Raw genomic sequence first — 57,671 nt, 5'->3', positions numbered from 1 at the left:
GTATGTGTCCGTAGTTCCTCCACTGGCTATCCTAAATGCTATATTATCATCGGTTGCCTGAAATTTACCTTGTACATCACCAAACTGTCCACACCAATTATCTTTCAGACCTAGGTAATTTCCGGTTTCCATATTCTGAATAGTGTATATATCGTTACCCAAATGTGTAAATGTCCATACCTGATTGATATCCGATACATTTGGTGTTGTCATAAATGCATCATAATCTGGTTCATTTGGCGCCGTTATTGCCTCATTATGCACTGATGAAAAAATGACATAATCTCCATCAGCTATAATTTGAGCGTTAAGACTAATACCAATAAGAGAAAGCCCTAGGAATAGTAGCTTTCTTAATAAAGAATTTGAATATTGTGTTTTCATAGTGGTGAGTTTAGTTTAATTTCGTCTACAATTAATGTTTAAAACTTCTGGTCTTCTGTCTGTACTATAGTTTTAGAAAGATCATGTATTTGTATCTGGAACGCACCTTTCTCTACGACTCTTTCTAGAGTAGCATTTATAAAGGATAATTGTTTAGGTTTTAAAGTAAAGGTTACTGTTTTTTGTTCTCCGGGTTTTAATTTTACTTTTTGAAATCCTCTCAGTCTTTTATTGTCTGGAGTTATAGATGCGTATACATCCGAAACATATAATTGAACTACCTCGTCTCCCGTTATCTTTCCAATATTTTTAACGTTCACACTTATGATCATATCTTCATCGGGTTGATAGTCTATCTTGTTTGTTTTCAATTCTGAATATTGAAATGTAGTGTAACTTAACCCGAATCCAAACGGATACTGAACAGCAAATTCGGATTCGTAATCGTATACCCCTTCTAACTTTTTTTGATTTTCAGATGGTTTGTAATCATAGTTCAGTAAGGTATTTGGATATAGAGGGTACGTATAGGGCAACTTACCTGATGGATTTTTATCACCAAAAATGATATCAGCCAAAGCATCTGCACCATAGTTTCCGGGAAGATAGATCTGTAGAATACCTGCCATTAATGGTTCTATTTCTCTAATCAGTCTGGGACGACCTTCGTTAAGAACCAAGATCATTGGCTTACCTGTTTTAGCAAGTGCTTTGGCTAAATCAATTTGATTTTGAGACAAACGAAGATCGTGCAGATCTCCCGGCTTCTCTGTATATGAATTTTCTCCAAGACAAAGTATAATTACATCTACGTTTGCAGCGGCTGCTACCGTGGCGGAAATTTGTAAATTTTCTTCTTCCCAATATTTTCCTTTATGGTTATAAGAAACTCCTTCTTTGTAAACTACATTTTCTTTACTAATTTCATTTGTTATTGCTTCTAATATTGTATTGTAAGATCCAGCAAACTCTTCAACTTTTTCGCCTTGCCAAGAATATGACCAACCTCCGTTTAGCGTTCTCATCGAGCTGCTATTAGGTCCCGTAACCAATACTTTTAGCTCCTTATTAAGAGGTAGTGTTTCATTCTTATTTTTTAAAAGTGTAATCGATTCCTGTGCCAAATCATACGCAAGCTTTTGATGTTCCTGACTTCCGAATTTTGGAAATTCCTCTAAATCAATTAGAGGTTTTTTAAAGAGGCCTAAATCATTTTTAATGGATACTATTCTAAAAACTGCATCATCAATTCGATCTTGTGATACCGCTCCTTCTTTTACCAATTCAATCAGATAATCACAAAACTTGAAATTATACGGTATCATAGACATATCAATACCTGCATTAACCGCTAATTTTACAGCCTCTTTCATATCTTTTGCCACACGATCTCTTTTATGCAAATTTTCGATATCTGCCCAATCCGTGACAACCAATCCTTTGAAGCCCAATTCTGTTTTGAGTAAATCCGTAATTATTTTTTTGCTTGCGTGAACCGGAGTTCCATTAATGATACCAGAACTTATCATCACAGAATGAGATCCAGCATCGATGGCTGCTTTAAACGGAGGTATGTGTATTTCCCTCAAATCCAAATCAGATAGTACAGATGGGGTTCTGTCTTTTCCTGATTTTGCCACGGTATATCCTAAAAAATGTTTCAGACAAGAGGCTACCTTATATTTATCACTCACATCATTTGTATCACCCTCATATCCTTTAATCATTTGCACTCCCATTTCTGTAGTTAAAAAGACATCTTCTCCAAAACCTTCCCAAATTCTAGGGAATCGCGGATCTCTGCCCATATCTAGTGCAGGAGAAAAATTCCAAGGGATTCCGGAGGCTCTAGTTTCATACGCTGTGATGGATGCTGCTTGTTTTACTAAATCACGATTTCTTGAAGCTGCCATTCCGATTTGTTGTGGAAAAAAAGTAGCCCCAGCTGTGTACGTAGCTCCGTGAATGGCATCTATTCCATATAACACAGGAATTTTTAATCTAGTTTCAGTTGTTGCAATATTCTGAATAGTTGCAATCACTTCTCGCCATTTTTCTATACTTCTTGCTCTGTTATTGGCTGTATTTAGGATGGAGCCAATCTTATAATCAACAACTGCCTTTCTAACCAAATCAATATTTAGAGATAGAGGTTCATCACTTTCTGTTTCATTTTTTCCTTGGGTGATCACATCCAACGTTATCTGTGCCATCTGCCCTACTTTTTCTTCCAAAGTCATTTTACTGATTAAGTTTTCAACCTCTTTAGCCGATAGTAATCTATCGTTTTGACTATAAATGGATACATTTAAAAAAAGCAATAAAATAAGGAACAGATATATATATTTTGTGTGCATTCTTTTTTAATTATTGTGGAGAGAAACTATAAGTTCCTGTACTAAAATCACTAGATAAGTTCATTGTCACGCTATAGGTTCCATCTTCGATTATGTTATTGATATCCTCTCCTCCATTATTTATCAAGTCTCCATTTAAAGCATCTGGCACTGTACCGCCATACTGAAAATCCCACGGTGTAATGAATTTAGAATTATGTCCTGCTGTAAGATCAGCGGTAATCTCCCAACTATAATCACCTACATACGTCATGACTATTTCTTGTCTGGTATCCCATACATCCCAGTGAAATAATTTGAAATTATAATAATCCCAGCTTAACGTATCAGAACCAAAATCCAATTGAATTCTAAATGCCTGGTTTTTAGCAAAAGTTACTGCTGTATTGCCCACTTCGAAAGTTCCTGATCCTGAAACTTTATCAGACTCTTCAGAGGTTTCACCGATATTTCCTAAAAAGCTATAAGCGTTTCCGCTACCGTCTTGGTGCTCTACTATTGTATAGTTTATGGTGATATCTACATCCAAAAACTCATAAATAAATATATCTCCATTCTTAATAAACTCTGCTTCTAATACTCCATCAGCAAACAAAAAGAGTTGATCTGGGGAGCCTGTATCCGGATCGGGATCTTCTTCAATAGCATATCTATATCCATTTCCGTTGAGGGTGAGCGTAATGATAAATCGCCCGAGTTGATCCACAGGAACATCTTCCAGGTTATACCCTAAATCATCTCCTGTTCCTTCGAAAGCTAGTTCTGATGAAGTTCCAGAAATACGTTTAAATACTTGTCCCCAATCATCATTTGCTCTAAAAATAAATCGCTTATTAGGATCACCGGCATCTGCATCCATTAATTCAATATGAGCTTGCCAAACGCCATTTCCGGCGTATGACAAAGGAACATCACCGCCCCATCCATTAGGTATAACATTGCCAACGATACTCCATTTATCAATTTTAAATAATGAAAGGGTTTCTGTATCAAAATCCACTGTAATTCTGTACACTCCACTTTCTGGGGCTATAATTCCTGTATTTCCATTGATTATAGTCCCTCCATCTGATGTATATACGGATGCCTGAGACGAATTATCCGAGTAAAAATTATACGTGAGGCCTGATTCTAAAGCACTATAAATTTGAAACGTATTGGTATCGGTACCATCCGCTCTTTTTATTTTATTCATAAGCAAAGCATTACTAATGTCTGTTCCTGCTTCAGAGGCTGCGCCAGACAAATATAATTGCTGTGGTGGGCCTTGTGTATCAAATCGTCTCAGAGAAATGATGTGAGCACTCAAGGACGTATTACTAATAGAAGTTGCTTCTACACCCCATTTTACGTTGACAAGTTCGTTTGGTTCGATACCAATATTAGACAATGCCTGATCTAGCATAAAGTAGGGAACCTCAGCAAATGTTTGAGTTCCGTCATCGGGTGAAGCTACTTTTAATAATGGATCCGAAAAGTCTCCATTTTCGGTGTCCAAAAGCCAGGTGTATGTAATAAGATAGTCTCTTTCTGATGCTGGTTTTTCCCATTCAAAACGCAGTACATCTTCTCTATTATCTTTATCTAAATCGAAAGAAAAATTATCCTCGGGATACGTAATTGTTGCTTCACTCAGCTCCCAACTACTGATTTCTGATACATTACTTTCTTCTTCTTCACAACTTATAGTTATGAAAAGTAATGATAGTAATAAAAACCAAAAGTGTTTGATATTCATTTTTGTTTTCATAGTTTTTATTTTTTTAATCCCATTTAAAAGTCACCAAAGCACCTTTTGGAATTGAATAGTTAAAATTTTCTGAACCTACATTAATTCCTAATTCTTGCTGGTCATTAGAAGTGTTATAGACAATAAGGACTTTAGTCCCATCCGGATTTTTGAATGCTACATTCTCTAAAAGACCATTAAGGTTATTTGTATGGATCACTTGGGCTCCTGAGTCCACGTATTTAGAAAAATGACCTAACATATAATACTCTACATTCTTAATAATCGTTCCTCCACTGGTTATTTTAAGAACTCCTCTACAATCAGTACATCCACCATTTTTAGGTCCTGCATTTTCATCCAGTGCAAGATTCCAAAGTAGTACGGTTTTGGATCCTCTTCGTAAAGTTCCCATAAATACATTTTTCATAAAGAAATCAATTTCTCCACCAAAAGTTGTTCCGTCATTTTGAATACCAGACTGCTCGGTAAAATATATTTCTGCGTTGGGAAATTGATCTATAAGATTGGATATATCATCAGGTTGTCCTCCATATGCGTGATATGCTATTGCATTTGTATATTGCGATGCTTCAGTGTCTTCTAGAAGTGTTAAAGGGTATGATGGATCTTCTTCCTCCCTAAAATTATGGTCATATCCAATAATCTTTGTGGAAATCTCAGTATTGGCAAGTTTAGGTCCAAAATGGTCTCCAATAAATGTTGCTTGCTCTATAGCCGACATCTTCATACTAGGATATGCAAATGTCTCATTTAGTGGTTCATTTTGTACTGTGATGGTATGTATATTTAGCCCTTGATCCTTATAAGCATCAATATATTTTATTAAGTAATCAGCATATACATCGTAATATTCCTCTAATAAACTTCCTCCATTCAGGGCTCGATTGGATTTCATCCATGCAGGAGGACTCCAGGGAGATGCCATAAAATTGATATCAGGATTGGCACTCATAATATTCTTAGCAACAGGAATAACAGGGTTATCATTTTGTTGATCTTCTTCTACAGAAAATTGATCTAAATTTAAATCTTCGAGTTCTGAAATATCGTTATAGGTATAGTTTCCATTCTTATTAAAATCAGAGGCTCCGACAGTTAATCTAACATAACTCAGTTTAATTCCGTCTTCTCCAAAAAGCATGTCCAAAGCTTCCGGTTTATCATTAAGCAGAAAAGCAGAACTACCGGTTAAAGCAGCACCAAATCCATCAACAGTTTGTTGTGTTTGGTTCTCATCAATTGTAATGATCAAGTTTCTCAAACTTTGTCCACTTTCAAAAGGGACTTTATTCGCTAATTCTTTTAATAATGCATTTTGATCAGGAGTCGTTATTACAACCGAAATTTCACCATCCGTTGGATTGGGGTTTATTTCTGGTATAGTGATTCCATCATCACTGCTACAGGAATATATTACAAAGAGAAAACTCAGCAAAATAATCAAAATGTTTCTATCGTTTTTCTTATAACTCATAGTCATTAATTTAGTATCCGGGGTTTTGTTCTAATAATTCGTTTCTATCTATTTCTAACTGGGGTATCGGTAGCACTAATTCTGAGGAGCTAATGTCAATTCCCTTTGCATTAGAAATTGCATTTTTGGCAACATCAAAACCTTTTCTTTTTAAATCAAACCATCTATGCCCTTCAAACATGAGTTCTACTCTTCGTTCATTAAGTATTGCCGAGTCTACAGCAGGCTGTGAGACTTCTCCAGAATAATCACCTAAACCAGCTCTATTTCTGATTTGATTTAATATTGATATTGCCTCATCTGTATTACCTGTTAAATTCAATGCTTCTGCCCTAATCAACAATAGATCGGCATATCTGAGAATGACATTATGATCTGCAGAATTAAATGCGGATCCATTTCTCCATTTAAACAAATAGCGTGTCCCGTTCCTTTCTACTAAAGAAGAAGGTTCTCTTTGATCACCGATCTCAAATTGCTGCTGACTATTAGGTGTGGGCGTATTAAACTTAATAAAATCAAAGGAAGCTTCTGGCGTTGGAAGTACTAGCTCCGGAAAAACATTTCCTTCTGCCGCACCGTTATATTGTACCGCAAAAATTACCTCATTATTATTTTTATTCTCTTGATTAAAAAGTGCATCGTAATTTGATAATAGGGTGTATCCTCTGGTCAAGACAGAATCGGTAAGTAAAATAACTTCATTGTAGTTACCAACTGTTAGTTGTACTTTGGCTAATAAACTTTCTGCAGCACCTACTGTAGCCCGACCTGTATCCTGATCTTTTCCTTCTAATAGGTTTATGGCTGTCTCCAGGTCGCTTATAACCTGACCGTACACCTGGTTTTCTGTATCTCTGGGCACTTTAATGTCGGCAGCTTCAAGACTTACAGTTTCATTAACCACAATAGGAACACCTCCATATAATTGAACAAGATAAAAGTAATGTAGTCCTCTTAGAAAATGTGCTTCTCCAAGTAAAGCTTCTTTACGACCTGTTTCGAAAAGAGCATCTTCCATTTCGGTGATTCTATCAATAGCAATATTTGTTCTACCGATTGCAACGTACACTTGATTCCAAAATCTTGTAACGATTTGATTTGTAGGTCGTATATTAAAATTATCAATACCAAAATTATTAGGATTATCTCCTCCTGCGAAACAATTATCGGATCTTACATCACCAAAAACATAATAATCAAATCCAAAGTAAGCATCTGGTTGTAATGCATCATAACATCCAATAACTCCTGCTTCGGCATCCGCCTGAATGGACCAAAAATTACCCGACGATAGTTCACTCTCGGGAGCTAGTTCTAAAAAATCTTCACTACAAGAAAATACGGTAAAAATTAAGAGTAAGGAGATTATATAATATGTACTTTTCATAATTCTTAAAATTTTAGAAACTTAAATTCAGTCCTGCTATATATGTTTTTACTTGGGGATATGTTCCATAATCTATGTTGGCAGACACCACACTTCCTCCATCCCTACTCACTTCGGGGTCATAACCAGAATAATCTGTCCAGGTGTATAAATTTCTACCTTGCGCATAAATTCTTAGGTTAGACAATTTTAACTTTTCTATCCAACTCGTAGGAAACGTGTAAGAAAGTGTAAGCTCTCTAAGTTTGATATAAGATCCGTCTTCAATCCAGCGTGTAGAAGCTCTTCCATTACCATTTGGGTCTCCAAAAATAGCAATAGGTAGGGTACCATCTCTATTTTCAGGTGTCCAACGATCTAATGCAGTAATACTTTGATTTTTAAAAGTTGCTAAGCTTTCTAGTTCGAATCGAGTTGCATTATAAATATCTTGCCCTTCAACACCTTGAAAAAAAGCTATCAACTCAAAACCTTTATACCCAAGCGTGTTTGTAACTCCCCAAGAAAAGTCTGGTAACGAATTACCGATAATGGTTCGATCTTCATCATTAATGATTCCGTTATCATCAAGATCTGCAAATATGATATTACCTGTATCTGGATCAATTCCTTGAGAAACATACCCAAAAAAGTTTCCTACCGCCTCACCTTCTTCTATTTTACCAACATTACCTTGATCATTTACGAAACCGCCAAAAATCGTTTCTCCATTGAGGTTTGTTACTTCGTTAATATTTCTATAATAATTGGCATTAATATTCCAGGAGACATCAGGAGATTTTAGAGCATTTACATTAAGTCCTACTTCAATTCCTTTATTTGTCATCGTACCAATATTTTGTCTGGCCCCACCAAATCCAGTGGTAGCCGGTAACTGAGTAAAAATTAACATATCTGTTGTATTCTTATGATATATATCTGTATTTATCGTGATTCTGTTACTAAACAATCCAATATCAATCCCAATATTATGTTGTTTTGTCGACTCCCATTTTAGTGCTTCATTTTGTACCTGAGAAGGAAATGCACCAGGAATTATTTCTCCATTAATGACATAATTAGACCCTAAACCATATAAACCATACCAATCATAGTTGCCAATAAACTGATTACCAGTAACCCCATAACTATATCTTATTTTTAGATTAGTAAGCCAAGAAGAATCTTTTAAAAGATATTCATCTGACACCAACCACGCTACAGAAATTGAAGGAAAGATTGCATATCGATTTCCAGGACCGAATCGCGAGGATCCATCTGTTCTAATCGATGATGAGAGAAAATATTTTTTTAGATAATTGATATTTGTTCTTAAGAAATATGAATTGTTAGACCATTCTCCTATCTGCTCTCCGACATCAATAGGTTCTGCTGCTCCTTCTGCTGTAGTAACCGAACTGTTGGCAAAGCCTCTTCCTAATAAAAATGTAGATTCGAATCTAGATTTCTGCGCAGACGTTCCCAATAAAAAATCAAAATTGATTTCATCCTGAAGGGTAAACTTATAGTTAAGCGTATTTTCCCAAGTCCAAATGGTTTCCAAAAATGTACGTGTTTCTGCTTCTCCTTCGGTAGCCCTTCCATTACCTGTTGTAAAGGGGTCCACAAACCTATTAAATTTAGAATTGCTGTAATCCACACCAAATGAGCTTTTAAAGACCATACCAAATGGAAATATATATTCTCCATATAGATTCATCAAGGCTTTATAGGTTTGAAACTCCCTATTTTCTCCTCTAATAATAGCGATTGGATTATCTAACGCCTGAAATGGATTTAATGGATAAGTCCCGTCTTCATTTTGGATAGGTATGATAGGCGGAGTTTGTAATGCACCTAGCACCACACCCCCTCGATTGATTCTTTCATTATCGTTAATGACATCAAAATTAGTTCTGGTTAGTGCTATACTAGTACCTACCTTAAAACTCTCAAACATATTCCTATCCAGATTCGCTCGTATAGAATATCGTTTAAATCCCGTCGTCTCAATGGTTCCATTTTCATTTTGGTACCCTCCAGAAATATAATAGTTCCCATTGTCAGATCCTCCTTTAAAAGAAATCTGATAGTTCTGTAAGTTTGCAGGATCGTATAACTCTTTTTGCCAATCTGTATTAAACTGGTTATTAAAAGGATCCGTAATTGGAGATTGACCTGCATTGATTCTTGCCGTATTTACATAATCAATATATTGTTCGGAATTTAGAACGGATAATGTATTGATAATTCGATCTTCTCCATAATATGTGGAAAAATCAACTGACGAATCCCCTATCGCCCCTCTTTTGGTAGTTATTAACACAACTCCATTAGATGCTCTTGCTCCATATATGGATGTAGCAGAGGCATCTTTTAAGATCGATATGGATTCGATATCCCCTGGATTTAGTCCTTCTGTATTAATCACCTGAACACCATCAATAATGTAGAGCGGTTCATTACCAGCAGATATAGAATTAACTCCTCTAATTCTAACAGAAACTCCACTTCCCGGACTTCCTGAAGATTCAATTACCTGTACACCTGCAAGTTTACCATTTAACGATTGTTCTACATTAGAAAATGGTTTATTTTCTAATACATCCGATGCACTCAAAGAAGTCACAGAAGAGGTAAGCTCTCTTTTACTAGAGCTTCCGTATCCTATCACTACTATTTGCTCTAGCCCACTGATATCTTCTTCTAAAGCAATATTAATTGTTGTCTGACTAACGATCAACACCTCTTTGCTTATATAGCCTACATACGAGAACTGAAGAATATCTTTTGGTTTTACATCAATAGAATAGTTTCCATCAAAATTAGTTACCACACCATTGGCTGTGTTTTTCACTAAGACATTTGCGCCTGGTAGTGGCATTCCGTTCTGGTCAGTAACTGTTCCTCTGACCTTTTGTTGAATAGATTTTGACTCTAAATTTAGTTGCCTTTTTTTTATTTTTATGGAAATCGTATTTCCTGAAACCATATATCTCAGATTGGCTTTTTCTACCAAAATTTCTAAGGCATCTTTTACACTAATTTTGTTCTTTTTTATAGTGATCCTTTTTTTAAGTACTCTTACATCACTTGAATACACAAAAGTAAATTTGGTTTGTTTCTCTATTTCTTTAAAAAAATCAGTTACATTTTTATTCTCTAAGGATAGCTTTAGAAAAGTTTTTTCGAAATTTTGAAAAAAAACTTCATTTCCCATAACAGATGCTGTGACTAAACAAAGCATACCTGTTATCATCGCGAGCCTACCTCTCTTGTTTTTTATTATCATACTAATATGAATTAAATTTTGTCTGTGTTATACATTGATTTTCACAAATGATATATACGTCTTCATCAATTACTATTTGAAAAACTTCAATCAGTTCTATAAGATTATTGATATATCAGGTTACATCCAGAAAGTTCGCGACGCTTATCTGAACATTTTTTTATTTAGATTTCGAATTAATTAGAGTTACAATCTACTCCCTTTAGTTCTAGAACAGTACCGTTATACTTATACTCTAACCCATTTATAAATTGAATACTTCCCAGAAGCTCTGGAAGATCATCTCCTGTGTATCTTCCGGTTATTAAACAATTAGAATTCTCCTCCGAATTAGTTTTAACATCAAGGTTAAATCGTCTGCTCAGTTTTTCTGCTATGTCTGATAAATTAGAATCATTGAAAACTACGTCACCATAAATCCAGGCATCATAATTATCAGAGTTAACGATAGATTTTGTAAACTCATTTTTATCCGAGTTGAATACTACTTTTTCATTAGAAAGTATATCCACAGAAATATTACTATCGGAGTTTTTTGACACATTGACTTTGCCCTCTGATACAATAACTGAAGGAGTATTTGTTTTAAAATTACTTATCACAAATTTTGTCCCTAAGACTTTGGTTATAATATTACCAGATGAGACAATAAAGGGCTTTTCTTTATCTTTAGTTACTTCAAAAAAGCCTTCTCCTTGTAGCTTTACATTTCTTTTCTCTATGTTATTAAAGGTTTTAGGGTACTCAATAGAGCTCCCAGAATTAAGATACACTACAGATGAATCACTTAGAATCACTTTTAATTGTTCTCCATAATCGGCTTTTGCTATTAAATATTCTACAGAATTATCTGAAGACCTAAAAAATTGAGTAAGTACCACTGAAGAAATGAGCACTATAATAACCGCCGCTGCACTAGTTTGAATCCACCATCTTTTTCTAGGTGTTATGCTTTGCTCTATATTTCTATAGATCTTATTTTTTAAATGAAGATCTTTTTTTACTTCTGAAGCAGAAATACCATTTTCCTGAAGCTTTAAGAAAAAACGCTCTACTATTTGTTTTTCTTGACTATTACACTCTTTTTTATAATACTTATCAAGTAATTTGTTAATATTTTCAGGATAACTCATCTCACTATATTTATAAGCTAAGTACCTTAAACATCAAAAACACCTATTCAAACAATGTTTTTTAACACATTTTTAACTTTTATAGTAATAGTAAGAGAATCACATATAGATGTTCTGGTAGCGAGTTGCGAAGTAATTTGAGCGCCTTATTCATATGGTTTTCAACAGTGCTCACAGAGATCCCTAATTCTGAAGCTATTTCTTTATTCGATTTTTTATCAAATTTACTGAAACGAAATACCTGTTGACATTTTTCGGGTAATAAGCTTATTTGATGATACAATTCCTTTAAAGCTTCATTTTCAGATCGTACTTTCTCTTCTATAAAGAAATCCTGTTCTGTAATCAGTTTACCTAAATCAAACGAATAATTAAATCTCTTTTGTTTGGTGAGCGATCTAGCACATTGATATTTAACGGATTGGTACAAATAGGCTTTTGCATTCAACACTTCTGTTTTCTTATGGCGTTTCCAATAGTCAACAAAAACATTTTGAATACAATCCTCTGCTGCTTCCTTTTCCTTGAGAATATTGTAGGCAAAGGCATACAACTTGTGCCAATGCTCGTTAAAGAGCATTTCAAATTCTATTTCCCCCTGTGTATCTGAATTTTTCAAAATAAAAAGTAAAAATACTGAGGCTAATATATAAAAAACTATTCTTTGTTTGCTTATTCTTCAAATTATGGAGTTTAAGACTAAAGAAAAAATATTTTTTTAACGTTTATATTTTTAGAAATATAACTTGGTTACGGATTCCCTTTATTGATCTTACTAAGTCTTTTTTATTGTAAAAAACCTAACGATAAGCAAACTTGGTGCTGTTTTTAAAAATAGAAAATCCAAATGCTTTCGCAATTGGATTTTTTTGTCGGGTAGAGAGGATTCGAACCTCCGATCTCTGGTCCCCCAGACCAGCACTTTAACCGGACTAAGCTACTACCCGAAATTGGGTGACAAATATAAAAATACTTTTATTAAACTGAAGGATTATTACGCTATTCTAAAATCTTAATCATTTTGAATGATTTTAATAAATGAAACAATCCGGGAAGAATTATTGCGCCACCTAAGATCAAAGAAATTCCTAATACATTAATGACACTATCTGGTGCGATATTTTCTAACAAATTGACACTATGAGATTCTGCAATGATAATATTGGGAAAATGAGAAAGTAGCGCAGCAAGTAAAATAAGAAACACTTGAAGCCCTGCAAAAAACCTACTTAAAACCCTCCTCTCCTTTTTTATAGTAAACCACAAAGGAATTAACAATAAACCTGAAACGACCATAGCAGAAACAGCATAAAAATTTTGAATAAACCCATTTACAAACACGTAGTTATTGGCATATCCATAAATGAAAGTAACCAATCCTGTCAAAAAAACAACAATAGTGGCGATGGCTGCTTTTCTAATATAAATATTATCTTTTCCGTCTTCGGATTCTCCAATCAATAAAACAGCAGATAAAAATGCACATAATGCTGCAAAAAATACCCCTACCAAAATACTAAAAATATTACACCAAGGATGCACAAACACTTCATAAAAACTTAGGGTACTTATATCCTCCGTAAATTTAATTTTTCCACTTATCAATGCTCCAAAAACCATTCCCAGAAATACGGGAGTAATCAAACTGGATATTTTAAACATGGTATCGTATAATTTCTGAGAATTATCAATTACTGCATCATAATGTCTAAATACAAAAGCAACACCTCTAAGTGTAACCCCTAATAGAACGATTGTCAAAGGAATATGAAGATTCACTACCAGTATATTATAATATACAGGGAAAGCAATCCATAATATTACAATTAGGATGATGATCCAGATATGGTTTGCTTCCCAAACGGGTCCCATCACTCTATAAATTGTTTTTTTAGTAATTTTTTGATTCTCTTCTGAGGAAAACAATTCTACAATCCCAGCTCCATAATCTGCTCCACCCAGCACCACATATAAGTACAAGGAAAATATCAAAAAAAATAATACAACATATACCATAAACCAATTATTTTTCAGCGTTAAGGACTTTGATCTGACGTATCATCAACCAAGTAACAGCCACAGACAAAGTAACATACACTGCGATATAAGTATAAAAACTAAATACAATTCCGGGCATTGGTGTTACTGCATCTTTGGTACGCATGATTTTATGAATGATCCAGGGTTGTCGTCCAACTTCGGTTACAATCCAACCGGCTTCTAAGGCAATAAACCCTATAGGCGCCAAGCATACAAAAAGTATCCAATACTTATTGTTTTTAAACCATTTTTTCTTCTTTAAGGAAACGAAATACAATAATCCGGCTACCATCAAAATCCCTCCAATACCTACCATTGTCTGAAATGCATAATGAACAATCGGTACATTAGGGTGTTCATCTTCAGGGAAATCATTTAATCCTTTAACCTCAGCATCAAAATCTCCGAATGCTAAAAAAGATAACATACCAGGAATAGCTACTTTATACTTCACTTCTTGTGTCTCAGCATTTACAATACCGCCGATATATAATGGAGCTCCTTTTTCTGTATTGTAATGTGCTTCCATGGCTGCTAGTTTTACTGGTTGTCTTTCTGCGATATCCTTTGCCGAGATATCGCCACTAATGGGTTGTAATATTGCTGCAATTGCTCCAAAAGTGATTGCTATCTTAAACGCTTTGGTATGCAAAGCTACTTTTCTACCTTTAAAAACCTGATATGCGTGAATCCCAGCTACTGCAAATCCAGTAGCTGTAAAGGCTGCCAAAGTCATATGCAATGCCTGAGTAAACCAAGCGGGATTGAGCATCGCTCCGACCGGATCAATATTAAGAAACTGTCCGTCGATATAATCAAAACCACTGGGAGAATTCATCCAACCATTTGCAGCCACTACCAGAATACCAGAAGCTACTCCAGACACCCCAATAATAACTCCTGTAAACCAGTGAAATTTTTCTGGTAATTTATTCCAGCCATAGAGATAGAATCCCAACGCAATGGCTTCTACAAAAAATGCTGCTCCTTCTAATGAAAAAGGCATTCCGATTATGGGGCCTGCGTGTTTCATAAACTCAGGCCAAAGCAGTCCTAATTCAAATGACAAAGCAGTCCCGGAAACGGCGCCGGTAACAAAAAATATGGCGACTCCTTTTTGCCAAGCTTTTGTAAGGGTTAAATACAGTTGATCTTTAGTTTTAAGCCATCTATAATGTGATACTACCATAAAAAAAGGCATCACCATACCAATACAAGCAAAAACAATGTGAAATATTAAAGTAAATGCCATCTGGAGTCTTGCCGCATCAAGGTTTTCCATAGATTTTTTTTAGTGAAAGAATGGGATTCTAATTACTCTATAAAGATACGACGCAAAGATGGTTTTAGGAAAGAAAATTAGTACTCTTTACTTTGTTTTAAAGTAGGATAAGAATTATAGCTTGACTATGACAACTACATGGTAAGAAAAATAGATATTTCATTTACTATTACAGTACTATTAAGAAAAAGCTCTGCGCTTGATGAAGCAGAATCTTTCTTACATTTTATAATTATCTAAAAGTTGTTATTTCATACATTGAAAATTTATTGAGTATAATTACTAATGTAATTATTTACATTTCTGGTTATATATGAAGGATGCGAACATTCTTCGTTACTTTTTTGGAATAAAACAAGATGTTTTCCTTGAACTATATCGCTGTATTCTTTGTAAAAAAGATTAGCTAATCAAATAAAAAAAGACAAAATATCAAAAGATATTTATCAATAAAATTAGATTACTTATGAGATTTTCGCAGTTCATAAAACTAACCGGAATGTTTGAAAATTTTATATCCGGTTAGCTCTAAAAATTAACAAGTAGCTCCGCAAGATTGGAAACAGGTCGCACAATCCGTTGGATTAGTCGGACATTCTTTTGTGAATTTTTTGTCATCCCATGGAATCCCTCCTCCTACTATCCGTTTTTTTCCAATCGAAGAAATTACAGATTTTTTTAACGACAAGCTTTTAAGATTCTTTCTTTTCATGATTTTACTGAATTTAATTAATAATCTTTGAACTAAACCTAAGCTATTTTAAATCAAAAAATTATAAATTAGTTACCGATGTTACTCTTCTGTAGCTTAACTGAATGATTATGGTGATTAAAGTATTAAATAATAGTTATTAAATGATAGACTATTTTCTGTGTAAATAATAATTGCTATTAATTAATGTATATTTTGTATCGTAAGCGATCTAATTAAATGTTCGTGCTAGTTAAATACTTTTATAAATATTATTATTTAACATTGTAATCTTTACCTTCGTACATAAGACCAATTTAGTATATTACAGAAGCCCAAATGTATAGTGTACACCTGAAAAAAAAATTGATGCTAGTATTCTTCTGGAGTACTTATCTCTGTGTTGGACAGGAGTCAGCAATAATGCAGCTCGATCAAGCTATTGACTCTTTAGACACCAATCCAACGTATTCATATACTCTTTTGTCAAAAGTTTCTAAACACAAAAAATATCAAGACTCTATAAAAGCAAAGGCAAAACTTTATTTAGGAAGCTATTTCAATTCTATTGGTGTAGTAGATTCCTCGATGTACTACACCAGAGCTTCTCTGATTCATCTTAGAAACAAAAAATATCTTGCCAAAGCATACCGTCTATTAGGCTCTAGTTTTCGCAGAAGCGGTCAAATGGATAATGCTATTGAGATTTTATATAAAAGCCTTAAGATTTCTGAAGAAATTGACTATCACGATATGATTGTTAAGGTAAAGTCTGATTTAGGATTACTCTACGCTAACAAAAAAGAATACAATAAAGCTATACGTTTTTTACAAGAAAGTATTAATACTGCCGAAAGTGAACAAGCAGTTTATGGAAATTATGTGAATATCGGCGCTATATATTTTTTGCAGAAAGATTTTGAAAACGCTGAACAATATTTTCTCAAAGCTTTTGAAATGATGCCGGCAGAAAAAGATCCAAAAGTATCTGCCACTATTGCTCTAAATTTAGGGTCAGTTCTGTACGAAAATAAAAAATACCAACAGGCTATCAATTACTACGAAAAAAGTAAACAGATTGCCGATGCACACGGTTTTGTAGACAAAAGCTTGAATGCTACAATACATAAAGCACTTGTAGTAGGTATCTTGGGAAACTATCCTGAAGCTATTCAAACTCTTAAAAATTCTATAGTTAAAGCTGAGGGGATTTCTAGTCTGGAAATACAGAAAAATATCTATGATAATCTAGCGATCGTATACAAAGAAGCAAAGGATTACAAAGCATCTAACGAAGCCTTACTTCAATACCACGTATTCAGGGATTCATTAAATAATAGGAAACAAAGAACAGAGATCACCGAATTAGAAGTGAAATATGAAACGGCAACAAAAGAGAAGGAAATTCTGGTTCTAAAAGAAGATCAACTCGTTAAAAAGGCTGAAATTAGGCGGCAACGATTATTGAAACGGTTTTATATTATTGGATTTATTATTGTTCTTATTCCTATTCTTGGCTTACTACTGGTGTATTATCAAAAGTTACAGGTAAAAAACAAGTATAACGCTCAGAAAGAAGAAATTAATAAACAGAAAATTACAGCTTTCTTAAAAGAGCAAGAACTAAAACTTGCTAATACGTATGTGATCGCCCAAAATGAAGAACGTAGTAGAATTGCCAGAGAATTACACGATAGCATCGGTGGTAACCTTGCTGCCATAAAATTACAAATGAAAGATATTCAAAAAGATAAAGGCATACAGGATGCTATTATTGATCAGCTTGATAACACTTATGAGCAAGTACGAGAGATATCACATAATCTTATTCCGAAGAAAATTAATCAGACAGCATTTACAAACTATATCAGCGACTATATCAAGACGATAGAAAAAGTGACAGATCCCGAAATCACATTTATACCACATCCCGAAGAAAAAGTTAATGATATAGACGATAATCAAAAAGTTGAAATATTTAAAATCATTCAGGAATTAATAACCAATGCCTTAAAGCATGCTAAAGCTAAAGTGATTGAGATATGTCTAAATGCATATAGTGATTCTATAGAAATTATTTTTGAAGATGACGGTATTGGTTTTGATGTTAAAAAACAAAGCACCGGCATTGGTTTGCAAAATATAAAAAAACGCTTATCGTTATTAAAAGCAAAAATCGATATTGATTCTACGATTAATCGAGGAACAGCTATCCGGATTGAAATACCTGCAATAGTAAATGACAAAAAAAAATAAATATAAACTAGTAGTTGCTGATGATCATAAAATGTTCTTAGATGGTCTTCTGAGTATTCTATCACACGAATCAGATTATGAGATCGTGTATACTGTTAGTAACGGATTGGATTTAAAAAAATATTTGGACATCAATACATCAGATCAGATTGATCTAGCAATATTAGATATTAATATGCCAAAGATGGATGGGATTACTTTAAACGAGTACATAAAAGAGCATCACCCAGAAATCAAAACACTAATTGTTAGTATGTCATCAGACCCTCAAAGTATTTATCAATTAACACAGGCTAAAGTAAATGGATATTTACCAAAAAACGCTAAGAAAGAAGAACTTTTACAAGCTATAGAAACTATTTTAAAAGGTTCTAACTATTTTTCGAACAGTATTAAAGAAGCCTATACAAAGAGTGTGTTTGAACAACATAAAAGTAATGAAATCGTATTAAGTAAAAGAGAAAAAGAAATACTTCGATTAATAGCCAAAGAATATACTACACAAGAGATTGCCGATAAACTCTTCTTAAGTAAATATACAATAGAAGGATATCGAACCAGTCTGATTTCTAAACTCAAAGTAAAAAATGTGGTAGGTTTGGCTAAGCATGCCATAAGGCTGGGGTTAGTGGATTAGACGTTTTGCAATCTAGTACGATTTAAGAATTACATCACTCAATTTTTCTTTTAATGATTGTCTTTTGCTTATTGACAAGCAACATGTTCATCTACTGATATTTCTGTTCAATTCATGATTTCCACAGAAAATATCCCCTGAAAACTACCATCCTTTCGTGAATTAATTTATGTCCAAGTTCACTTTCTGAAATATAAACTAAACTACTTATTTGTTTTTAGTTAAGGAATATTTATCATTAGGAGGATTGAGCATATAGATCTCATCACCAGAAATAAAATATTGCTCTTTATCTTTTAACAAAGTATAATCCTTGTTACTTTTTTCTTTTCGAATAATTAGAGTGTCTTTTGTGATTTTTACGATATCACAATAAAACTTTTTAGTAGAAGATTCATCAATTGTAGTTTCAATAAACAATTTTTCACCTATAAAAAACCGATAAGATATATTATGAGATTCCCCCATTCTTTCTAAATCTAATAGCTTAAAACTATATAGGCCGAACCAATTTTTGTTTAAATTAACTTCTTTTTGAGATATTAAACTTATCGAATCGGAAGAAGAAATCGAGTTGGCTTCTTTATTTATTTTTTGAATATCTCTATCAATTTTATCTTGAGGAATACTAAGAGCTAAAGTATCAATAAACCTGATCTTAATCTTCTCATTTTTTGACCTACAGAATAATTCTTTAGAGTTATTATCAAAATAAAACTTTCCTTTTTCAAATGTATTAATCGAATATTCTCCCACATAATCAATGGTGCTATTATCATAGTGATATAAGGAATAGGCGGAATATTGCTCTGTAAAAGAAGGAAGTAAAATATAGCCTTTGGACAAATCTTTTTGAGTAACTAAAAGGTGAATATCTTTCTCGACATCCTCATATGTTGAATCGTAATAAAAATTAACGTTCACTAAATTCCAAGTAAATAAGGTTTCGGATTTATTTAACCCTTGTAAATACGCTCGATCATCAATATATTTTAATAATATCTGAAGCGTTTTATACCCTAACTTTAATTCTTTAATTTCTTTTTGATAGTTTCTATGTATTGTTAAATTAACTTCTTCATAGATAGAATCATCTGTTATGTTTACTTCTTTTTTGGCTATTTTATTTACGACTTCTACTTTATTATCCTTATGTTGCTTACAACCAGTTAAGATGAATAGATATACTAATAGATTTAAAATTATTATTTTCATAGTATTCATATTATTCAGTAAAACCTTCCATATTACCATAGACCAATTTTTCAGAGCCATTTACCTCTTTAACTTTACCATTGTTTTTTTCATCTGTCTGCTCTTGTTTATCCCCTTCACTTTGATCATCATAATGTTTATAAGGTACAAAAAAGCCTGGGTTAATACGATAACCAGTTCCAACACCAAAACTATACTGACATAGAATTTCGAAATGTAAATGGGGTGCTGTTGTTCCCGCTGTTATTCCTGATCTCCCTGTTTTACCTAAAATTTGACCAGAAGTGACTTCTTCACCAAAAGAAAGTGCATTTACACTATCTAAATGAGCATAGAGTAAATAAATATCTCCATTTTCATTCCAATTATTTCCTGATCTTTGTTCATCAGAAGAGTTTAATGTATACGATTTTTTTAACGTTAAAAATGCTTTCGAATCTTTCACTTTAATCGTAATTGTATTTCCGTATCCGCCGTGCCATCTTCGGTTATATACTGTTCCATCTACACAAGCATATATATTCTCACCTGTTTTAGCAAATAGATCTAAACCAGTATGTGCACTTCCGTTTCTAATACTATTTCCGAATAAACCCCATTTTTTGCCTAATTCACCACCACCTCCACTTTGCATATAATTGGTGGACATAGGATTATCTACTGGGTCATGCCAACCTGAATTGTTACAATCGCATTTATTTTTGTGTTGTATTCCTTCATCATAAAACTCTCGTATTTTTCTTCCGATTTCCCAAACATATGTTTTACCATTAGGATTCGTTGCATTATCTTCTTCTTCAAAAAAGAATGCTGGATTTTGAGAATACCCTCTTCTACTAGACCTAATTGAACTTGTTGCATCAAAAACCACATAATCAGGATTATTACCATTCCCTGTTGCATTAGGATATAAAACGGCAAGATAAATATCAGTTAATGTAATTAATTTTGATTTTTTTGTTTCAAAATATTTTTCCACATATTCTAATTGCTCTAGAACTGTCATTTCCCGAAGTGCAGCTGTCGTAGTACCTAAATCGGTCGCAGCGGGAGTCCCAAATTGTATTAATCCTGTATACCCTAAACTATTAGTTATAGATGGATCAAATGTTCTACCAGTTTCTAAAGCCATAATTGACATCAACCAATTTGCTCCTTCAATATGATCATTATCTGCAAGTTCTAAGTTTTTTGCCATTTGAACCACGCGTTTTCTCTCTTCACAATTGAACTTATTTCCCCAATGAATGATATCACATCCTCCTATTCTAAAATACGAACTATCATCATTTTCTTTGTCTTTGCTCTCATCCAAAAACGTTTCATTATGCTCTTCTTCTACTCCATTAGCGTGCGCCTTTAACCATAAAAGCTCAGTTTGTGAACCTTTTTTATATTTAGGAAACACGAAAGACGTGGTATTATTATATGTAGCGCCTTCTGCCAAAAGTTCTACAATGTCTTCCTTCTTTACTACATGATCTGTTAGTTCATTATTACTTCTATTTTGGATAGTTGTAGCAATAGCATCTGCATCCCCAGTTACGGTAAATTTACCTTGCACTTGGTATGTATGCATACCGTCTTCGGTTCCACCTTTTAGTTTTTCTGTCCAAGTTTGTAATTCTTCTGCAGATTTAGGACGTAATTTTATTTTCTTCTTAGCAATTCCTTCTTCTACAATAACTTTGATCTCCGTTATCTCATTTTCTTCTGCATCTTTTTCTTCTGATTCTCCTTCTGTTTCTGATGAATCTGCCGCTTCAGTTTCAGAGGTTCCCGAATCTATTTCTACTTCTTGGGTAGTATCAGTACTTTCTGTTTCGGAACTTATATCTGAACCTGTATCCTCACCCGTTCTTGCCTCGTTACGAGTATGGGTTTGGTTTTCTTTCGACTCTTCTTCTTGATCTTCCTCCGGAACTTCTAAAACAGGTAGTGGCGCATCTTTGGCTACCAATAATTCTTCTTTTTCCTGTATGGTAATCGTAACTGTTTCTTCATCCAAATTCGTAGTTTTTGCTACAATAAATACTTCACTGCTTAAGGGAGCGCTATCTATTTTTTCATATTCCGGAGTCATTTTGTAAGTAATAAAACTGATGGTATCTCCCTTACTATATGTATCCTTAGTAATACCATTCAGAATGGCTTCGTTCGTTGTAAACTCTTTCTTAGCATTCAATATACTTCTTGTATTTTCTAAGATATACTCCGCATCACCTTCTTTATTTCCTTGATTTTCCGGATAGTTCTTATCGTTCCCAAATCTATATTCATCGTAGGTTCCTGCTACTTCTTCTCCCTTTTCTACAAATATTTCTTTAGCAAAATAGGCACAATTAATCCCATCTTTCATAGCATTATTGGCGGCAGTACAATTATGCGATAATTCTTCTGCATTTTCCTCAGATACTGGTTCTTCTTCTGATGTTTCTCCAGAAGTAGTTTCTGGTTCTGGTTCTTCTACAGCTCCTTGACTATCAGGAACCAGATTTTCTGGTCGTGCTTCTGGACGTATTACAGGTTCTGTTTCTATTCCTCGTAAAACTTCTTCTATTTCTGCAGCCATATCCGTATCTGGAACAGGAATATCTGGTGTAGATGGAATAAGTGTATCTTTTATATTTGGGTAAGCAAACACCGCCACTACCGCAACTACTGCAACCACTGCTATTAATAGTAACATATTAAAATGTTTTAATAAATTATAAAATAAGATTTACAGACACATCTTCAAAATGTATGCTGGAATACCAATTAAAATCTCCTCTTAATTCATGATCTTTTCTATAGCTATTATAACTAGCTGGTGTAATCTTAAAACTCTCTTCTTTTATAACTGGTGTCTTGTTAAAAACCACTTTCTCCTTATCTATAACTTCACAATAGCCCAAGGAGGTTTCATTTTTATCTTCTCTAAATGTATATTGGTCTTTTAGATAAAAACCTAAACGTTCTATATGCACACCCAAATGAGTTTCCTCTTTACTTATTTTACCAAAAGCAATTACTCTTAATAAACAATTTGTAAACAATAAACCATCCATTTCAGCATCAATTCCATCAGTAAGATGTTCTTGTAATGTTGCATTATAAAAATGAAAGGTATCAAAAAATGGCACTAAAATATTATCATCTATATTTGTTAAAGTGGCTTTTATGCTTCCAAAAGTATATGTTTTGTCTTCTCTGTATATATCAATAAATTTCTGTACTTGATGAACCAAAGATTTTTTGATGTCATTTCTGTTAGATCTAGATATTTGAGCTATAACTTTTTCGCAATGTTTTTGATAGAGATCTTTAAACAATAAGGATGTTTCCAGCAATGTTGCAAAATCTATAAGATCAATTACTGGATCTATCATTTCGGTATTATTTTCTGATGGTAAACAAAACCAAGTACTATGAACTTTTTTTGCCTGTTTATATCCTGCTATTTCTAACAACTCAGGTACATACTTTATAAAATGTACCCTATATGGATTAGGAATTGAGTTTTCTTCGTTTCCAATACAAATAGAGAAATAAAAATCTATACAGGTCGGTAATGGACTTTCTGTGTCATTTATGTACTTCGCAACTCTGGTATAATACCAATAATCTATATCCAAAAAATAAGCGTTTTTATCTGGCTTCATATGCATCGGATCAGAAGTATAAATTAGTATCGTATCTTGATTTAAATATGGATTCTTTGCATATGCTTTTATGGTATATTGATCTTGCATAATTCCTATTTCTGGCAAGAAACTTAAGGTTACTCTATCGGTTTCAAATTGAAGTATCATAGGTGAATTAATTCGAGAATTCTGAGGACGTTAAAGTATTAGATACGGGCTCATCTGGAGTGATTCCATCTACATCAGTTGATTCTATAGCTTCTGGTTCTGATATTTGAATGTGATCTTTGATTTTAATAGTTGCTCCACCATAACTACATTTTATAGTAGAACACTCTAATAAAGCTTTATTCCCTTGAATCAGAATCTCTCCAGTATTTATCCATTTTATAGGAGCTATAATGGCCTTGCAGGGGATTTTTTGCTTTGGGCTTTTTATGCATTTACCACTGAATTTTAGATTAGCTTTTGTTTTATCCTTAATATTCGCCCAGGTTTTGTCTTGCAATTTTATCGAGTTAGAAGTCACCTTTAGTTTTCCAATAGGTTTGGTACATAAGGGACACTCGATTTTTGCACCATTGCAAACGTATTTCTTTCCACTCATACCTTTTGTTTTATTAAACTTCTTGCTTTAACTGGTAATTCTGAATCTTTCTATAATTTTCACCGTACTCTGTCACAATATTAAGAGCAACACTATCAAAAACACCTGTTTTTTTATCGTATTTATATGTTCCTTTATAATCTGTCAATTTAATTCCATCAGGACTAGAAATATTTTTTCTTTTAAATAAATTTTTAATTTTTGTAGCATATTCTTGTTCTTCATTTAAAGTTCCAGAAATACCGATTATAACTTTGTCTTCTTCTTCTTTTAGAAGCGATATGCTTTCTCTTACATTTAAAGGAAGTTTATATACCATATTTCCATGTACGCGTACTCTACTTTGACTTTCGTTTGGATCACTAGAATGGTAACCAAATAAATTATTGAACAATAATCCATATAATCTATATTGTAAACAATCTAAAAGAAGTTTATCGTGTTGGAGTATTTTTTTTTCAACTCCTATTAAGTAACGTTCTACTGCCTGCCCCCTATATCTTTCTTTTAATTTTGGTTTATAATTCTTCCAAGTATCTATAATTTCTCTATGGTTTAGAATTTCGATTAACTCTCCTTTCCAATTCATACGAAATTCTATACTTTTTAATATTCCATAAATTTCCTTGGTTAAATTTTCTTGTTTTTTAAGTAAAGAGCCTAATTGTATCTCTATATTTTTTGTAACAATTTTAACTGTAAAAAACATAGGGTTATATTCTAAAATCTGTACCTCCATATCTTTAGTAAGCTTTTGCTGTTCCAAGCGATTATGGCAGTTAATTTCCGAATGTATTTTTTGATGATAGTTTACTATTCCACTGATAGGAAGTATACTAAATGCTACTTGATCTTCTATAAATGTTCTCATTACCTAACCTTTGCTAATTTTCACATCAGAATTACCTTGTAACGTAGAAATACCTTTGGCATGCATTGTCAAATCTCCAGCCACAGATATCAAACTTGTACTACCCGCAGATTGCATATACGCCATATTAACGTTAACCGATTTTGTTTGTGATACAAATTCTATACTCTTGCTTGTATTAATTTTATGAGTTTTAGTAATATGCTCGGTTTTATCATTACCTACATTAATATCTAAATTTTCATCTACATTGATCTCCATATTTTTCGAATTCAATATCATAGTCTCTAATGCCGTAATGGTCATATTATTATTGGCCGTATCTATATGAATTAGATTTTCATTTTTATCTTTTATCGTTATAAACTCTCCTTTATCAGTATCATTTAATTCTATCGTATGACCGCTTCTTGTCCTGATAGCTTTCACATTGTTTTTATCGGTTTTCCAAGAGGCTGGGTTTGCAGCCCCATTATACAACGCACCCATCACAAAAGGTCTTTCGGCATTGCCTCCTTCAAAACCAATCAATACCTCCTCTCCTACTTCCGGAATAAAATGGAATCCTTTATCTCCCCCTGAATGTGGAGTCATAACTCTAAGCCAAGGCGTATATACTCCCAGTGGTTTTTGCCAATGCAATTGTACTTTTATTCTACCGATACCTTCTGGATCATCATTAGCAGTAACTGTGCCTACTTGGGTTTCACTTTTGGGAGTCTTAAAAATATTTGTATTAGGATAAACATCTTGATCTACAGCAACCCCTTCAAAAAGATTTATATACTTTCCATTTTCAGTTGCAGTATGCGTTATTTTGATAATTCTATAAACTCCTTGACCGTTATTTTTTTCTTTTATTTTCACTATTCTTCCTAAACTAACACCAGGATTATCACTTTTACCGGTTATGACTACCTGTTTAATTTCTTCTGCCCTTTTTTGTTCCTTCACTAAATTACCAAGTCGTTGTTTTGTCTGAGTGTCATTATAGGTGTTTAAAAATACCTGAGTTTTATGAGGAAACATTTCTTTACTCTTATTAGAAGCAAATCCATTATGCCCATTTATCGAACTGGTTATTTCTGAGGTTCCTACTTCATGTTTTTCGTTGTTCAAATAATCATTAGTAAAAAAAGAGTAGTTATTGGATCTGGGTTGTAAACGCCTAGAAAACTCTTGTAGATCGTATCCATAAGTTAATACAACATCTTCCGAATTTTGAGGTTCTCCAAATATTAAATTTTCTCCATCATAATAAAACCATTCGCCATATTGAGCAGATAATCTACTTGCAAATTCAAAACTACTTTCTCCTTGTTGCACACAATAATGCAAGCTATTGTTGAATCTTGTAGCAATTACAGTATTCAATTTTGATCGGTCGTATTTTTGAAAAACATTAGAAAGAATTGATTCTAAATTCTCATCACTAAACGATGCATAATGTGGACCATCGTCTGTTAATATTGAATTACTTTTAGCCGTAATCAAAATTGAATCTCCCATTGCCTGATGGAAACCATTGGTCACTTTAACTTCTGTAACCACTCCCTTAAATTTTAATTCTTTATATACATCCATTGCATCTAAGGCCGATACAGAAAGGAGCATAGTTTGCCCTAAGAAATCATTACTTTCATCTTCATTTTGATCAGAACTATTTTCCAAAACATCTCTTCTGCATAATATTTCAAGCGTATGATGATTGTCTATTTCTTGTTGTAGTGTTAGTTTCTTATATGCTTTTATAGAAACTCCCCCAATGAATAATTGAATATTAGACTGAAGTGCCATTGTCGAGTTTTAAGATTAATGTGTGTAACACTATTACCGAACATCATAAATCTATTGATGTCTTAATAGTAAATAACATATTCGATACCAATAAAATAGGCTTTATGAATATGGAATAGTTCTGTGTTTTGGTTATCTCAAATTTAAAAAACTATGACTGCAAAATCACCCAGATATTCAGTGGAAATACACCCCTGAAAACCACTGCGGTTATCAATGGTTCCTTGTTATAAAAACGAAGGCTTAGCCGTATGTTAGTCTAATTCGCATCAATGAGGTTAGAATAAAATTATTTCGATGTGACCTGGCCAGAAAGAAAAAACTGGATATAATAGTATATATCCAGTTATTAAAAGTAATTTGTAAACATTTTGTTTGAAGTTTGATTATGGAAGTCTATCTATGAATTGCATGGCTGCTAGCCGCAGGTAATTCTTGCAAAAACTTTCTTAAAATACTCCAGTTGATTTTAAATGAAATGAAGTTTGTCATGATTTCTTTATTTTAAATTAATAATCATTTTTATCGATATCATAACTTATGTATGTTATCAATGATTTATTAAATTCAAAACACGTGCCAAACTTTTTTTATCAAAACGAAATTTATTTAAACAACTATGAAACAAGCACTTATAACTAAAAGTATATTAAATTGAGGGTTCTTTTAAAAAAATCATGGAAAAAATCGTCCTACGCTTTTCTTATACTTTTTATATTCTGCATATTTTTTTAAAAGTAATTTCTCTTCATAAAAACTTTTAAAATTTAATACGATCAATAAACCCGTAGAAATTATAATTTTATATATAGAACAACTATATAACGTATATGAGAAACTGCTTATCAGTATTCCCGAATAAATAGGATGTCGCGAAAATCTAAAAAATCCGTTCTGTAGTAAGACTCCATTATCCAAAGGAGCGGGAAAAGGAGATAATTGATCACGTAACTGTAAAATGGAACCAAGAATTAGAATCCCTCCGGTTATTATTAAGACAACAAACAGATAACTGATAGATGGAAAACAAAACCTTCTAAAATACGATATTGGAATCACATACATAATGAACAGTATACACTGAATCAATACATAAAAAAATCCTTCTTTATCCTTTTGCGTAGTATAAAAATAGGAAACCTGTCAAGGATAATCACTCACTCGACAGGTTTTTAATTCCGAAAAATAATTATTTATTTAACCATTTTGAGCACCTTCACATTTTTATCAGAAATTATCTTTAGCAAATAAATCCCTTTTGGAAGATTTGCAGTATTCATAGTTACTGTATTTGTTCTGGTATCTTGTTTAAGTGTGGTACTGGTTTTCTTACCTGCCAATTCAAACAACGCTATCCTTAAAAACTTATCTTTCATATTGCCTTCAAAAGATAATGTCAATAATTCATTAAAAGGATTTGGCCAAGCTTTTACAAGTTGCAGCGCATCGTTTATTGGAGCTTTATCAGTAAAAGAAACTTTAATCTCTTCTGGAGAAGGACAATCGCTTGGACAATTATCAAACCATTGATTATCATACCAGCCTTCTGTCGTTCTAAAAAGATCATCTGTCTGTGCTCCCGCATTATCATTAAAAACCATACCTACCTCAACAGATTCATCTACCTTATAAGAATACCAAGGTGTACCGTTGATGGTGTTCATTTCCACACCAGGCCAAGACGGAGCTCCAGGTATTGTCGCATTCGTATTTTTATCATAAATGTAGATAAATGTAGTATTCCAAGAAGAGGGTTTCTTAAAATATACATCAAAAGAAATATCTGGTCCGATACCCGGACATTCTCCTGGACAGGTATCTGTCCATCCATTATTATACCAACCATCTATAGTTCTGGATAGATCATCCGTTTGCGATCCTCCATTATCATTAAACACAATACCAACCTCAAAGGATTCATCTATACCAAAAGCAAACCAGGGGGAATTACTTAATGCAGTCATTTCTATTCCAGGCCAAGCAGGAAATCCAGGGATCGTTGTATTTGCATTCTTATCGTATAAGTAAATATATGCAGTACTCCAGTTATCTGGTTTTCTAAAGTTTACCGTATATCCGGGTGTGTCTTGTATCGTATAAGTTCTGCTGCTTATAGCGGAACTTCCTGTATTGTTTATAGCAATTGCATTTACTTCGGTAACTCCGGTAGATGTTATAGTGAATTTACCAAAATACAAGGTACTTGTCTCATTGGGAACAGAACCGTCTAATGTATAATATATGGTTCCAGAGTTGGTAGCACTCATACTTACAACTACACTTCCGTTAAATGTTCCTGAATCAGGAGAAACTGTTAACACCGGTGGTTCCGGTTCTGTTGGACAATCGATTGGGCAATTATCAAACCACTGATTATCATACCACCCTTCTGTGATTCTGGTTAAATCATCAGTTTGCTCTCCTCCATTATCATTGAATACGATACCAACTTGCACCTCCTGATTAATATTATAGGTAAACCAGGGAGTTCCTTCAACACTGTTCATAGTTGCTCCTGGCCACGCTGGGAATCCAGATAATGCCTCACCAGTATTTGCATTGAATAAGTACATATTCGCTGATGACCAAGTGGCTGGTTTTTTGAAATACACATTAAATGGGGTGCCATCTCCAATTACGTAATCTCTGGTTACTATATCTGATTTATTACCATCAGTATCTACTGCTATTGCTTTTATCGATGTATTTGAGGTTACATTAAATGGATTCGAATATTGAGTACTGGAAACTGAAGGATCAGAACCGTCTGTAGTATAAAAAATAGCTACTGTACCTGCTTGTGCCGTTGTTGATGCAGTCATTTCTACATTTATTGCGTCTGTATAGAATCCTGAAATCGGATTTACAGAAAGCGTTACAGAATCAGAAATTTCTAAAGGCTCTCCAACTAAAACAATTCCAAAAGTAGTTCCAAAAGTTACTGTCCCGCCAGTTACTATTGCCGTCTCATCCGAAAAATAATCTTTAAGCACCGTCCCATCAGGCCACATTCCAAAAATATTTAGTGCTCCAGCAAAATCAGTATCCTGTCCCTGGAATACCAATACCTTATCGTTCTCTCCGTTTCGATTATACGCTCGCTTAAAAATGTACGGAGCATCGCTTAGTTTCTGATGAGATCCAGCTCCAACAGAAGTATGTTCTCTTCTAAATGTTCCTAATTTTCTCCAGTGTAACAACATCGCCTCATCTAATGAATCCCAGTTCATAAAGCCTCGATACCCTGCATCTATATAAGTTTCAGCATCAAAAAACTGTCTACCTGATTCATCTCCGTAGTAGATTTGCGCACCTCCTGGCGACAATAATAACTTTACGGCTGCTTCAAACATATTACCCGAATAGAATTCACTAAAATCATGAGACCGTAGGTAACTAATCATATTATACTCGCCAGGAGTATTGAATCCTGCATCCTGATTAAGCTTAGCAGCAAAAGAACTAAAAATTTCTTCCTGTCCCATATTGGTATACGCTTCTATCGGAGACCTAAAGTTGATCATACTGTTAAACTTACTTACCGTAAAATCTTCTGGTAACGGATCGTTTACATTATTTTTAATATTTAGAGAAGAGTCTTCTCCTGTCATATAAAAATCAAGATCATCTGGTTTTTTGGTAGGATTGTTTTGTTTCCATTCTCTTAGTGCAAGCACAGCTTCTTCTTTAAGCTCTTTCCAAACATCAGCTCTCACATGGCGTTCCGTATCCACACGAAAACCATCAATCCCATATTCTCTAACCCAATCGGTTAACCATTTAATCAAATAATATCTTGGAGCTCTTGGCTTACCTGTTCTTGCAAAATATGAATCCAGTTCATCCAGTTCCTGCTGTTTTCTATCTTCAGTTTCCCATTTATCTATTAACCATTGTGGTAAGCTTACGGAGTTAAAAGACTCTGTTCTTACGTCGGGTAAACCATAAAGAGGTTGTGTATAATCATCGCATGGTAATTCTCCATTACTAGGCTCTCCTTCTTCCTGGCATTGTAATCGTACCCAATCTATAGGATAATCCTGATCCACAGGTATCCGTTGACCATTTACATCTTTGTAAGTAACATAGCCAGAATGGTTCATAACAATGTCAACCAAAACTCTGATACCATGGTCATGAGCGGTGTCTATGAATTCTTCAAACTGCGCTGCCGAGGTGAAATTGGGATCAAATGCTGTCCAGTCATTGGTATGATACCCGTGGTATGGATAATCATTAAATTCGGTACCTATATACCCATGTCTGTTCTCTACTACCGGAGTCACCCAGATAGCACTTACTCCAAGCTTATCAAAATACCCTTCTTTAATTTTTTGCGTAACTCCAGGTATATCTCCGCCCTGAAAATCAAGTTCATTGGCTGTACTGTTTTTTTGACGATCAAAGCTAGTATCATTAGTTGGGTCACCATTATTAAACCGATCGGTAATAAGGAAGTAAACCGTAACATTATCCCAAGAAAACGGGAGGTTTCTTCCAGATTGTGCAGTACCTAATCTGGGTAGACATAAAAAAAGTAGCAACCCTAAATAGAGTAGTTTTTTCATAATAAAGTTTAGTTTGTGTGTTAATAAAAATTTATTTAAGGAAATTTCCCTGTTTTCAAAATTCCTAAAACGTTGTAATAAATATTTCGAAAAAAAAATGGTATAATATAATTATCGAAGAGTCGTTTTTTTGCGAAATCGTTTGAGTGTTGATATTTTATTATAAAAAGACTAATAAAACAATAATATGAATAAAAAATTACCATTTAATTTAGAGTATTGATCAATACTTAAGTTAAAAAGGCTACTATTTTATATTCTTCAAAAAGAAAGGTGATTATTTTGCAATGAATATTGTTTTTTTTCAAATTAATTGACATTTTGAAAATAAGACATACCCAAAGCTAGCTATTGATATTGTTATCTAAGTGGCATATTATCAAATAACCAAAATGAAGATATTTCTATCTTGAAATAATTAGAATTTGAAATCCGAAACCATGTAGTCCTAATTTAAAAAGGCTTAATTAAGGATAGAGAAACGCAATGCTATCCAATTACTTTAAGTTTTGCAAACCGTAACAATAGTTTTTTAATTCCGCCGTTTTCAAAATTAATTTCTGCTTTTTTGTCCTGACCAACCCCTTCTAGCTGAAGAATTTTTCCTTTACCAAAACGCATATGTTCCACTATAGTACCTGGTACAAGGTCACTATCAAAAAGGTTTGTTTTGGGAGCATTTGTAGTCCCGTTTGATATAGGTCTTAGTTTTCGCAACTTACGCAATTGTTCCTCAGACGGTTTATGAGAGACCGGTGGTGATCCAGACACTGGTTTTTTGAGTCGTAGCTTACTTTTATCTACATCTCCAAAAATATCAGTATCTACTAAAGGTTTATAACGGTAAGTGTCGATTGGAGTGATATAGTCTAAATATTGAGAATCAATTTCTTCAATAAAACGACTTGGCTCTGCATCCACCAGTTTACCCCATCGATAACGAGATTGCGTATAGGTCAAATAAGCCTGCTTTTCTGCTCTGGTTAGGGCTACATAAAATAATCTACGTTCTTCTTCCAATTCTGACCTGGTATTCATACTCATTCCGGAAGGAAATAAATCCTCTTCCATACCTACAATATACACATAAGGAAACTCTAGTCCTTTTGCCAAATGTATAGTCATTAATGCCACTCTATCATCATCACCTGTATCCTGATCCAAATCCGTTGCCAACGCTACATCTTCCAAAAACTCTGCAAGAGATCCCGTTTCATCTGCCAATTCCTTTTGTCCTTCTACAAAATCACGGATACCATTTAACAATTCTTCTATATTTTCTATGCGAGCAATGCCTTCTGGTGTTCCATCTTTTTTAAGTTCCTGAAGTAAACCAGTATTCTTGGCTACCATCTCGGCCAATACAAAAGCATCTTCGGTCTGATTCGTTACCTGAAAACTTTTAATCATATTCATAAAGTTTTCGAGTCTGGTTTTCGTTCCGCTATTTATTTTTAAGTTTATGCGATCCAGATTTTCAATGATTTCAAAAATAGATCGGTCATAATGATTAGCTGCAACCACTAATTTGTCTACGGTAGTATTGCCTATACCTCTTGCAGGATAATTGATAACACGCTTTAAAGCTTCCTCATCTTTAGGATTAATAATAAGACGCAAATAAGCTAAAACATCCTTGATCTCTTTTCTTTGATAAAAAGATAATCCGCCATAAATCCTATATTTAATATCCCTTTTTCGTAAGGCATCTTCCATAGCACGAGACTGCGCATTGGTTCTATACAAAATAGCAAAATGACCATTAGTCAATTGGTGTTGCATTTGGTTCTCAAAAATAGAACTTGCTACATATCTTCCTTCATCACCATCTGTTAGTAATCGATTTACAAGTATTTTGGGTCCGGGATCATTTGCTGTCCAAACCACTTTTTCTAGTTTCGTTTTGTTTTTATCGATAATAGAATTTGCTGCTTCTACAATGTTTTTAGTAGAACGATAATTTTGTTCTAATCGATATTGTTGCACATTATCATAATCCCTTTGGAAATTAAGGATGTTATTAATATTTGCTCCGCGAAACGCATAAATACTTTGTGCATCATCACCTACCACACAAATATTCTGAAACTTATCTGACAAAGCTTTTACAATTAAATACTGAGAATGGTTCGTATCCTGATACTCATCTACCAATATATATCTAAAACGATTTTGATATTTTGCCAGCACATCCGGAAAACGATTCAGTAATTCATTTGTTTTTAATAACAGATCATCAAAATCCATCGCCCCAGCCTTAAAACAGCGATCTACATAATGTTGATAAATCTCTCCCATACGGGGTCTTTTGGCCATAGCATCTGCCTCTACCAACTCCTGGTTTTGAAAATATGCTTTGACCGTTATCAAGCTGTTCTTGTAGGAAGAAATACGAGACTGAACTTGTTTGTACTTATAGATATCTTTATCTAATCCCATCTCTTTAATCACCGAGGATATCAATCGCTGAGAATCTTGTGTATCATATATCGTAAAGTTCGAAGGGTATCCCAATTTATCTGCTTCAATTCTAAGAATTTTTGCAAAAATAGAATGAAACGTTCCCATCCAAAGATTCTTAGCCTCGCTAGCACCTACAATATCCGCAATACGCTTTTTCATTTCACGTGCGGCCTTATTAGTAAATGTTAACGATAAAATATTAAATGCATCAACCCCCTGATACATAAGGTAAGCAATCCTATAAGTAAGCACTCTTGTTTTTCCAGAACCTGCCCCCGCAATAACAATCATAGGACCATCTTTCTGTAATACTGGGGCTCGTTGCGCATCATTTAATCCATCTAAATATTCTTCCAAGTCTTCAATTTTTATAAGCCTCGAAATTTAAGTAAACTATCTATTTTATTGAACTTTTATCGGGTATATTTATAAACAAATCATCAACGTTTGCTGTTTCAAATATGCTACTAGAATCTTATTGCTATAATTCCATAATCTTTATATTGTTAATATCTTTTTTCTTAAAAAATATCGTTAAAAAGCAATAATTAGAGACAAAAAGCATATATTTAAGAAGTTTTTACTAAAAAGTATGAATAACCTCCTACGTATAACTTAATCGTATCGCTATGTCCCCAAACGCAAACATTCAGTCTATTGAAAAAGAAAACATCAAATTCCTAACCTTTCCTAAAGAAGATGTACTCAATAAAAGAAAAGATCAAATAGATCGTATTTTAGAGTTACAACGGGCATTATCTCTGGGCAACTTAGAGCGCCAAAAGGTAAAAATTGTATTTGTAGACAATAAAGGATTCAAAAAAGTAGAAACCACGATATGGGGAATCACTGATAAAGAAGTCATTCTTAAACAAGCTACCATTATACCACTAGAAAGAATCATAAGTATTTCTTAAAATGGTCTTTGTTATTACCAAAAACTCTCGATGTTATCTTTGTGGTGTATCGAGAGTTTTTATTTATAAACCGCTTACACAATAAACACGCTCCTACCTCTGTTATGTTTTCATCGATGCTAATTTGTTTCGTGTTTATTTAATTTAAAGTCAAAAACGAAAAAGCATTTTCAAAACTATTTTATCCAATAACATCCAAAATGAAGAAAACCTACTACTACAACAAAATAGCGCTACTGCTTACATCAATCATGAGTATCGTATGCATGTCTGCTCAGAATAAAAAACCCATACCCATAGCCGAGAATCCCGATAGTTTTGTACGAAATTTAATCAGTAATAAAACAAAAGGGTTATCTCTTAACATTTTCTCAAAAAAGAATCCTCTTATATTACGCACCACGGTCCATAAAGAAAATGATACGAATACAACACTTATTGGCACCATCAATAACGAGAAACTATCTTCCTTTACTTTATATAAAAATAGCAATGAAATTACAGGAAATATTGTGCTTAGGAAACAAGAAACAGGGTATCAAATATATTCAGATACCCAAGGAACGGTTTATATAAAAGAAGTAGACATCAATTCATTAGTTTGTATCGATTTTGAGAACGTACCAGAAGAAAAAAATAATACCGACATCAATAAAAATAAAGTTTTTTCTAAAATGGCTCCAGAACTTGAGAGCCTGCCCGGAGCACCGGGGATTATATATCTAGATTTTGATGGAGAAGTAGTTTCTGGAACCAGCTGGGTGGGTGGTGGTACTATCGATGCGCAATCTCCAAATTTTTCGGATCAAAAGATTATTGCAATATGGAAAATAATGGCAGAAGATTTTAGCGCATTTAATCTTAATATAACTACTAGAAGAGATCTCTATGATGCCGCACCCCACAATCGAAGGATGATGTGTATCTTCACTCCTACAAAAGATGCAGCTCCTTCTTCAGGAGGAGTTGCCTATTTAGGTTCTTTTTCTTCAACCCGTACAGATAACCCTTGTTGGGTTTATAACTTATCTACACGAGCTGCAGGAGAAACCGGATCTCACGAAGTAGGACATACGCTTAGGCTTAGTCATGACGGGAGACCCGGAGAAGAGTATTATGCTGGTCACGGACAATGGTCTCCAATCATGGGATGGAGTGCCAGTAAGCCCATTGGTCACTGGAGTATGGGCGAATATGACAATGCTAATCAACAACAGGATGACGTACAAATTATTGCTGGAACACAAAATGGAGTTGGTTTTAGAGAAGATGATCATCAAGATATCATCACAGAAGCTACACCCATCTTGGTTGATACAGACGGGAACGTTAGTTCTGATCAAAATTATGGTTTTATACATAATCGAAATGATAAGGATGTCTTTTCATTTGTAATTGAAACAGGCAACGTATCTTTAAATTTTGAACCGAATCCTGATCATCCCAACCTCAATATACAAGCCAGAATACTCAATGGAATAGGAGAAGAAATAGCAATTTCTGATCCTTCAGGACTATCCGCTAGTATTGATCTTGATCTTACATTTGGCACTTATTTTATTGAAATTGATGGTGTGGGAGAAGGGAATCTAAGTAATGGATATTCGGATTATTCCTCGATTGGAAATTATTTTATTTCTGGTAGATATATCCCGGGGGATAATAATCAACCGCCTATTGCCAATTTTGAAGCTACAACCAATTGCGCAACGGTTAATTTTAATAATACCACGATTAACAACGTAAACACCTATTTATGGGATTTTGGGGACGGAGTTACCTCTACAGCGCAAAACCCAATACATACATATACTAATAGTGGTACCTACAGTGTATCGCTTACCACCTCTAACAGTGCAGGACAAGATACCCGTCAGCGGAATGATTTTATCGTCATTAATATTCCAGAGCAACCAGAAGGAGAAGACCAACGTATCTGTATTGGTGAATCTACTTCATTAACCGTTACCGGAAACAGTAATTTTGAATGGTATGATACTCCTACTGGTGGTAATATACTATTTACGGGATCTACTTTTGAAGCAGCTGCGTTACAATCTAGTCAAACCTACTATGTAGCTGGATCTTTTGATAATTGTACGACCAATACCAGAACAGCGATTAGTATTATTGTTGAAGAAAATCCAGAACCACCTGCCATCAGTATTGCTGATACTCAAAGCCTGTCGGTTGACCCCGTGTATGCACAATATCAATGGTATTATGAAGGTGAAGCTATCGCGGATAGCAATAATTCTCAATACACTCCTGATCTAATTGGTGAATATAACGTTGAAGTATTTAATGAAACAGGATGTACTGCTTTTTCTGAAGCATTCTCTGTAGATTTATCCCAGCTTAATCTAAGTCAGGGAACCAGAATTTTTAATTTCTACCCTAACCCTACCAGAGATATTTTACAGATTGATGGCCTAACCATAAATCAAAAGGATCTTAGGATAGTAAACACTTCTGGACAAATCATTGTAGCATCTGCAATAACATCAGAGATAGATCTTAGTATGCTATCCAGTGGTCTTTATATCATCCTTATTGACAACAAATCTATCGGTAAATTTGTAAAATTATAGCACCTAATTTTAATGTAAAAAGCATATTTTTGAGACATCTTAGATATGCTTTTTTCATTTCACAAAATATCAAAACTATATTTTAACTTTCCTTTAATAGATTTTTGAATATCTTTAGAAACCAAAAAAATGTTAGCTTGAAACACACAATTTTATTTCTGCTGGTTGTTTTACCGGCCTCTCTTTTTTGCCAACAAAAATCAAAAACAGGAAACGTTATCACAACATTCGGTGACACCTATGACGTTAAAAACCCTGATTTTAAAACAGATACCAAAAACGAATTAAAAGCTGTATTCGATGTAGGGCGTTCGTTTGGAGATAGTACAAAAGTAAATCCCCTGCTTACAACTGCAGCACGATATTTAAATATGCATGTTGCCGCAGGAGTTCCATTTGAAAACCTAAAAGTAGCACTGGTCATTCACGGAAGCGCTGCTAATGAGTTACTACATAACAAGAACTATCTTGCAAAGTATGGTATAGACAATCCTAATGCACCTTTGCTATCAGCACTTTCAGAAAAAGGAGTGCAGATCATCTTATGTGGTCAAACTGCTGCGTATCGAAACATATCCAAATCAGATGTACACCCGAACGTACAATTTTCTTTATCTGCAATGACAGCTTTAGTGCAACTACAAAACGAACATTACAAACTCATTAATTTTTAATGCTACTCACCCATGAAAAATAAGATATTAATTGCTTTACTGCTAATATGCTATACGATACAAGCTCAGGAAATTGATCCTGAGGTAAAATCACTGTCAGAAAATATTGAAAATAAAGTAATCGAATGGAGAAGGGATTTTCATCAACATCCAGAACTCTCTAATCGCGAATTCGAAACTGCCAAAAAAATAGCAAAATATCTTACAGGTCTAGGTTTTGAAGTAACAGAGAATGTAGCAAAAACAGGTGTAGTTGGTATTCTAAAAGGAAACAAACCAGGCAAGGTAGTAGCCTTAAGAGCAGATATTGATGCGCTTCCGGTTACAGAACGTGCAGAGGTTCCGTTCAAATCTACTGTAAAAACTACTTTTCTTGATACTGAAGTTGGTGTAAGTCATGCGTGCGGTCACGATACGCATATTGCCATCCTAATGGGGGTAGCCGAAGTGTTAAGTAAAAACAAAGAAAAAATATCAGGTACGGTGAAATTCATTTTTCAGCCTGCCGAAGAAGGACCACCACCTGGAGAAGAAGGTGGAGCAAAACTAATGATTAAAGAAGGAGTACTTAAAAATCCAGATGTCGATGCGATTTTTGGATTGCACATTAATTCTGGAACTCCAGTAGGAATGATACGCTACAAACCTGGTGGAACTATGGCGGCAGTAGAACGTTTTGTAATTGATGTAAAAGGAGAGCAAGCTCATGGATCTGCTCCATGGACAGGCGTTGATCCTATTTTAATTTCTGCAAAAATAATTGACGGTCTACAAACGATTATCAGTAGAGAATCTCCACTGGTAGATGAAGCGGCTGTGATCACAGTAGGTAAAATTACCAGCGGCGTGCGATTTAACATCATTCCCGAAAGCGCAGAAATGATAGGAACTGTGAGAACGCTGGATCCTAAAATGCGTACCATGATTATTCGCCGTATGAACGAGATGGTTCCTGCCATTGCTAAAGCTTATGGTGGTGAAGCTACAATAAGCTTTCAAAATAATACCTCAATAACTTATAATGACCCTGCACTGGTAACACAAATGTTACCAACTATTCAGGGAATTGCCGGAAAAGAAAATGTAGTTTTATCAAAAGCAACAACAGGAGGAGAAGATTTTTCGTATTTTCAGGAAGTTGTTCCCGGATTTTATTTCTTTCTGGGAGGAAAATCACCAGATACAGAAAAAGCTGCTTCACATCATACCCCGGATTTTTATATTGATGAAAGCGGTCTGGTTCTAGGCGTTAAAGTAATGTCTCAATTAGCAATAAATTATTTAAATGCTCAATAACATAGGTTAGAATGAATGTTATATTAGATTTTCTAAGCTCGATATCATGGTGGATGTGGATTTTAATCGCATTGGTTTTAGTAGCATTACGTGATATTTTCTTTAATCGAAAACATACAATAAGTCATAATTATCCGGTCGTCGGGCATTTGCGATATCTATTAGAAAGCATCGGCCCTGAAATGAGGCAATATTTTGTCGCAAACAATCGGGAAGAACTGCCGTTTAATAGAATCGAAAGAGGTTGGGTATATGCTTCTTCAAAAAAAGAAAATAATTACGAAGGTTTTGGAACAGATAGAGATATTTATCAACATCAACATATTTTTGTAAAGAATTGTATGATTCCTTTCCAGATGGATGCCGATCATCCTAACAAGCTGGACAATAACTTTTTACCGTGTGCAAAGGTAATGGGCGAATATAACCAACGTAGAAAACCTTATCGACCTGCTTCTGCGATCAATGTTTCTGCGATGAGTTTTGGATCATTATCAGCACGTGCTGTAGACTCCCTTAATATTGGTGTAAAAAATGCAGGAGCATATCATAATACTGGCGAAGGCGGATTATCACCTTATCACAGCAATGGTGGTGATGTTGTGTTTCATTTTGGTACAGGTTACTTTGGAGTACGCAGTGATGACGGTAACTTTTCAATGGAAAAAATGAAGGATCTTGTAGAAAAGAACCCTTTTATAAAAGCCATTGAAATTAAACTTTCACAAGGTGCAAAACCTGGTAAGGGAGGTGTGCTTCCGGGAGCTAAAATATCTTCCGAAATCGCAGAAATAAGAGGTGTCGAAGTGGGTAAAGATGTACTATCTCCCTCTACTCATAAAGCATTTAAGGACGTACCTGAACTATTACAGCTGATTGAAGATATCGCTTCAGAAACCGGATTACCCGTTGGTATCAAAGCTGCTATTGGCAAAACTGAGCAATGGGAACGCTTAGCAGAATTAATGGTAAAAACAAATCGTGGTCCTGATTTCATTACTATAGACGGTGGTGAAGGTGGAACCGGAGCTGCGCCACCGAGTTTTGCGGATCACGTATCATTACCCTGGATTTATGGATTTACTGCAATCTATAAGATATTTCAGAAACATAACCTTACTGATCGGGTGGTTTTTATCGGTAGTGGAAAATTAGGATTTCCTGCAAAAGCTGCCATGGCATTTGCTATGGGAGTAGATTGTATCAATGTAGCCAGAGAAGCCATGATGAGTATAGGTTGTATACAAGCCCAGGTGTGTCATACCAACCGATGTCCAAGTGGAATAGCTACCCAGAGTAGGTGGTTACAAAAAGGAATTAATGTCCCTCTTAAATCAGATAGACTGGCACAGTATTTTAAATCATTTAGAAAAGAATTGATAGAAATCACCCACGCGGCCGGATATGAGCATCCCTGTCAGTTTACCATGAAAGATATTGATATTAATGTAGATGACGGTGAACTGACCAAAACCCTCGAAGACTCTTTTGAATATAATAAAACACCTGTAGCGTATAGCAGTATACTAGATCTAAAAAATTGTTCTTTTTTAGGTGGACATTATAAAAAACCACGGCAATCATAAAACAAAATTCATGAACATAGAAATCATTCCTTTATTACTGGCTTTAATACCTTCTCTTTTTATTACGCTGTTGGCATTGTACTATTTCAAGACACATACGGACAATGAAGAAAGAAGAAGAAGGTTTTTATTACATAAAGAAAATCAAAAACAATCGTTACCGCTAAGGCTACAAGCTTATGAGCGGATGGCATTATTTTTAGAGCGTATTTCTCCTGGTAAATTATTATTACGAACGCCTCCGTTGGATACGGATAAAAAAAGGTATGAATCTTTACTAGTCAACACCATAGAGCAAGAATTTGAGCACAACCTTACCCAACAGATTTATATTTCTGATGAATGTTGGAATATTGTAAAGGCAGCCAAAAACGGAACAATTGCATTAATTCGTAAAACCGTTTTAAAAGAAGACGTAGATTCTGCGGATAAAATGAGAGAAGTTATGTTAACAACTACGGTAGAAAAAGGGGCACCCAGTGACACCGCATTAGCAGCGATCAAAAGTGAAGTATCCGATCTGTTTTAAAATATTCATTACAATATGCACTACGCTAACGATTTATTGATTACAATATCAATCCTGAGCATTATCTTGGTTCTACCCAACAACGTTTTATATCCTATAAAACTACTTGTTATCTAATAATCTTAAATTTACTGTGAGAATCACCTTCTTAAAAACCAAATAATTATAGCTCTATAAAAAACCGTAAAAAACTGATATATAGTTATTTAAAAAAAACATGACTATTCTTATTGAACCTTTTTAAATAGAAAAAGTTTTTTTTACGAGTGGAACTAATTTAAGCTTATATACTAAAAAGATTATTTTTAAGTTTTATATGAAAGTTTTACCGTGTAAAACAACATAGATATTTGTGTAAATTGATAAATTCTTTTTTGAGGATTTCAGACACCCTCAAAAAATGTTTCTCGAAACAAAATTAATTCGGAAAACGTTTATCCCTCCTACATTCATTTTCCCAGATAGAAGATTTAAGGATATGAAAGCTTGTTTTCATGATCCAAACAGGTCATCTGTATCTTTAAATCAAAACGTAATAATAAACTCTATCAATCTGTTCAAATGAAAATAATTGCGCTCTTAAAAACGAAACAAAGCAAACGTACCTTACAGCTTAAAAACAGAACGGTCGCACAACTTTTTTTATTGCTAATCCTGTGTTTCTATCACGTTAGTATATTTTCTCAGGAAAGCCGTCCTTTTAATTTAGGAAGTGAAAAAGTATTCTCCGGTAAATTTTGGAATGCAAAATCTAATACTATTACGCTACAAGTATCAGAAGATCTATCATATGCCGGGACTATTACTAAAAGAGATGGCAGCTCGGATTCATATACCATTATAGGAAGCATTAATAATTCTAAAACTTCGACCTTTCACATAACCAAACAAAACCATCTGATATCGGGTCATATTGTGTTGTACGAAGAAAAAATTGCTTATAAATATTCTTCGGATAATGTAAATGAAATTTTTATTCAAAAAGTTAATATCCATGAAGTGCTATGTATAGATTATGAAAAGGTAAGTACTGGTGAAGTTGATACGAGTAAAGCATCAACAAGAGCTCCGATATTATCCAGTCTTCCCGGATCCGAATATACGGTTTACTTAGATTTTGATGGCGAAGTAATTAGTAATACCTGGTGGGTAAACGGGGGTACGATCAATGCCCAGCCTACCGGATACAGTGATTCAAAAATAACGGAAATCTGGAGAATTATGGCAGAAGACTTTAGACCTTTTGATATTAATATCACTACAGATAGAACTACTTTCGAAAATACTCCGATCAACAAAAGGATGATGTGTATTTTTACTCCTACCAATGATGCAGCTCCCGGATCCGGAGGTGTAGCTTATCTCAATTCATTTTCTAATACCTCTATAGATAACCCTTGCTGGGTATATAATAATGGAACTAGGTCTGCAGGAGAGACGGGATCTCACGAGGTAGGACATACACTAGGGTTATCACATGACGGAGTTCCTGAAAATCAATATTATGCAGGACATGGATCGTGGAGTCCGATTATGGGATGGAGTGCCAGCAAACCCATTGGTCAATGGAGTAAAGGTGAGTACGATAATGCGATTACACAAGAAGATGATATGGCGATTATTGCCGGAAACAGAAATGGTTTTGGTTATAAAAAGGATGACCACGCCGATACTATCACTGAGGCGACACCGATACAGGCAAATTCTGATGGCACTGTAGATCCTTCACTACATCAGGCTTTGATTTCAACAAAAGAAGATAAAGACGTATTTTCATTCATTACAGCCGGTGGAGAGGTAAATTTCAATATTGACCCCGATCCTTATTATCCCAATCTTAATATACAAGCCAGAATTATTAACGGCACAGGAGAAGAACTCGCACTATCCAGCCCCACTAATAATCTTAGTGCTACTATCAATACTACTTTGGCCGGAGGTACTTATTTTATAGAAATTGATGGAGTTGGAGAAGGCAACGTCTCTAGCGGATATTCTGATTACGCCTCTGTAGGGTTTTATGAAATTTCAGGATCGTACACCCCAGGAAATAATAATCAACCACCAATTGCCAATTTCGATGCTTCCATAAATTGCGATCAGGTTAATTTTAGGAATACTTCTATTAATACGGTATCATCTTTTCTTTGGGATTTTGGAGACGGAAACTCATCTACAGAACAAAATCCTGTTCACACCTATTCAACCGATGGAATATACACCGTATCCTTAACTGCTATAAACCCCATAGGACAAGACACAAATATAAAAGAGGGTCTGGTCACTATTAATATTCCTTCATTACCAGATAACAGTACACAGACATTATGTTCTGGAGATGTGGCAACAATAACTGCATCGGGTAGTAATGGATATATATGGTATGATTCACAGAATAGTGATACTATTCTAGCAACAGGCCCAACCTTAGAAATTTCGGATCTTACACAAAACCAAACCTTTTATGTAACAGGAACTACAGAATCTATTATTGATGCTGTTGCAGGTATACAAGATATTAATCAGACTTCTGGCAATATACATCAGGGAGGTTTTAATCTAATATTCGATACAGAGCAACCGATCATCCTTAAAAAAGCAACAGTAATTGCACAAGGATCCGGAAACCGAACATTACAATTAATAGATGTCAATGGAACTATTATCGATACAAAAACCATAAATATTCCTGATGGAGAAAACACGATCGATATCAATATGAATATTCCTGCCGGAACCGATATGGGAATTGGATTTCTGGAAGAAGCTAATCTTTTTAGAAGTAATACAAATATTAATTATCCATACACTGTAGATAACGTAATTAATATCAAAAGAAGTTCTGCTACCACCGATCCAGAAGGATTTTATTACTACCTATACAACTGGGAAATTGCTACACTTGGAGGTTGTAAAACCTCAGAACGGGCTGTGGTCGAAGTAAATGTCTCTGAAACACCAACTGTACCGACTGTAACGATTAATACTGAAAACAATGAAATTTCAGTAGTAGAAAACTATGCTTCGTACCAATGGTATCTTGATAATCAACCTATTACGGGAGCTAATTCGGCAACATACTTGGCAGAAGAGACGGGGATTTATAAACTAGAAGTATATAACGAAGGAGGATGTAGTGCTTTTTCTGAAGATATCGAGTTTCAGTCTCTATCGATTATTGACATCCAATCGCCAGAAGAGCTACTTGTATTATATCCAAATCCGGCAAAAGAAGTATTACATATTGGTGGAGTAACTGGATTAAAGAATCGATTTTCCCTAAAAGTGGTTAACAGTTTAGGACAAACGGTAATTGATAGATCCGATGTTCCGGAAAGCATCGCTGTAGAAAAACTTTCTGAAGGTTTATATTTCTTACTGATCAATAATAAACAAGTGGATAAGTTTATGAAAACAGAAAGATAACACCCTTTGTTTACTGATTTTACCGAAATAAAATGCATTAAAATAAAGGAAAAATTGATCTTTGAATGTACAACGCTATATGTAAAGAGAGATTGAATAATACCTGATAAACTAAAGATTTTAACCAAGTGCTATCGTTAGACAAATGCTATTTAAGAAATTAAGTATGTGTTCTCGTTTCTACAGTAACCATTGCAGATATTAAATGGTATTGCATCGATTATTATGGAGATTACAAATCTTAGCAGCCATAGTTCTCGTTAGTTACAGCTGTAAAGATCATTTTAACTCTAACAAAACACAAAAGGAACCTGTAAACATACCTCCTCTTATCAAAGAGAAACGTATGACAACCGTTACAGAGGGAAATCAAGTACCTAATAGTAAATCAAAAACTATTGAGGGCTCTATACTAGCTATCAAATCCTTTAAAGAGAAACTATTAGTCTTTGATTTTTAAGCTACCTAGTATGTGCTTTGCATAAAGGAGGCTCTGTTATTTAAAGAAATAGCAAAATACCTATAAAGACGCTGATGCAGAATTATTACTGTTTCAATCGATGAAGATTTTATAGATCGGAAAAAAATTATTGGCTTGACATGCAGGAGGTTCAACCTTTGTTTTCTTTGCTCTATCCAAAACACATTGTGGATAATAAAAAAATGATATTAACGGCTATTCCGAAATATGCGATCGTTTCTGATACCGGTAAAATTTTGAGTAACTCCGACATAAGACCAAGTCAACTCGAGTTTGAACTCGAAATAGAAAACAGTTAACCTACCTCATAAAGTCAACTAAAATCTAAATACGTTAAATTAAAAACTATAGATGCGTCAAGGATAGAAACGGCATCCTTTTTTTTGTGTATCTACGTTGCCTTACTCAGCATAATAGACAAAAAAAAGATATAGTGGATAGCCAGCCCGGACGCCATCATCGCCATAACAATCAACCTGCCATATCAATATCTTTTAGTTTATTCTCTTCTGCATGTTTTGCTTTTTCGGCTGCATACTCAAACCCTTGTTGCCACCAACTGCGCATGAGTTTTTTATTAAAAACCAGGGAGTTTTCTGTGAGTTTGGATGGTGTATAATATAAATTGAGTATTACATCTTTATTTTTAGCGGCTAATTTACCTACCACCGTATCGTGACCTTCTACCTGATCAAACATATAACTAAACAGGTTGACCATCAACGAAAATGGATTTTTACCTAGAACTTTATTATGCTCCATATTTTCGGATTCGAGGATTACCGCATCTACTTCTGTTGCGCCTCTTCGGATCGCTTCTCTAATAGGAACCATACATCCAAAGCCACCATCAGCATATTCGCATCCATTTTTGGTGACCAAACTCATAAAAGGCACATAATTGCAGGAAATCCAAATCCAATCACAAAAATCTTCATAAGAGAAGTCATTGATAGACTTATACTCTGTAGTATTTTTAGTTAAATTAGATACCGTAACGACCACATCTTTGACTCTCTTCTTTGCAAGTTCGAACTCTATTTCAGAAAAATTTCTACGTATATTTCTTCTCAGGTTTTTGCTTTCGCCAAAGGTTCTTTTACGCTTTAGAAATTGCATGATTGTATTAAAAAAGTTGATAGAAACAAACTCACGATTTCCCTTTTTTCTTGTTCTAAAAGGATTAACACTAAAGATCGTTTGTTGGTTTACATTGGTATAAATATCGTATACCTTATCAATATTGCTCAGTGCTAATTGAGGAATTAATAAACTACCGGTAGATGTACCCAGAAAAAGATCATAGGTCCTACCTTGTTCTTGCATTAAATATTGAGCCACACCACCTGCATAAGCTCCTTTACTTCCTCCTCCGGAAATTACCAATGCGCGCATATTCTGTTTTATGGGGTTAATTTCTTTTCTAAAAATTCTTGTTGCCTCTTTGGCAAATTATTTTTTAAATCTACGTATTTCTTTTGAAACTTAGCATTCTTAAGGAGGTTGTCCAGTACTTTTCTGCAAAAGTTGCGAAATCGCCAGTTGTGATGTAATGCACCATCTAATAGATCTGCCAAAGATTGATCCGAAAACGCTTGTAGACTTTCTAGATATGTAAAAGCATTCTCTCGTGTACTAAAGTGATGCTTTGGAGACGAATACCCAGATAGCTCTGCATAAAACTCTTGATGTCGTTCTCGTTGATAATCTGGAGTATTGAGTGCTAATATCAACCAAAGTATACGTACATTTTTGTCGTGAAAACCAATAATATCTTTGGTTTGCTCCAGATATCTAGCTCTTTCTGCAGGAAAATTAGCCCATAGATGATATAATGCGGGTTCTATCGTAGCATACGATTCATCTTTTAATAACGACTCGTATTGTTTTTGTACACTCTTTGGAATCGTACGCATTGTATTGGCTATTGCCTGACGCACATAGATATTATTAGTTTCGAAAGCTTTGGTAAACAACGCAATAGCTTCTTGAGAAGTCTCTCCTTCTAACTGATAAACCACTTCTTGCCCTAAATACTCATTCACAGGAAAATCCAAAGCCGTGGCCAATGTCCCCCATTTCCCTGCTAATGGTTGTGTACGTTCTGCTGCGAGACTTAAATATTTTTTGATAAATGAAGAAGTTGTCAATATATCCAGCGCTTCCTGAGAAGGAAAAACAGTGGCTTCTAACCATATTTTCTGATAATCCGATAAGTCCTGACCACTCACTTGCGCTGCTATTTTAATAAAATCTGAAGTAGTCACATTACTAAATTGATGTTTCTCTAGATAATTCGTCACAGTAACCTTAAAATTAGCGTCTCCGATTCTATTTTTTAGTGCGTGTAACGCCCAGGCACCCCGCTGATAAAAAGTTAAGGAGCTCGCTTTTGGATCTAACAAAGACGTAGGGTGAGCTGCTTTGGACTGCTCGGTTAACTGCTCGGCACTTTCATATAATTTATATTGAAAATATTCTTCACCAAAAATCGCTCTTTCTGCCAGCAACGCATAATAGGTAGCAAAGCCTTCTTGTAACCAATGATGTTTCCCTTCAGTTTCGGTCACCAAATCACCAAACCACTGGTGTGCTAGTTCGTGTGCATTGACATTAATATAGTTGCGATCATTATACCCAATATTATCGACTACAAAAGCATCAGAAAAAATAGTGGCGCCTGTATTTTCCATGCCCGCATATAGAAAATCTTTTACCGGAATCTGTTTATAATTTTGCCACGGAAATGCATACCCTATTTCTTTTTCTAAGAAATCAAACAGCTTTTTGTTATGCTTATAAGTCGGTTCAAATTTGTCTTTATCCTGCGGATAGTAATACATTTCTAAAGGAATACCGCTTTCTGATGTTTCTACCACCTTTTCATATTTTCCAATGGCCAACGCCAGTAAATAACTACTCATTGGCTGTTTCATATCATACTCCCATCGTTGGATAGAATCATTTACAGCTTGTTTGGTTATTAATTTTCCGTTAGCAATCACCTCATAGCCAGCATCAAAATTAATCACCATATCAAACACTACCTTCTCGTTCATGTCGTCAAAACTCGGGAGCCAATTAGACGTATATTTTCCTTGTCCTTGTGTCCAGATTTGATCATTACCCTGATAATCCTTTAGAAAATACAGTGCTTTTTGTGGAACAGCGATATATTGAATTTCGACCGTATGATTGGTACCTTTTTTAAAATCTGATGCTATCTTAATAGCCGTATTATCGTATTCGACTTTTGCTTTTTTACTATCTAACAATACTGCCATGAGTTGCATTTTCTGAGCATCAATGGCAACAGTATCTACGGATTGCAAAATGGTAAAGGTATACGTGATTTTTCCCTCTACTTTTCTAAAACTAGCATCCAGAAATAACGTTGCTTTTGCGGTTAAAAAATCAACGGCGGGTTGTTCTTTCTTACTATTTTTATTTACTGCGGGGTTTGCTTCTTGTGCAGTGATGCTAACAGCAGTAACGCTCATCATCAGATATAATATAAATCGCATACAGGTCAATAATCAAATGTTCTGCCAAAATAACGATTTTAGTCTGGTTATGTGACAAGATTTGCATGGAACCTGAAGTATAGATCATAAAAATCCAGGTTGAACATTTTTGTGATTAATAGTATCTTCGCTTCAATGAATCCAAATATCTTACAAACTCCTATTGATTATTTAAAAGGTGTCGGGCCTTCGAGAGCTGATCTGTTACGCACAGAATTGGGGATTCATACCTATCAGGATCTGGTCAATTTATTTCCGAACCGATACATAGACAAAACGCATTATTATAAAATTAATGCATTACAACAAACTTCTGCAGAGGTACAAATTGTAGGTAAGATTGTACATATCAAAACGGTCGAACAAAAACGAGGGAAACGTTTGGTAGCCAAATTTATCGATGATACCGGAACCATGGAACTGGTTTGGTTTAGAGGACATAAATGGATTAAAGAAAACCTAAAACTCAATACACCTTATGTAATTTTTGGAAAAACAAAATACTTTAATGGTTTTAGTATGCCCCATCCCGAAATGGAATTACTTTCTGAACACGAAAAGAATCTGAAAGTGATGATGCAGCCGGTTTATCCATCTACAGAAAAGCTATCCAATAAAGGGATTACCAATCGTGTCGTGAGCAAGATGATGCAGCAATTATTTTTAGATACCAAAGCACGATTTTATGATACCTTATCAGAAGAAATACGAACCGAGTTAAAATTGATTCACAAAAGTGAAGCTATCTTAAACATTCACTTTCCTAAAAATCAAGAGTTATTAGCCAAAGCACAGTATCGATTAAAGTTTGAGGAGCTATTTTACATTCAGCTACAGCTTATTACCAAAAAACTCATTCGAAAGCAAAAGATCAAAGGGTTTCCGTTTACAGAAGTTGGTGCATATTTCACTAATTTCTATAACAACCATTTACCTTTTGAGCTAACCAATGCTCAGAAAAGAGTCGTCAAAGAAATCCGAAAAGATATCGGAAGCAGTGCGCAGATGAATCGATTACTACAAGGAGATGTAGGATCCGGGAAAACAATCGTTGCACTTATGACGATGTTACTGGCCATAGACAATGGTTTTCAGGCTTGTTTAATGGCGCCAACAGCAATCTTAGCAAATCAACATTATCAAGGGATACTGGCACTAACCAGAGATCTGAATATCAACGTTAAGTTACTAATGGGAAGCTCTAGAGCTAAAGAGCGCAGAATAATTCATCAGGAATTAGAAGAAGGTACACTACACATCCTTATTGGCACACATGCCGTGTTGGAAGATAAAGTACAGTTTAAAAACTTGGGATTAGCGATCATAGATGAGCAACATCGATTTGGTGTCGCACAACGTTCTAAGCTTTGGCACAAGAATACGTATCCACCTCATATTTTAGTAATGACAGCAACACCGATTCCAAGAACCTTAGCGATGAGTTTATATGGGGATCTGGATATTTCTGTAATTGATGAATTACCACCCGGAAGAAAAGCTATCAAAACCGTACACCGCTATGATAGTAACCGTTTAAAAGTTTTTAAGTTCATGGCAGATGAGATCCAAAAAGGAAGACAGATTTATATTGTGTATCCGTTAATACAAGAATCAGAAGCGTTGGACTATAAAGATTTAATGGATGGATATGAAAGTATTGCTCGCTCCTTTCCCACTCCCGATTATCAGATATCAATTGTACACGGTAAAATGAAACCAGCTGATAAGGATTACGAAATGGAGCGTTTTGTAAAGGGCGAAACGAATATTATGGTCGCCACCACAGTAATCGAAGTAGGTGTTAATGTACCAAATGCCAGTGTGATGATTATCGAAAGTGCAGAACGTTTTGGGTTATCCCAATTGCATCAGCTACGCGGTCGTGTAGGTCGTGGGGCAGAACAGAGTTTTTGTATTTTAATGACCAGTCATAAATTATCTTCAGATAGTAAAACAAGGCTAGAAACTATGGTGCGCACCAATGATGGTTTTGATATCGCAGAAGTAGATCTAAAATTACGTGGACCAGGAGATATAATGGGCACCCAACAAAGTGGCGTGCTTACTCTAAAAATAGCCGATATCGTTCGGGATAATGATATTCTCAAAACGGCCAGGTACTATGCGATGAAAATTCTAAAAGAAGACCCTTCTTTATCACAGGACAAGAATAAGGTATTACTTTTTACCTATCAACAACTGGCAAAGCACAAAAATATCTGGAATTATATTAGTTAAAAGAGGTACTTTATGTAACTCAACGAATTATTCAATGTATGCAAACCTATTGCTGAAAAAAAACCAAATTTAAACCTAATGTAACCCAAGAATATACCCATTACGAAATGAGAACTTAGTAAAATTGGAGAAATTAAGAGATTCTGAACCGTCAATTCATAATTAAATACATGCATGTAACCAAAAAACAAAAAAGAACTATAAAAAATGTTTCGTTTGTGTGTACTCCAAAAATTGGATAAGCTATTTGTAATTTTATTATTCCTGATTAATAAAACAAACATAAATACTCCATAAATGCTTGCAATTAGAATTCGTTGATTCATGGATATATGATCTATAAAACTCACGATTTCAGCTTTATTTATTACATAATGCAACATATAGAAAAGTAATAATGAAGTAGTAATCACAAAATTTCTTATACTAAAAACCAATCCCAATCTGGTAGCACACTCTTCTAAGATTGGCACTAAAATAATTGCTAAAAATAGCCTGTCTATAAATGATCGTTCTGTTAAACTTATTTGTGTTAAATTCTCGGGTATTTCAATGCCTAAAAATTGCAATATTATACCCGAAAGGGTAATCAACAAAATCCTAAGAAAAATGACAAACACTACAATTTTCACAAAAGTCTTGATATTTTCTTTTACCGTATGTTTTTGTCGTGAAACATAACCTGTTTTCAATACTTGTATGATCTCATTTAGTATATTTTTCATCAAACAACAGTTAATTATTTTTAGTAATAGGACGTAATTATACATATTTGTTACTATGTTAATTGCGATTTTTTTTGATTAACCTCTTACCTTCTCATTTGTAATTAATTATACAATAGTATGGTTTTTCATTTTAAATACTATTCATATACTCTTGCCATTGGATCAATACATATTTCCTTTTGCCAGAATCCTTTAGTTCCAAAAAACCATATTCATAACAAAAAAGATAGACCTGCCCTTTATTGTTTTTCCAGTAATGTGTAAAATATTTTGGGTTAAATCCTTCTTGTAGTAGTTTTTCTTTACGAATGGTTGCAAGCCCTGCTCGATTATAATTTTTAAGAATCTTACGATTTGTCTTCAGCTGTTGATCTATTGTTTTAAACAGGGTATTTTCTTTCTCTTTATTCGTTTTATAATAAAAAGCAGATCTACAATAGGAAGAGCAAAACTTTTTATCTTTTCTTCCTTCAAAAATCTCATTACAATACGTACAATTTCGATTCATAACATATCTTTCTAAGATAGTGTCCTTATTTTTAAAAATGTTACCTATCCGTCAAATTAAACGTTTATTAGACGTTTAATTCGACGGATATACTTGTCCGCAATTTCTCCGTTCATCATATTTGATCTTCCATGAAATTCTCTGGTAAACATATCACGCTGAAACACTTGTTAATTGATCAACAAAAAATGATTGGGCTACAATTTCATCCTGATAAGGTGATCCAGGCATTGATAAAAGAACTCCCCAATCCCAAATGGAGCAGAGAGTTTGCAATGGTGTATATTATCCATACCAAAGAAAACTTAAATCATGTTTTTGAAAAATTTAGGGGTGTCGCTTGGATTAATGGAAATTCCTTTTTTAAAGAGAAAGTGATACGAGAAAATGAGCCTGTCGATGTTAACTGGTATCGAAACAGAACGAAGACTGCTTCTTATAAGCATGTACCAGAAGCATATCTTCTGAAATTAGAACTCAAAAGATATGCCCTAAATACTTGCAAAATATACATCTCATTATTTGAAAAGTTCATAAATCAGTATCCCGATAAGGATATTGTGGAATTATCCGAACAGGAGATAAGAGCATATTTGCAATTACTTATTGGACAAAACAAATCTAATAGTTATATTAATCAAACGATCAATAGCATTAAGTTTTATTACGAAGTAGTAATGGGAATGCCCAATCGATTTTATAGTATTGAAAGACCGAGAAAAGAACAAAAGCTTCCACAAGTAGTATCAAAAGAAGAAATTCTCGCTATGATTGCCAATACCAATAATATAAAACATCGTTGTATTGTAAGCCTGTTATATTCTGCTGGACTACGAAGAAGTGAACTATTAGAATTAAAAATTCAAGATATAGATAGTAAGAGGATGCTAATTCATATTAAAAACGCAAAAAATAATAAAGACCGATATTCATTGTTATCAGAAACTGTGTTAAAAGAATTAAGAGTATATTATAAAGAGTGGAAACCACAAGAATACCTGTTTGAAGGATTAAAAGGAACTAAATATAGTGGAAGTAGTGTAAAAGAGATAGTAGTTAAGGCAGCAGAAAAATCGAAGATAAACAGGAGAGTAACTCCGCATATGTTAAGGCATAGTTTTGCTACTCATCTTTTAGAAAACGGTACTGACTTAAGGTATATTCAAACGCTGCTAGGACATGGTAGTACAAAAACAACAGAAATTTATACTCAAGTGGCAATAAACAGTTTCAAATCAATTAAAAATCCACTAGATTTGAAATAAATACATGGAATATAATAGCAATTGCTATTATAATATTGTTGTGCGTAAGTTGACAAATGAACTCTAAAAAGATAATTAAATACGGAATTGGAATTTTAATCCTTGAAATTATACTTTTAGGATTTTGGACTTACCAATTGGAACCCGACCCAAGTGTTTCACTTGGAATTATAATATTTATTCCATTTCTGTTTGTATTGAATATTATAATCGGAATTCTTTTCTATCTATTTAAAAGTAAATTATCGAATCTCTTTTTTATAAATTCAATTGTATGTCCTTTAATATTTTTCGGAATATGGAATTTGTGGTTTATGAATTATCACGAACGAATATCAGAACGGTTTGACTTTGTTATCGGAGAAAAAAACTATGAAATTAGTCTATCGAAAAAATCTGACTACTTCTCCATTTCGGATATGACAAACCAGCCAAATGGTTCGACGACTGGAATTTATTTTGGCAAATACGAGAGACAAACAGATACTATTAAATTAACTGATGGAGAAACGAAAATGTTTATCGTTGAAAAGAAATTAATCGGATTTCCAGAAAAACCGAAAGAAATAAAATTGACTGAATCGGAATGAAAAAAACCTACGCACAACACAGTGTATAATTAATTGCTATGGCAAGTGCTTATTTGGAAAATTCCTTCGGTATTTTCTCTGGCAAGTATTTGTTTACTAAATTAGTTGCTGAACCACGCAACTAATCATACACAAAACGTTACCACACATTAAAAACTGAACTCAACAACATATGAATCTCTTTAAAAAACTATTTGGAAAACCTGATAAACCAAAAATTGAAGTTGAGAACCATTCAGAGTCAATTGATGTGGAAAAGGAATATAGAGAAACGATTAAAACACTTGATAAATTCAAGAGAAAAGCTTTTTTGCCAACTACTATAGAAAACGAAAACACTTTTTCTGACAAATCTAAAGTAGGCGGATTTCCATATTTGAGGAATGAAAATGATTGGCCCAAATGCCCAAATTGCAAAAAGAATATGCAACTGTTTCTTCAATTAAATCTGCAAGAATTACCGAAAAATAAAGAAGATGGATTAATACAACTATTCTATTGTACGACAAGCGAGCCTTTGTGTGAATCTGATTTAGAAGCATTTTTTCCTTTTTCCAAATCTGTTGAATGCAGAAAAATTGAGGTTAATGGAAAATCTGAATCTATTGAACCGTTAATAGATGAATTATTTAATGAAAAACTAATTATCGAATGGACTTCTAAAGACGACTATCCACATCCTGAAGAATACGACCAATTAGGAATTGAACTGGATTTGGATGATGATGTCTATGAACTTATGGAAGAAAGAGGAGTTGGACTGCCAATAGAAAAAGACAAATTGTATGGCTGGCCATATTGGATACAATCAGTAGAATATCCATTTGACCGAGAAACGGAAAAGCAAATGGAATTATTATTTCAACTTGATTCGGAGGATAATTTACCTTATATGTTTGGAGATGCTGGAATAGGCCATTTAACTCAAAGTCCTGATAATGATAAAGAATTAGGTTTTGGATGGGCTTGTTCCTAAAAAGAATACGTGTGGTAACAACGTGTATAAAACATAGCTAGTAAGTGCTAAATCGAAAGGTTTGTACTTATTTGTAAAGACCGCCAAATTTTTAAATTTGGCTTTTAAATAAAAAAAGTAAAAACAAAATATAAAAATTCGGCTCTGTGTTTATCCGAAAAGTTAGTGTCTTTTTGCACGCTACATTTCATACACAAACCGTTGTAGTTAATTAAAATTGAAAAATGAACAAAAAACTATTATTAGCACTATTATTGATTTTAACAATTAAATCATTTTCTCAAGATTCAAAATTTAGTATTGAAGCGAGCTACCCTCTTCCAATTGACGATAATTTCATTGGAAAAAATTATAGCGGAATTATTGATATTGGAGCAAAGTATAGATTTCTTGACTTGAATATAATTAATCTTGGAGCTTCATTCAACGGTGGAGTTTTATTGAATAATTCAAATAAAAACAATGGACTACAAGATTTCAAAGTTACATCATATTCAATACAGCCAAAGATTTTTGTAGAACTTGACATGGAATCAATCACTAAATTTCATCCATTCGTAGGCCTCGGTTATACTTTGATGATTTTCGATCCATCAGGAACTAATAATGGACTTGACGTTTCTGGTGAAAGCGATACTCAAAGCGGAATTAATGCCAATTTCGGAATTGCGTATGATATAACGGAAAAGCTATTCGCACAAATTCAATACGATTTTGTTAAGCTCGGAGTTGAAAATGAAGTTCCTGATATTAAATTCAATAGAAATGTGAATATTCTGAAAATCGGATTAGGTTTTCGATTATAAAGAACTAACTACAACACGAATGTATAAAGTCATAATGCCCTAACGGGACATTACGCCTTATACATCAATCGTTAGCGGCAACCACCAGTGACCTTAACGAAAATAAATCAACTTCCAAATAAAAATATAAAAGCCAAAATGAAACTATGATTAAGCATCTCTTTAACAGACAAATTATATATAGTCTACTAATACTAGTATTTTATATTTCTTGCAATGGACAAGTCAAAACTAAATCAACAGATGACTTAAAAAACACAGATACAACTACTATTGGAGCACCTAAACTTGTAAAAACACAAGGTTCTGGTTTTGGTGATAATATCCATTGTAGTCTTAAAGATAAACAAGGAAATCTTTGGTTTGGTACGACTGGGGAAGGTGTCTATCGTTATGATAGTAAATTATTCACTCAATTTATCATTAAAGATGGCATAAGTAATAATTCTGTTTGGTCTATTTTAGAAGATTTTAGTGGAAATATTTGGTTTGGTACCAGTGATGGTTTATTTAAGTTTGATGGGAAAAAGATAGATAGAGTTTCCTTGGAAAAAACAAATTCAAATAATACGTTAACTAGTAATTCAGATTCAAGAATTACCATAGGGGCTATGATGCAGAGTAAAAATGGAACACTTTGGTTTGGCACTAATAAAGGAGTTTATATTTATAAAGAGAACTTGTTTTCTGCTTTTCTAAATAATGAGCGCATTGTAAATAAGAATGGCCTGCAACTTAAATCGGTTGAGCGAATGTTAGAAGATAAAAACGGTAATATCTGGTTCTGTTCGGGAATGGGAGGCGGAGAAGGTGTTAGCCGTTACGATGGAAAATTCATAACCAATTATAAACCGAATGGGGATGTTTGGGTGCCCTATATTTTAGAAGATAAAGCGGGAAACATTTGGTTCTCGGGAAGAACTAATGGTTATTTTCGTTATGATGGAAAAACATTTACCGATTTTACAGAGAAGCTTCCATTTAGTCCAATTGTAGGAGATGCAACAGAAACAATTTGTCTGAAAGAAAAAGTTGATTTTGGTCCAATATTAGAAGATAGAAGCGGTAATATTTGGTTCACTGGAAAGATGAGTAGGTTTGGAGGCACCGGAGGTATATGGCGTTATGATGGGAAATCTTGCACAAATTTCACTCAAGATGGGTTAGAAGATTATCAGGTTTGGTCTATGGTAGAGGATGAAGCAGGAAATATTTGGATAGGAACAAACAATACAGGCTTGTATCGTTTTGATGGAAAAACCTTTACTGATTTTTCGGAGACAGCGTCTAAGTAATAATGGTGTGTTTTGTACTGTTGAAGATAACGATGGAAAACCTATGGTTGGGGACTAGAAACACAAGTTTAAGTAAATACTATGGGGGAAATTTCACAACATTTTCTGAATAGAATAAAAATCAAGAATTTGAATGATCAAAACTTTCGAAGAAAATTGGGCAGCCGCTAACAATGTATAAGAAAACATAGGGCTTTAAATTTAATCGAAAGGTCTGTGTTTATATGCAAAGTCGCCAACTATAAAATTTGGCGTTTACGAAAAATGATAAAAGCAAAATATTTATATTTGGCTTAGTACCAATCCGAAACGTATCGCTTATCACCTGCCCTACGTTTATTATACGAGACGTTACAAGCAAGCAAATACTCGAAAATTGACAGAAAAAAAACAATATGAAATTTTAAATTCACTGCCTCCTTATGG

Annotated in this window: 39 protein-coding genes and 1 tRNA gene (1 of these 40 running past the window's edge); 16 read left to right on the top strand and 24 right to left on the bottom strand. The window is 34.1% G+C overall.

Annotated elements, in window-relative coordinates; genetic code table 11:
• The 12 genes from ACWGOQ_RS23195 to ACWGOQ_RS23140 form a co-directional block, all read right to left on the bottom strand.
• Positions 1 to 384: the 5' end (the start) of a T9SS type A sorting domain-containing protein gene (locus ACWGOQ_RS23195; protein WP_452060112.1), read on the bottom strand. 444 nt of this gene lie to the left of the window's left edge; the window shows 384 of its 828 coding nt (coding positions 1–384); it begins with the start codon at positions 382 to 384; its stop codon lies beyond the left edge, outside the window.
• A gap of 38 nt (positions 385 to 422) precedes the next feature.
• Positions 423 to 2,741: a glycoside hydrolase family 3 N-terminal domain-containing protein gene (locus ACWGOQ_RS23190; protein ID WP_452060113.1), complete on the bottom strand. Its 2,319-nt coding sequence runs from the start codon at positions 2,739 to 2,741 to the stop codon at positions 423 to 425.
• Positions 2,742 to 2,751: 10 nt separating this feature from the next.
• On the bottom strand, positions 2,752 to 4,491 hold the full coding sequence (locus ACWGOQ_RS23185; RefSeq protein WP_452060114.1) for a SusE domain-containing protein: 1,740 nt from the start codon (positions 4,489 to 4,491) through the stop codon (positions 2,752 to 2,754).
• Positions 4,492 to 4,504: 13 nt separating this feature from the next.
• Entirely contained in the window at positions 4,505 to 5,968 is a 1,464-nt protein-coding gene (locus ACWGOQ_RS23180) for a glycoside hydrolase family 30 protein (RefSeq protein WP_452060115.1), read from the bottom strand.
• A gap of 10 nt (positions 5,969 to 5,978) precedes the next feature.
• Positions 5,979 to 7,358 carry a RagB/SusD family nutrient uptake outer membrane protein gene (locus ACWGOQ_RS23175; protein ID WP_452060116.1) on the bottom strand — a complete coding sequence of 460 codons (1,380 nt, stop codon included), beginning with the start codon at positions 7,356 to 7,358 and terminating at the stop codon, positions 5,979 to 5,981.
• Positions 7,359 to 7,371: 13 nt separating this feature from the next.
• Positions 7,372 to 10,629 carry a TonB-dependent receptor gene (locus ACWGOQ_RS23170; RefSeq protein WP_452060117.1) on the bottom strand — a complete coding sequence of 1,086 codons (3,258 nt, stop codon included), beginning with the start codon at positions 10,627 to 10,629 and terminating at the stop codon, positions 7,372 to 7,374.
• Between the two features lie 176 nt (positions 10,630 to 10,805).
• On the bottom strand, positions 10,806 to 11,762 hold the full coding sequence (locus ACWGOQ_RS23165; protein ID WP_452060118.1) for a FecR family protein: 957 nt from the start codon (positions 11,760 to 11,762) through the stop codon (positions 10,806 to 10,808).
• Between the two features lie 79 nt (positions 11,763 to 11,841).
• Positions 11,842 to 12,381, bottom strand: coding sequence for an RNA polymerase sigma factor (locus ACWGOQ_RS23160; RefSeq protein ID WP_452060119.1), 540 nt, complete (start codon positions 12,379 to 12,381; stop codon positions 11,842 to 11,844).
• Positions 12,382 to 12,634: 253 nt separating this feature from the next.
• A tRNA-Pro gene (locus ACWGOQ_RS23155) sits at positions 12,635 to 12,709 on the bottom strand.
• A gap of 52 nt (positions 12,710 to 12,761) precedes the next feature.
• Positions 12,762 to 13,778 carry a cytochrome d ubiquinol oxidase subunit II gene (locus ACWGOQ_RS23150; RefSeq protein WP_452060120.1) on the bottom strand — a complete coding sequence of 339 codons (1,017 nt, stop codon included), beginning with the start codon at positions 13,776 to 13,778 and terminating at the stop codon, positions 12,762 to 12,764.
• Between the two features lie 7 nt (positions 13,779 to 13,785).
• Positions 13,786 to 15,084 carry a cytochrome ubiquinol oxidase subunit I gene (locus tag ACWGOQ_RS23145; RefSeq protein WP_452060121.1) on the bottom strand — a complete coding sequence of 433 codons (1,299 nt, stop codon included), beginning with the start codon at positions 15,082 to 15,084 and terminating at the stop codon, positions 13,786 to 13,788.
• Positions 15,085 to 15,619: 535 nt separating this feature from the next.
• The gene (locus tag ACWGOQ_RS23140; protein WP_452060122.1) at positions 15,620 to 15,796 is read right to left on the bottom strand and encodes a hypothetical protein; all 177 of its coding nucleotides are present in this window, start codon (positions 15,794 to 15,796) and stop codon (positions 15,620 to 15,622) included.
• Positions 15,797 to 16,144: 348 nt separating this feature from the next.
• On the opposite strand from ACWGOQ_RS23140, the gene ACWGOQ_RS23135 reads away from it, so the two are divergent.
• Complete coding sequence (locus tag ACWGOQ_RS23135; RefSeq protein WP_452060123.1) at positions 16,145 to 18,031, top strand: tetratricopeptide repeat-containing sensor histidine kinase; 1,887 nt, start codon at positions 16,145 to 16,147, stop codon at positions 18,029 to 18,031.
• Positions 18,015 to 18,668 carry a response regulator gene (locus ACWGOQ_RS23130; protein WP_452060124.1) on the top strand — a complete coding sequence of 218 codons (654 nt, stop codon included), beginning with the start codon at positions 18,015 to 18,017 and terminating at the stop codon, positions 18,666 to 18,668. Before ACWGOQ_RS23135 ends, ACWGOQ_RS23130 begins: the two co-directional genes overlap by 17 nt.
• 207 nt (positions 18,669 to 18,875) lie before the next feature.
• On the opposite strand, the gene ACWGOQ_RS23125 is transcribed toward ACWGOQ_RS23130, so the two are convergent.
• The 9 genes from ACWGOQ_RS23125 to ACWGOQ_RS23085 form a co-directional block, all read right to left on the bottom strand.
• On the bottom strand, positions 18,876 to 19,883 hold the full coding sequence (locus ACWGOQ_RS23125) for a hypothetical protein (RefSeq protein WP_452060125.1): 1,008 nt from the start codon (positions 19,881 to 19,883) through the stop codon (positions 18,876 to 18,878).
• Positions 19,884 to 19,893: 10 nt separating this feature from the next.
• The gene (locus ACWGOQ_RS23120; protein ID WP_452060126.1) at positions 19,894 to 22,572 is read right to left on the bottom strand and encodes a M23 family metallopeptidase; all 2,679 of its coding nucleotides are present in this window, start codon (positions 22,570 to 22,572) and stop codon (positions 19,894 to 19,896) included.
• 19 nt (positions 22,573 to 22,591) lie between these two features.
• Positions 22,592 to 23,677 carry a DUF6402 family protein gene (locus tag ACWGOQ_RS23115; RefSeq protein WP_452060127.1) on the bottom strand — a complete coding sequence of 362 codons (1,086 nt, stop codon included), beginning with the start codon at positions 23,675 to 23,677 and terminating at the stop codon, positions 22,592 to 22,594.
• A gap of 7 nt (positions 23,678 to 23,684) precedes the next feature.
• Positions 23,685 to 24,116 carry a DUF4280 domain-containing protein gene (locus ACWGOQ_RS23110; protein ID WP_452060128.1) on the bottom strand — a complete coding sequence of 144 codons (432 nt, stop codon included), beginning with the start codon at positions 24,114 to 24,116 and terminating at the stop codon, positions 23,685 to 23,687.
• A gap of 13 nt (positions 24,117 to 24,129) precedes the next feature.
• Complete coding sequence (locus ACWGOQ_RS23105; RefSeq protein WP_452060129.1) at positions 24,130 to 24,987, bottom strand: hypothetical protein; 858 nt, start codon at positions 24,985 to 24,987, stop codon at positions 24,130 to 24,132.
• A 3-nt stretch (positions 24,988 to 24,990) separates the two neighbouring features.
• Entirely contained in the window at positions 24,991 to 26,784 is a 1,794-nt protein-coding gene (locus ACWGOQ_RS23100; protein ID WP_452060130.1) for a type VI secretion system Vgr family protein, read from the bottom strand.
• A 675-nt stretch (positions 26,785 to 27,459) separates the two neighbouring features.
• The gene (locus ACWGOQ_RS23095) at positions 27,460 to 27,873 is read right to left on the bottom strand and encodes a methyltransferase family protein (protein ID WP_452060131.1); all 414 of its coding nucleotides are present in this window, start codon (positions 27,871 to 27,873) and stop codon (positions 27,460 to 27,462) included.
• A gap of 104 nt (positions 27,874 to 27,977) precedes the next feature.
• On the bottom strand, positions 27,978 to 31,352 hold the full coding sequence (locus ACWGOQ_RS23090) for a starch-binding protein (protein ID WP_452060132.1): 3,375 nt from the start codon (positions 31,350 to 31,352) through the stop codon (positions 27,978 to 27,980).
• A 489-nt stretch (positions 31,353 to 31,841) separates the two neighbouring features.
• Positions 31,842 to 34,172, bottom strand: a complete 2,331-nt coding sequence (locus ACWGOQ_RS23085) for an ATP-dependent helicase (RefSeq protein WP_452060133.1) — start codon at positions 34,170 to 34,172, stop codon at positions 31,842 to 31,844.
• Positions 34,173 to 34,444: 272 nt separating this feature from the next.
• Here ACWGOQ_RS23085 and ACWGOQ_RS23080 point away from each other — a divergent pair, with 272 nt between their 5' ends.
• From ACWGOQ_RS23080 to ACWGOQ_RS23045, 8 genes are all read left to right on the top strand, one after another.
• Positions 34,445 to 34,732, top strand: a complete 288-nt coding sequence (locus ACWGOQ_RS23080; RefSeq protein WP_452060134.1) for a hypothetical protein — start codon at positions 34,445 to 34,447, stop codon at positions 34,730 to 34,732.
• Positions 34,733 to 34,932: 200 nt separating this feature from the next.
• Positions 34,933 to 37,323 carry an Ig-like domain-containing protein gene (locus tag ACWGOQ_RS23075; RefSeq protein WP_452060135.1) on the top strand — a complete coding sequence of 797 codons (2,391 nt, stop codon included), beginning with the start codon at positions 34,933 to 34,935 and terminating at the stop codon, positions 37,321 to 37,323.
• A 137-nt stretch (positions 37,324 to 37,460) separates the two neighbouring features.
• Positions 37,461 to 37,997, top strand: a complete 537-nt coding sequence (locus tag ACWGOQ_RS23070) for a DsrE family protein (RefSeq protein WP_452060136.1) — start codon at positions 37,461 to 37,463, stop codon at positions 37,995 to 37,997.
• A gap of 12 nt (positions 37,998 to 38,009) precedes the next feature.
• Entirely contained in the window at positions 38,010 to 39,293 is a 1,284-nt protein-coding gene (locus ACWGOQ_RS23065; RefSeq protein WP_452060137.1) for an amidohydrolase, read from the top strand.
• A gap of 11 nt (positions 39,294 to 39,304) precedes the next feature.
• Complete coding sequence (locus tag ACWGOQ_RS23060; protein WP_452060138.1) at positions 39,305 to 40,879, top strand: FMN-binding glutamate synthase family protein; 1,575 nt, start codon at positions 39,305 to 39,307, stop codon at positions 40,877 to 40,879.
• 10 nt (positions 40,880 to 40,889) lie between these two features.
• A complete protein-coding gene (locus tag ACWGOQ_RS23055; protein WP_452060139.1) occupies positions 40,890 to 41,408 on the top strand; it encodes a DUF7935 family protein in 519 nt (172 codons plus the stop codon).
• A gap of 561 nt (positions 41,409 to 41,969) precedes the next feature.
• On the top strand, positions 41,970 to 44,834 hold the full coding sequence (locus tag ACWGOQ_RS23050; RefSeq protein WP_452060140.1) for a T9SS type A sorting domain-containing protein: 2,865 nt from the start codon (positions 41,970 to 41,972) through the stop codon (positions 44,832 to 44,834).
• Between the two features lie 600 nt (positions 44,835 to 45,434).
• Positions 45,435 to 45,614, top strand: coding sequence for a hypothetical protein (locus tag ACWGOQ_RS23045; protein WP_452060142.1), 180 nt, complete (start codon positions 45,435 to 45,437; stop codon positions 45,612 to 45,614).
• 172 nt (positions 45,615 to 45,786) lie between these two features.
• Here ACWGOQ_RS23045 and ACWGOQ_RS23040 read toward each other — a convergent pair whose 3' ends face one another.
• Positions 45,787 to 46,710, bottom strand: a complete 924-nt coding sequence (locus ACWGOQ_RS23040) for a patatin-like phospholipase family protein (protein ID WP_452060143.1) — start codon at positions 46,708 to 46,710, stop codon at positions 45,787 to 45,789.
• An 8-nt stretch (positions 46,711 to 46,718) separates the two neighbouring features.
• Entirely contained in the window at positions 46,719 to 48,839 is a 2,121-nt protein-coding gene (locus tag ACWGOQ_RS23035; RefSeq protein ID WP_452060144.1) for a M1 family metallopeptidase, read from the bottom strand.
• Positions 48,840 to 48,974: 135 nt separating this feature from the next.
• Here ACWGOQ_RS23035 and recG point away from each other — a divergent pair, with 135 nt between their 5' ends.
• Entirely contained in the window at positions 48,975 to 51,077 is a 2,103-nt protein-coding gene (gene recG / locus ACWGOQ_RS23030) for an ATP-dependent DNA helicase RecG (RefSeq protein WP_452060145.1), read from the top strand.
• 858 nt (positions 51,078 to 51,935) lie between these two features.
• Here the strand turns inward: recG and ACWGOQ_RS23025 are convergent.
• The gene (locus ACWGOQ_RS23025) at positions 51,936 to 52,313 is read right to left on the bottom strand and encodes a hypothetical protein (RefSeq protein WP_452060146.1); all 378 of its coding nucleotides are present in this window, start codon (positions 52,311 to 52,313) and stop codon (positions 51,936 to 51,938) included.
• A gap of 188 nt (positions 52,314 to 52,501) precedes the next feature.
• Between ACWGOQ_RS23025 and ACWGOQ_RS23020 the strand changes: the two genes are divergently transcribed.
• The 5 genes from ACWGOQ_RS23020 to ACWGOQ_RS23000 all read left to right on the top strand — a co-directional run bounded on the left by ACWGOQ_RS23020 (position 52,502) and on the right by ACWGOQ_RS23000 (position 57,245).
• Complete coding sequence (locus ACWGOQ_RS23020; protein WP_452060147.1) at positions 52,502 to 53,578, top strand: tyrosine-type recombinase/integrase; 1,077 nt, start codon at positions 52,502 to 52,504, stop codon at positions 53,576 to 53,578.
• 56 nt (positions 53,579 to 53,634) lie between these two features.
• A complete protein-coding gene (locus tag ACWGOQ_RS23015) occupies positions 53,635 to 54,168 on the top strand; it encodes a hypothetical protein (protein WP_452060148.1) in 534 nt (177 codons plus the stop codon).
• Positions 54,169 to 54,340: 172 nt separating this feature from the next.
• Complete coding sequence (locus ACWGOQ_RS23010) at positions 54,341 to 55,144, top strand: DUF1963 domain-containing protein (RefSeq protein ID WP_452060149.1); 804 nt, start codon at positions 54,341 to 54,343, stop codon at positions 55,142 to 55,144.
• Between the two features lie 224 nt (positions 55,145 to 55,368).
• The gene (locus tag ACWGOQ_RS23005) at positions 55,369 to 55,950 is read left to right on the top strand and encodes an outer membrane protein (protein ID WP_452060150.1); all 582 of its coding nucleotides are present in this window, start codon (positions 55,369 to 55,371) and stop codon (positions 55,948 to 55,950) included.
• A 146-nt stretch (positions 55,951 to 56,096) separates the two neighbouring features.
• On the top strand, positions 56,097 to 57,245 hold the full coding sequence (locus ACWGOQ_RS23000) for a ligand-binding sensor domain-containing protein (protein ID WP_452060151.1): 1,149 nt from the start codon (positions 56,097 to 56,099) through the stop codon (positions 57,243 to 57,245).
• The last annotated feature ends 426 nt before the right edge of the window (positions 57,246 to 57,671 follow it).

Source organism: Aquimarina ulvae (assembly GCF_053613295.3).
This window is presented reverse-complemented; position numbering and strand designations above follow the sequence as displayed.

Excerpts from the sequence above, each read along its gene's own strand:
- ACWGOQ_RS23190 (WP_452060113.1), bottom strand. The coding sequence starts at position 2,741 with ATGCACACAAAATATATATATCTGTTCCTTATTTTATTGCTTTTTTTA.
- ACWGOQ_RS23185 (WP_452060114.1), bottom strand. The coding sequence starts at position 4,491 with ATGAAAACAAAAATGAATATCAAACACTTTTGGTTTTTATTACTATCA.
- ACWGOQ_RS23180 (WP_452060115.1), bottom strand. The coding sequence starts at position 5,968 with ATGAGTTATAAGAAAAACGATAGAAACATTTTGATTATTTTGCTGAGT.
- ACWGOQ_RS23175 (WP_452060116.1), bottom strand. The coding sequence starts at position 7,358 with ATGAAAAGTACATATTATATAATCTCCTTACTCTTAATTTTTACCGTA.
- ACWGOQ_RS23170 (WP_452060117.1), bottom strand. The coding sequence starts at position 10,629 with ATGATAATAAAAAACAAGAGAGGTAGGCTCGCGATGATAACAGGTATG.
- ACWGOQ_RS23165 (WP_452060118.1), bottom strand. The coding sequence starts at position 11,762 with ATGAGTTATCCTGAAAATATTAACAAATTACTTGATAAGTATTATAAA.
- ACWGOQ_RS23150 (WP_452060120.1), bottom strand. The coding sequence starts at position 13,778 with ATGGTATATGTTGTATTATTTTTTTTGATATTTTCCTTGTACTTATAT.
- ACWGOQ_RS23145 (WP_452060121.1), bottom strand. The coding sequence starts at position 15,084 with ATGGAAAACCTTGATGCGGCAAGACTCCAGATGGCATTTACTTTAATA.
- ACWGOQ_RS23140 (WP_452060122.1), bottom strand. The coding sequence starts at position 15,796 with ATGAAAAGAAAGAATCTTAAAAGCTTGTCGTTAAAAAAATCTGTAATT.
- ACWGOQ_RS23135 (WP_452060123.1), top strand. The coding sequence starts at position 16,145 with ATGCTAGTATTCTTCTGGAGTACTTATCTCTGTGTTGGACAGGAGTCA.
- ACWGOQ_RS23130 (WP_452060124.1), top strand. The coding sequence starts at position 18,015 with ATGACAAAAAAAAATAAATATAAACTAGTAGTTGCTGATGATCATAAA.
- ACWGOQ_RS23125 (WP_452060125.1), bottom strand. The coding sequence starts at position 19,883 with ATGAAAATAATAATTTTAAATCTATTAGTATATCTATTCATCTTAACT.
- ACWGOQ_RS23120 (WP_452060126.1), bottom strand. The coding sequence starts at position 22,572 with ATGTTACTATTAATAGCAGTGGTTGCAGTAGTTGCGGTAGTGGCGGTG.
- ACWGOQ_RS23115 (WP_452060127.1), bottom strand. The coding sequence starts at position 23,677 with ATGATACTTCAATTTGAAACCGATAGAGTAACCTTAAGTTTCTTGCCA.
- ACWGOQ_RS23110 (WP_452060128.1), bottom strand. The coding sequence starts at position 24,116 with ATGAGTGGAAAGAAATACGTTTGCAATGGTGCAAAAATCGAGTGTCCC.
- ACWGOQ_RS23105 (WP_452060129.1), bottom strand. The coding sequence starts at position 24,987 with ATGAGAACATTTATAGAAGATCAAGTAGCATTTAGTATACTTCCTATC.
- ACWGOQ_RS23100 (WP_452060130.1), bottom strand. The coding sequence starts at position 26,784 with ATGGCACTTCAGTCTAATATTCAATTATTCATTGGGGGAGTTTCTATA.
- ACWGOQ_RS23090 (WP_452060132.1), bottom strand. The coding sequence starts at position 31,352 with ATGAAAAAACTACTCTATTTAGGGTTGCTACTTTTTTTATGTCTACCC.
- ACWGOQ_RS23080 (WP_452060134.1), top strand. The coding sequence starts at position 34,445 with ATGTCCCCAAACGCAAACATTCAGTCTATTGAAAAAGAAAACATCAAA.
- ACWGOQ_RS23075 (WP_452060135.1), top strand. The coding sequence starts at position 34,933 with ATGAAGAAAACCTACTACTACAACAAAATAGCGCTACTGCTTACATCA.
- ACWGOQ_RS23065 (WP_452060137.1), top strand. The coding sequence starts at position 38,010 with ATGAAAAATAAGATATTAATTGCTTTACTGCTAATATGCTATACGATA.
- ACWGOQ_RS23060 (WP_452060138.1), top strand. The coding sequence starts at position 39,305 with ATGAATGTTATATTAGATTTTCTAAGCTCGATATCATGGTGGATGTGG.
- ACWGOQ_RS23055 (WP_452060139.1), top strand. The coding sequence starts at position 40,890 with ATGAACATAGAAATCATTCCTTTATTACTGGCTTTAATACCTTCTCTT.
- ACWGOQ_RS23050 (WP_452060140.1), top strand. The coding sequence starts at position 41,970 with ATGAAAATAATTGCGCTCTTAAAAACGAAACAAAGCAAACGTACCTTA.
- ACWGOQ_RS23045 (WP_452060142.1), top strand. The coding sequence starts at position 45,435 with ATGCAGGAGGTTCAACCTTTGTTTTCTTTGCTCTATCCAAAACACATT.
- ACWGOQ_RS23040 (WP_452060143.1), bottom strand. The coding sequence starts at position 46,710 with ATGCGCGCATTGGTAATTTCCGGAGGAGGAAGTAAAGGAGCTTATGCA.
- ACWGOQ_RS23035 (WP_452060144.1), bottom strand. The coding sequence starts at position 48,839 with ATGCGATTTATATTATATCTGATGATGAGCGTTACTGCTGTTAGCATC.
- recG (WP_452060145.1), top strand. The coding sequence starts at position 48,975 with ATGAATCCAAATATCTTACAAACTCCTATTGATTATTTAAAAGGTGTC.
- ACWGOQ_RS23025 (WP_452060146.1), bottom strand. The coding sequence starts at position 52,313 with ATGAATCGAAATTGTACGTATTGTAATGAGATTTTTGAAGGAAGAAAA.
- ACWGOQ_RS23020 (WP_452060147.1), top strand. The coding sequence starts at position 52,502 with ATGATTGGGCTACAATTTCATCCTGATAAGGTGATCCAGGCATTGATA.
- ACWGOQ_RS23015 (WP_452060148.1), top strand. The coding sequence starts at position 53,635 with ATGAACTCTAAAAAGATAATTAAATACGGAATTGGAATTTTAATCCTT.
- ACWGOQ_RS23010 (WP_452060149.1), top strand. The coding sequence starts at position 54,341 with ATGAATCTCTTTAAAAAACTATTTGGAAAACCTGATAAACCAAAAATT.
- ACWGOQ_RS23005 (WP_452060150.1), top strand. The coding sequence starts at position 55,369 with ATGAACAAAAAACTATTATTAGCACTATTATTGATTTTAACAATTAAA.
- ACWGOQ_RS23000 (WP_452060151.1), top strand. The coding sequence starts at position 56,097 with ATGATTAAGCATCTCTTTAACAGACAAATTATATATAGTCTACTAATA.